This is a genomic window from Thorsellia anophelis DSM 18579, assembly GCF_900111395.1.
In the GTDB taxonomy this organism is placed as follows: domain Bacteria; phylum Pseudomonadota; class Gammaproteobacteria; order Enterobacterales; family Thorselliaceae; genus Thorsellia; species Thorsellia anophelis.
Window position 1 is genome coordinate 1 of sequence record NZ_FOHV01000006.1, and the last position, 57,671, is coordinate 57,671.

General features: G+C 36.4%; 31 protein-coding genes and 2 pseudogenes (1 of these 33 running past the window's edge). 8 read left to right on the top strand and 25 right to left on the bottom strand.

What is annotated here, in order from left to right:
* A pseudogene (locus BMW37_RS04805) lies at nt 1-213 on the bottom strand (IS982 family transposase); the annotation flags it as partial.
* Between the two features lie 135 nt (nt 214-348).
* Between BMW37_RS04805 and BMW37_RS04810 the strand changes: the two are divergent.
* Nucleotides 349-807: a helix-turn-helix domain-containing protein gene (locus BMW37_RS04810; protein WP_093318235.1), complete on the top strand. Its 459-nt coding sequence runs from the start codon at nt 349-351 to the stop codon at nt 805-807.
* A 358-nt stretch (nt 808-1,165) separates the two neighbouring features.
* Here the strand turns inward: BMW37_RS04810 and BMW37_RS04815 are convergent, their stop codons facing one another.
* From BMW37_RS04815 to BMW37_RS04870, 12 genes are all read right to left on the bottom strand, one after another.
* On the bottom strand, nt 1,166-1,444 hold the full coding sequence (locus BMW37_RS04815; protein WP_093318236.1) for a transposase family protein: 279 nt from the start codon (nt 1,442-1,444) through the stop codon (nt 1,166-1,168).
* 585 nt (nt 1,445-2,029) lie between these two features.
* Nucleotides 2,030-2,698: a hypothetical protein gene (locus BMW37_RS04820; protein ID WP_093318237.1), complete on the bottom strand. Its 669-nt coding sequence runs from the start codon at nt 2,696-2,698 to the stop codon at nt 2,030-2,032.
* Nucleotides 2,699-3,136: 438 nt separating this feature from the next.
* Nucleotides 3,137-3,649, bottom strand: coding sequence for a hypothetical protein (locus BMW37_RS04825; protein WP_093318239.1), 513 nt, complete (start codon nt 3,647-3,649; stop codon nt 3,137-3,139).
* Nucleotides 3,650-3,813: 164 nt separating this feature from the next.
* The gene (locus BMW37_RS04830; RefSeq protein WP_093318240.1) at nt 3,814-13,182 is read right to left on the bottom strand and encodes an Ig-like domain-containing protein; all 9,369 of its coding nucleotides are present in this window, start codon (nt 13,180-13,182) and stop codon (nt 3,814-3,816) included.
* Nucleotides 13,183-13,347: 165 nt separating this feature from the next.
* Nucleotides 13,348-14,535: a hypothetical protein gene (locus tag BMW37_RS04835; RefSeq protein ID WP_093318242.1), complete on the bottom strand. Its 1,188-nt coding sequence runs from the start codon at nt 14,533-14,535 to the stop codon at nt 13,348-13,350.
* Nucleotides 14,536-14,865: 330 nt separating this feature from the next.
* Nucleotides 14,866-16,137, bottom strand: coding sequence for a hypothetical protein (locus BMW37_RS04840; protein WP_093318243.1), 1,272 nt, complete (start codon nt 16,135-16,137; stop codon nt 14,866-14,868).
* A 48-nt stretch (nt 16,138-16,185) separates the two neighbouring features.
* Nucleotides 16,186-17,634: a hypothetical protein gene (locus BMW37_RS04845; protein WP_093318244.1), complete on the bottom strand. Its 1,449-nt coding sequence runs from the start codon at nt 17,632-17,634 to the stop codon at nt 16,186-16,188.
* A gap of 42 nt (nt 17,635-17,676) precedes the next feature.
* Entirely contained in the window at nt 17,677-19,239 is a 1,563-nt protein-coding gene (locus tag BMW37_RS04850) for a hypothetical protein (protein ID WP_093318245.1), read from the bottom strand.
* Nucleotides 19,240-19,327: 88 nt separating this feature from the next.
* Nucleotides 19,328-21,082, bottom strand: a complete 1,755-nt coding sequence (locus BMW37_RS04855; RefSeq protein WP_093318246.1) for a hypothetical protein — start codon at nt 21,080-21,082, stop codon at nt 19,328-19,330.
* Between the two features lie 58 nt (nt 21,083-21,140).
* Nucleotides 21,141-22,796 carry a hypothetical protein gene (locus tag BMW37_RS04860; protein WP_093318247.1) on the bottom strand — a complete coding sequence of 552 codons (1,656 nt, stop codon included), beginning with the start codon at nt 22,794-22,796 and terminating at the stop codon, nt 21,141-21,143.
* Complete coding sequence (locus tag BMW37_RS04865) at nt 22,793-24,358, bottom strand: hypothetical protein (protein WP_093318248.1); 1,566 nt, start codon at nt 24,356-24,358, stop codon at nt 22,793-22,795. The genes BMW37_RS04860 and BMW37_RS04865 overlap by 4 nt, the downstream gene beginning before the upstream one ends.
* Entirely contained in the window at nt 24,358-27,450 is a 3,093-nt protein-coding gene (locus tag BMW37_RS04870) for an inverse autotransporter beta domain-containing protein (RefSeq protein ID WP_177168582.1), read from the bottom strand. The genes BMW37_RS04865 and BMW37_RS04870 overlap by 1 nt, the downstream gene beginning before the upstream one ends.
* Before the next feature lie 676 nt (nt 27,451-28,126).
* Here BMW37_RS04870 and BMW37_RS04875 point away from each other — a divergent pair.
* From BMW37_RS04875 to cydX, 7 genes are all read left to right on the top strand, one after another.
* Nucleotides 28,127-29,506, top strand: a complete 1,380-nt coding sequence (locus BMW37_RS04875) for a glutamate-5-semialdehyde dehydrogenase (protein ID WP_093318250.1) — start codon at nt 28,127-28,129, stop codon at nt 29,504-29,506.
* A gap of 124 nt (nt 29,507-29,630) precedes the next feature.
* The gene (gene ppk1 / locus BMW37_RS04880) at nt 29,631-31,718 is read left to right on the top strand and encodes a polyphosphate kinase 1 (RefSeq protein WP_093318251.1); all 2,088 of its coding nucleotides are present in this window, start codon (nt 29,631-29,633) and stop codon (nt 31,716-31,718) included.
* Nucleotides 31,719-31,798: 80 nt separating this feature from the next.
* Complete coding sequence (locus tag BMW37_RS04885) at nt 31,799-32,284, top strand: hypothetical protein (protein ID WP_093318253.1); 486 nt, start codon at nt 31,799-31,801, stop codon at nt 32,282-32,284.
* A 70-nt stretch (nt 32,285-32,354) separates the two neighbouring features.
* A complete protein-coding gene (locus BMW37_RS04890; protein WP_093318254.1) occupies nt 32,355-33,815 on the top strand; it encodes a TIGR01777 family oxidoreductase in 1,461 nt (486 codons plus the stop codon).
* Between the two features lie 1,265 nt (nt 33,816-35,080).
* On the top strand, nt 35,081-36,661 hold the full coding sequence (cydA, locus tag BMW37_RS04895; RefSeq protein ID WP_093318256.1) for a cytochrome ubiquinol oxidase subunit I: 1,581 nt from the start codon (nt 35,081-35,083) through the stop codon (nt 36,659-36,661).
* Nucleotides 36,662-36,663: 2 nt separating this feature from the next.
* Nucleotides 36,664-37,803 (top strand): cytochrome d ubiquinol oxidase subunit II, encoded by a 1,140-nt coding sequence (cydB, locus tag BMW37_RS04900; protein WP_093318257.1) that lies wholly within the window; start codon nt 36,664-36,666, stop codon nt 37,801-37,803.
* Between the two features lie 58 nt (nt 37,804-37,861).
* Complete coding sequence (gene cydX, locus BMW37_RS04905; protein ID WP_093318258.1) at nt 37,862-37,978, top strand: cytochrome bd-I oxidase subunit CydX; 117 nt, start codon at nt 37,862-37,864, stop codon at nt 37,976-37,978.
* Nucleotides 37,979-38,593: 615 nt separating this feature from the next.
* On the opposite strand, the gene pgi is transcribed toward cydX, so the two are convergent.
* The 12 genes and pseudogenes from pgi to clpX form a co-directional block, all read right to left on the bottom strand.
* Entirely contained in the window at nt 38,594-40,246 is a 1,653-nt protein-coding gene (pgi, locus tag BMW37_RS04910; protein ID WP_093318260.1) for a glucose-6-phosphate isomerase, read from the bottom strand.
* A 146-nt stretch (nt 40,247-40,392) separates the two neighbouring features.
* Nucleotides 40,393-40,812 (bottom strand): GNAT family acetyltransferase, encoded by a 420-nt coding sequence (locus tag BMW37_RS04915; protein ID WP_093318261.1) that lies wholly within the window; start codon nt 40,810-40,812, stop codon nt 40,393-40,395.
* A gap of 120 nt (nt 40,813-40,932) precedes the next feature.
* Entirely contained in the window at nt 40,933-41,550 is a 618-nt protein-coding gene (locus BMW37_RS04920) for an ABC-type transport auxiliary lipoprotein family protein (protein ID WP_093318262.1), read from the bottom strand.
* Nucleotides 41,551-41,628: 78 nt separating this feature from the next.
* Entirely contained in the window at nt 41,629-43,344 is a 1,716-nt protein-coding gene (pqiB, locus tag BMW37_RS04925) for an intermembrane transport protein PqiB (RefSeq protein ID WP_093318263.1), read from the bottom strand.
* Nucleotides 43,345-43,474: 130 nt separating this feature from the next.
* Complete coding sequence (pqiA, locus tag BMW37_RS04930; RefSeq protein WP_093318265.1) at nt 43,475-44,818, bottom strand: membrane integrity-associated transporter subunit PqiA; 1,344 nt, start codon at nt 44,816-44,818, stop codon at nt 43,475-43,477.
* Nucleotides 44,819-44,935: 117 nt separating this feature from the next.
* Complete coding sequence (locus BMW37_RS04935; protein ID WP_093318410.1) at nt 44,936-46,198, bottom strand: serine hydrolase; 1,263 nt, start codon at nt 46,196-46,198, stop codon at nt 44,936-44,938.
* A gap of 242 nt (nt 46,199-46,440) precedes the next feature.
* Nucleotides 46,441-47,928 (bottom strand): deoxyribodipyrimidine photo-lyase, encoded by a 1,488-nt coding sequence (phrB, locus tag BMW37_RS04940; protein WP_093318266.1) that lies wholly within the window; start codon nt 47,926-47,928, stop codon nt 46,441-46,443.
* Nucleotides 47,925-51,065, bottom strand: coding sequence for a D-2-hydroxyglutarate dehydrogenase YdiJ (gene ydiJ / locus BMW37_RS04945; protein WP_093318267.1), 3,141 nt, complete (start codon nt 51,063-51,065; stop codon nt 47,925-47,927). The genes phrB and ydiJ overlap by 4 nt, the downstream gene beginning before the upstream one ends.
* Before the next feature lie 144 nt (nt 51,066-51,209).
* Nucleotides 51,210-53,087, bottom strand: a complete 1,878-nt coding sequence (locus BMW37_RS04950) for a SurA N-terminal domain-containing protein (protein WP_093318268.1) — start codon at nt 53,085-53,087, stop codon at nt 51,210-51,212.
* 124 nt (nt 53,088-53,211) lie between these two features.
* Nucleotides 53,212-53,487 carry an HU family DNA-binding protein gene (locus tag BMW37_RS04955; RefSeq protein ID WP_093318269.1) on the bottom strand — a complete coding sequence of 92 codons (276 nt, stop codon included), beginning with the start codon at nt 53,485-53,487 and terminating at the stop codon, nt 53,212-53,214.
* 253 nt (nt 53,488-53,740) lie between these two features.
* The gene (gene lon, locus BMW37_RS04960; protein ID WP_093318270.1) at nt 53,741-56,269 is read right to left on the bottom strand and encodes an endopeptidase La; all 2,529 of its coding nucleotides are present in this window, start codon (nt 56,267-56,269) and stop codon (nt 53,741-53,743) included.
* Nucleotides 56,270-56,679: 410 nt separating this feature from the next.
* Nucleotides 56,680-57,671 (bottom strand): annotated as a pseudogene (gene clpX / locus BMW37_RS04965) (ATP-dependent protease ATP-binding subunit ClpX); its annotated part runs 268 nt beyond the window's last position; the annotation flags it as partial.

A 57,671-nucleotide genomic window follows, 5' to 3' on the forward strand; every position in this document is an offset into this window, starting at 1 on the left:
AGTCCAATGCTTGTTAAAGTATCTCCAAATCCCTACCGTACTATCAATGCCAAATAATTCACCAATGAGCTCCATTGTAATGACTTCGCTATCTGACAGCTTTGGCTTGAACACTCTTGCTCTAAGAGGTCTATCGTATTCTTCCAGTATTTTATTTAAGCTATCGTCTATTTTAATAAAAGTATAGATGATATAATCTACTAATGATGGCATGATTTTACTCCTAATTTTGATTCGTCTCTTAATTAGTTGTAAGTTATGCCATCTCCCTCCAAATTATGCAACAAAAAAGTCGAGCATCGCGTTATTTAATGTGTGTATACCCGTGATATTTCAAGATTCTTGACATTGAAAGATCACGGGAGCAGAATATTTGATATAAATATTAAATTAACAGAAGAACAAAGAGCAAATTTAAAAGCTCAACATAAAATGACTCACGATCAAAGAATATGTGATCGTATTCGTTGTGTTTTGTTGGCTGATGATGGTTGGTCAGCAAAATCAATCGCTGAATCTCAATTAATTCATGAAACGACAGTGCTAAGGCATATTAAGGACTATCTTGAAGATAATAAGTTAAAGCCTGAAAATGGTGGTTCTGTAAGTTATTTAATTACAGAACAAAAACAAAAACTGATTACTCATTTAACTCAACATTTATATCAGCATAACTATCAGATAGTTGCCTATGACGCTGCGACTAATCAAGTTTACTTTACTGTTTCTGGTATGCATAAATGGCTCATTCGACACGGATTTAGTTATAAAAAACCTAAATGTAGACGGCTGTGTTTAAACGGGTAATAATAATCAATATTTTCCGTCGAAAGATAAATTTTGAGAAGCCGTATTGGGATTTTTCAAGAAAATTCTCACCACGAACATTACAGAACTACGAACAAGGCTTGCTGATAATTTTCAAGTGCTAAAACCTGCATCTTGATTTCCATTGAGTATATCGCCTTTAACATGAGTTCATGAACAATATTATCGAAAAATCATTTAACATCTAGATCAACGAGCCATTTATACTTAAAGCAATTAGAATTTGCGCTAATACCAGTCTTGGTTATGCATGCAAAGCTGTTTTACTATGAAATGCATCAATAGGGTTTTCAGTAAAAGAATGACGTAGAGTTTTTCCATCTACAGCAATCCGTGATTAGTTATTTTCCTGTCTACAGCATTTGCCTAATTCATAAAGTTTGATACAACTGATAACTCTAGCAATTGTATTATCAACAAGAATGCCAATTTTAAAGTCTCTAAATTGACTTAACCACTCAAGCTTTTCATCACCAAATTGTTTGATATCATTCCAGCCAAGAGTTCCTGAAAGAACAGCACTAAAAGTTAGAAACAAAACATCAAAAAGGTCATGTTTTTTATTGATATCTTTTCCAGGGCCGGTAATTTGATTAGAAACAGTAATAATGCTCATGGCACGCTCCTTTATTGTTAACAACAAAGTAACTGTTATTATATTGTAAGCAATAAAAGCAATCAATAATTTGATTTATGATCAACGCACTAAAATTTAAGCGATTTAAAACAGAAACTTATTTTAATATCGTCCCGCTATTACTTTCGTATTTGCACAGCATAAATATGATTAATTTTCAATCAATTCCGAAACGGGTTAAAAAACCAAAAAAAACGTGCTTTAACGAAGCCGTTAACATGGTGAAAGTATTAACACAGAAGTGGTTGATCATTTAGAATCAGACACACACGAACGAATTTCTTGTCTTAAAGATGAGAGCACTTTAATTTTATGAATCATGTTCTAATCCTTCATTGAATCCCCCTTTGCATAGGGGGAAAAATTATGATTTATTAGCTCAATCGCAAACTAAATAGCGAATCAAATTTATTGTCCGGAATTGGATCATTATAATTGGCTATTAAAACTAGTTCGCTATCAAACAATAATAACAAAAATTAAGCAAAAAGCATTTAAAAATGAATTTAAAACCTCAATCACTAATTTATAAGTCGAAGCATACAGTTATTTTTAATTTAAACACTAACTAGTTTTTCCAGGTGAGGCGTTTAAAGGTGTTGGCACCAAATCTCTAACACACGCAACAGCGCGTGTTGCTTGTGTCACGCACCCCCAATAATATAACGCAGTTTCAGTTGGTGGATTTGTACCACAGTATGACCCAGGGTCACCATTGTGATAACCTGCAACCGCACCATCAGTGGTTCTAAAATTCAGGCGTCTGCCAAAACTTGTATTTTTTGGATTAGGCCCAGGTTCTGCAGCCCAATACCAATTATTCTCCCAACCATTATTATAAGTTGCTAAATTACCCCACTCATTAAATATGCTACCAGAAATAAATCTTCCACCTGTATTTGGTAATCCTGCTTTAGTAATATCATTATTAAAATGTCCAGAGAAATGTCTAGGCCCTACTAAAAAGGGATTATACCCTACATGTTGTCGATTAAACTCACCAATCGACGGAGTTCGATAACCACTTCCTTGACTATCACAAAATACATCAACATTATTTGCGGCAGTGGTTTGTTGAATTTGATTTCCTACAATAGCTCTAAAGGAATAGCCAAGCTCAGCAGGCCAAAACTTATTAGGCGCAGCCTGCCAATAACCACCAGTTTTAGGACTTGCATCAAGAGTGCTACTTGTAGAAATCAATAATAAAACTATTGCTAAATATTTATTCATAATAATCCTTCATATAAATGGTATAAAATAACATTGGTATATTTAAGAAATTCCTAAATCACCTGTTTTTTTTAAATTATATCAATACTCTTTAAACCTTAACCTAAAAAATTAACTTTTTAGGAACATGTGAATATTTAATACTAAATATCTAATTAAAAATTTAAAAACATACTTCTTTTAAAAAATATTAGACTCATGAAAAAAATATTTTTAACATATTCGGCTCGAAAAAAATCATCTTGTTTTAATAGAGATAATTTTATTCAGGTAATATCTCAAATATTAGTTTAGAACTATTTTTGCATCTAAATTAAGCAAAAAAAGGTAAGCTTTGTAAAATTCGCTTTTCCCCTGATATTACACTATTTATTTGCAAATAGGGTGTGGTAAAATTATATATATGAACGACAAAGCGCCTAACTACAGGCATAGCGATTAAATACTCGCTACACAAACAACATGCTGTGAATTGCCAGCACCAGTTGCCGTAAGCTCTCCTGTTGTTATTTCATAGGTATAACGCTCATTTGCTGAAGCAGGTTCTGCCACCCAAAATTTCGTATTAGCTAAAGTTTCATCCCACCCAGACCCAGGATACTGTTTTACATTACCCCACTCGTTATAAAGAGATAATGATGCTTTTCTCTCACTTCCACCCGTTAATCCATTTGGATTTGCTTCAGGCGGTACTATTGCTACATGGGCTTCACTCATATCTGATGCTTTTGGGGTTCTATAACCATTGGCTTGATCCTTACACCATACATCTGGATTATTCTCAGCTGTCGTTTGCTGCAAAGTACTTCCAAAACTATACGGTGGATGTGAAGGAAACAAATCATTGGGTAGGCTAAAAAAACCTAATGTCGAATTTGGTGGCGCAGCATGCACTAAACTATTTACCATCAAGGATGCTAACACACTTATTAACACTTTATTTTTTAACATACAGATACCTCTTTCATATTCTGAGTTTGATTTATATCACTCACCAAATTCTAATGTTTTATTACAACTTAGCAAGATTAATTACATTAATTTAATATCCGGAAACATTAATTAATTTAACTTCTGCCCTAAATACATAACTAAATGTGCTTAGGGACTTAAGATTACTCTATAGGGATCGTTCGAACACACAATGCCTTAGCAGTCTGATTTGAAACCACTTGGTTTGTGGCAATCGTAGTTCCTTGTCCTGAAGCTGCTCTTAAATTAACAGATATAGGCTCTGCTAGCCAAGCTGCACGATTGCCCACACCCGGCATGGTATTTATTCTGCCCCACTCTTGAACAAAAGCACCAATTTTAATACGGGCAACGTTAGCCCCAGCAGATGAACTAAATGGAATAAAATCTGGATAATTTAACGTATAGTCACTTACAGACATTGATTGATAACCGTTTCCTAAACTTTGGCAATATAGGTCTGGATTATTAACCGGATTATTGATTACATTTGATTCACCTAAACTTTGAAGCCAAGGCCAATTAGATATCGAGCTTCCCCAAATATTTTCCGGCCATCTTGCATTCGGCGCCGCCTGATAGTATCCATTCATTACGTCAGGAGAAATTTGGATCCATTTTTTTACTTTAAATCGATATTCATAAACACTGATGTCTGTCGCAAATCTAGGTCTTGCTGAAATAATGACTTCAGTTTGTATTGAAGGCTCATTAATAAACGTTACATTACCTTGATTATCTACCGCGACTAAACTCTCATCACTGGAAGTCCAAATTAAATCAGTAGCAACAAAATCTGGTGTTGAGAGTTTGAAAGTTAGTTCTTTCCCTCCATATGTAGGAAATACATCAGTAAAATCACTTCCAACCGGGTTTACAATGTTATACGAGGAAGTAAATGCCGAAAGCGAAGTAAATGCCTTGGTTAACCTTGTCGGCTGAATCGCTGGATCAAACCATTTTTGCGTTTTAAAGGTATAACGAAGCTCAGGTCGTAACTCAGGCCTTGTTCCCATAAACTCTGGTTTAACTCTCGCATAGATTGTAATTTCAGTTGGCTGATTAGGCCTTCTAAGTAAAGTCACATTACCCGCACCTTCATTTGTGGCGCTCACAACACCATTACCAACCGAGACTAAGCGCTCCTCAACAGGCTTACTATCTTCACTAGTTGACCAAGTATACTCTTCATTTAATGGCGCTTCATGATTACCAATATTAAGTCTAAACATTGCTCCACTGAACCCTGTTCTTGGATAAGTTTGACTATAATCACCATTTTTAGCTGCAATTACAGGTATTGGTGTCAATACATCATTCGTTGGGTTAGTAATCGAATTGAATCTCAATAATGGTTTATCTAAATTCACATCAAACCATTTAACTAATTTAAACCGGTAAGTCAATACTGGCGTTGTGCTCGTAATTCTTGGCGGCGTCGCTGTAATGACTATTTCAGTTGGCGCTTCAGGACGTTTAAGTAAGGTCACAATACCAGCTGAATCAGCATCGTAAGTGTCAAGTGGTTGATTCCCTACTTTAACTAAATCAGGACGATTCACTGCCCAAGTATAATTACGATTTTGTCCACCAGAACGGCCTATATCTAATCTAAATTTAGCATTTTTAAAGCCCGTCTGTGGGAAGACTTGACTGAAATCATCACCTACAGGCGTACTTACCCCAATTTGAACAGGATCACGCATCAATATTGATGAAGAAGTTCCATACATCAGACTTATTCCTTCAAAATTCTCAACTGGTCTTAATAAATCTACTGCAAACCATTTGTCCGTTCTAAATTTATAAGTCAGCACTGGCGTCTCTTCAGTAATCTCATTTTTAGGTGTAGCAATTACAGTTACAACAGTAGGCACATCAGGACGTTTAGTTAAAGTCACGACACCTGCTGTTTCCTTAGTAATCCCCGTAGTCACGCTGTTACCAACATAAGCGATACCTTCTGTACCATCTTCAAGTAATGACCAATTATAATCATCATTTAATAATGCCGTCGGTGCGCCAATATTCAATCTAAATGTGGCATTTACAAAGCCTGTTCTTGGGAAGACTTTACTGTAATCACCCTCTTCATGATCGATAATTGCAATTGAAGTCATTGCTCCAGCAGTTGCATCACTCGTGTTACCGTACGGCAAGCTAATCGAATGATAACGTTTCGCATTTTGAGCTTTGGTTTGAGTTTCAAACCATTTATCCAGCCTAAATTGATACGTTAACACTTTACGATACGAGCTTGCAAATTCAGGTTTCGGTGTTGCAGTAACTGTCACGACTGTTGGCGCAGATGGGCGTTTAAGTAACGTGACATTCCCTGAACCTAATAAACTCGAATCAACTACACCGCTATTACCAACTAAGACAATGTTAGCCTCACTTGCTGTTACTGCCCAATCATACTGTGAGTTTAATAGTACTTCATCGTCATTAGGGTCAATAATGTCTAACCTAAATCTAGCGTTCGTAAACCCTGTTCTTGGGAAAACATTAGTGAAATCTTCGCCATTAGGGGCATTTATATCAATCGTTGCATTATCATATACGGTTGTAATACGAGAAAACGTTGAAATAATCGGCGTTGTTTGAGTTTCAAACCACTTAGCAACCCTAAACTGATAAGTCAGAATTTTACGTGATAGTGTTTCACCGCCTTTTGGTGTTGCGGTAATAGTCACAACTGTAGGTACTGATGGCCTTTTAAGTAACGTCACATTACCCGCCCCAGTAGCTGTATTATCTATTGCACCATTACCAATCGATACATATTCAGAAGCCTCAGGGTTCACAGTCCAATCATAAGCATCATTCAACAAGATATTATCATTACCAGCCTTAATATCTAGACGGAACATAGCATTAGTAAACCCTGTTTGTGGGAACACATCACTAAAGTCATTACCATCAGGCTTATTAACCGCTAGTACTGCTTCATCTAGTGGCGTTGTAATTGAACTGAAATTAGTGATGATGGCCTCTAAATTTGGTTCAAACCATTTAGCTAACTTAAACTGATAAGTTAATACGTCAAGTGGATTAACTTTATTTGTTGCCGTCACAGTAATAACTGTCGGCGCAGCTGGACGTTTAAGCAGCGTCACATTACCACTTGCCTCGATATTTGTGCTATTAAGCCCTGTCGTGTTGCCAACTTTTGCTAACTCAGGGTCGCTTATAGTCCAGGTGTATTCATCATTCTTACCCTCTGTTTGCATTACAGCGCCAATATTCAATCTAAACATCGCATTAGTAAAGCCTGTTTGCGGGAAGACCTCATCAAAATTAGTGCCATTAGGGAGTGTCACCGGAATTAAAGGATTATCTTCATCAAGTGGCAATGTAATCACACTAAAACGACCTACTGGCGGCGCTAGATTCACATCAAACCACTTCGCAAGTTTAAAACTATAATTAAGTGATGCTTCACCAGATGAGGTATCTTTCGGTGTTGCAGTGATTGTAATTACAGTCGGTGCTGCAGGACGTTTCACTAAAGTCACCTCACCACTAGCATTAACAGTAGCAAGTGAGATATCAGATGAACGCCAGTCAAATTCTGAATTACGTGCACCAGTATTATCACCAATATTTAATCTAAACACCGCATTTTTAAAGCCCGTTTGCGGGAATACTTTATCATAATTACCCGCAGATGCTTCTACTAGCGGCAAATTAGTCCCATCTTTAGGTAGCGTGATACTGTTAAAGGAGGCAAACGGTTTAAGATCTTGATTAAACCATTTAATAACTTTAAAGCTATAACGAAGCACACGCGTGTCTTGTGTTTTATCCGGATTTGGCGTAGCAATAATAGTAATGACTGTTGCAACTTCAGGATCTTTAATTAACGTCACATTACCTGCATTGTCCGCATTAGTGCCAGGCGTACCGTTATTACCTAACATCACATACTCGCTATGGGCAGGATTCTCAATACTCCAGTTATAAAGACCGTTATCACGACCTGTTCCATCACCAATATTTAATCTAAATATCGCGCCAGGGAAACCTGTTGTTGGGAATGTTTTAGAAAAATCAGCATCCGCAGCCGTCACGTCTTCAGGCTGTACAACAGGGTGCTCAAAATTCGTTTTAAATGTGCCTACCGAATAAAAATCGTTATTTGACGATTGTGGTGATAAATCTGGATTGAACCATTTAATCACTTTAAAGGTGTAACGAATTTCAGGGTTTGTGCTCGAAGCTCCCCCTTTGGGCACAGCAACAACAGTGACTGGCGTTGCAACATCAGGGTCACGAATCAAGGTCACATTACCTGAACCAGTTTCAGTATTATTAACCGTACCGCTATTACCTACTTTGATTAAACGCTCAGATTCAGGTTTGCTATCTTCACTGGTCGACCAGTTGTAATCAGCATTAAACTGACCACCTTTAGAACCGATATTTAATCTAAATATCGCACCAGGGAACCCTGTAGTTGGGAATGTTTTTGAAAAATCTGCATCTGGATCCGTTTCTGCATTCTTAGGCTGAACAATGGGATGTTCAGCATCAGATAAGAATGTCTCAGCAGAGTAAAAATTTGCATTAGCAGGCGGCAGATCCTGATTAAACCATTTTACCACTTTAAATGTATATTTAATCACCGGGTTAGTAGAAGTCACCCCATCTTTAGGCGTTGCCGTAATGGTAATCGGTGTTGCAACCTCAGGATCTACTAGCAATGTTACATTACCGGCCCCTGTCGATGTATTACTATTAGGGCCATTACCTACTGAAGCTAAGGTTGGGTGACTCGATTCCCAAGTGTAATTTTGATTAAACAAGCCATCACGGTTCCCGATATTCAGCCTAAATATTGCGCCAGGAAATCCTGTTGTTGGGAATGTTTTAGAGAAATCTGCATTCTCATCAGTTTGTGCATCTTTTGGCTGCACAATTGGGTGCTCAAAATCAGATAAGAACGTTTGTGCGGAATAAAATGCACCATTTAATGGTAAGTCTTGGTTAAACCATTTAACGACTTTAAATGTATAGGTCAATACATCAACATTTTCAGATGCCCCTTCAATTGGCGTTGCAGTGATGGTGACAGGTGTCGCAACTTCTGGATCACTAAGTAGCATCACATTACCAGCATTGTCTTTAGTTGTTCCAACAACACCATTATTACCGACCGAAACGAGTTCTGGATGACTAGACTCCCAAGTATAAAGCGCATTATCACGCCCACCTTTAAACCCTATATTGAGCCTAAACATAGCTCCAGGGAACCCTGTAGTTGGGAAGACATTAGAGAAGTTTGCATTAGGATTAGTCTTCCAATCACGCGGCTGATTAATTGGGTGCTCAGCATCTGATAAGAATGTTTCAGCACTATAAAATGCTTTATTAATATTCGGTAAGTTTTGATTAAACCATTTAATGACTTTAAAACGATATTCAAGCACCTTAGTGGACTCTAATTTATCGGGCTTTGGTGTCGCATAGATAGTAATTTCAGTGGCTACTTCTGGATCTTTTAATAACACTACATTACCTGCACCTTCTGGCGTACTATCAACCAGTGGACCATTACCGACAGAGGCGAGTTCTGGGTGGCTTGAACTCCAATTATATAACAAATTATCACGCCCATTAGTGCCACCAAGATTTAACCTAAATAGCGCACCAGGGAACCCTGTTGTAGGAAAGACTCCCGTAAAATCATCAGGACGTTTTTTAGGTGGCTGAGTGACAGGCTTAAATTCTGCAGCAGAAAGTGGTGTCTGAATTGAGAAAAAATCGCTACCCATCATTGGATTAAACCATTTAAGTAACTTATAAGTATAAGCTATTGGTGGATAGCTCTTATCTTTTAGCTGTGCATAGACTGTTTGAGTGGAATTAAACTCAGGACGATTAACAAGTAAGACTTCCCCTAATTCATTGACTCGAATGGCTCTATCATCATAAGGTTTTTCATCTTCAGATGTCCACCAATCATACTGGCTATTTAAAGCGCCATTAACTCCAATATTGAGCTTAAATTTAGCCCCTGGAAACCCTGTTGTTGGGAAGGTTTGTGAAAAATCCGCATCTTCTGCTGCTGGATCAATTGGTTGATTAACTTTAAATTCAGCTGCATTTTGTGGTGTGCTAACTGAATGAAACGCATTAAAATTATTTAGATTTGGATCGTACCATTTTTGCAAAAAGAAACTATAGGCAAGTTTATCTTCAGGTACATCTTTATTAATTGCAGTAACATAGGCCCTACGGTTAAAAGGCGGTTTTTTTAGCATTGTAACATTTCCAGCTTCTGCACCTTCTTGTCCTATGTCATAGTATTCACTTGCATCGACTCCTTCTTCAGGATCAAGCGCATCAAAATGGATACTCCAACGATATTTAGGATTAGTATCTATGCTTGCGTTAGCTGAGGAATTTAACCTAAATGCAGCGCCTTTAAACCCTGTTGTTGGGAAATTTTCCATAGACTCTAACTCACGGCCATAGAAGGTATATTTATTTTTAACTGTTTCAACACTCGCAAAACCTCGGTATGTATAGTTACCCTCTTCTTCCTTCATTGTTGAATCAATTGTACGAATGAGTCCAGACAGGTCTCCTGCAATGATAGGCCTTGCTGAAATTGAAATAATATTATCTTGTGAACCTGCAGGTAGGGGACCTAAAATATATTCTGCGCGATATAACCGCGTTGTGGGATCATACACAGAACTAATAGGTGTAAGCGTATTGATTCGGGTATTAGTCACTAATACTGCAGGACCAGTTTGACCACCTTGATAACTACTGGCATAGGTAGATAAATCTATACTGGCTAAATTGGCATCTGTAAGCTTAGCCCCATTTAGAGAAGGACTACTACCTTGTGGCGATGCGCCAATATTATTTTGAAGAAAATAGTAGCTAACTGTAAGTTTAGAACCTTCAGCAATCGCACCACTTAATCTAAAATCCTTAAGGCGAGGTACTGCATAAAAATCAGTACCATCAAGATTACGGCCACAGATCATTTGAGTTTGAGCACTGAGGTCTCCTGATTGATCGCTTTTATCCCCCGTTGCTTGTAGATTTACCGTGTCCCACGTTGCTCTTCTATTGAGTTTTCTATTATTAGAAGGGCCTATCTCTGCTACCCAAAAATATTGTGACTTAAATTGAGATTCACTAAACGCACGCAAATCCCCCCACTCATTATAGAGCATACCATTAAAATTAATAAATGAGGTCGCCTTATTGTTATCAACTGTTTTCACGTCAAACAATTGATATTTAAATGATGGTATTGCAAAATTTTCAACACCATATTCTTTATTCAATGCATAGCAAAGCTGATCCGCTTCATAACGGGTCAGTGGCGTACCACCAGGATTTCCAAAATACCACTGTTTTAGAGTAAACTTATAGGTATAAGTAATAGGCGCTTGTGATGCTCTTATTGCATCAAACTGTAAGATTGGTTTATAAATTTGCTCTTTTGAGACACCTTTGATGATAACTTCCTGGTTTTCATCTGAAGGCATTTTAAGAAGCTTCACCACACCATCTTGGTCCACAGACGCCCACTCTGCGCCCTTTTCAACTGCCCAATCAAATTCTTTAGCGCTTAGCCCTGTTTCTAATCCTAAAGTGAAAAATGCCCCTTCAAATCCTGTTCTTGGAAAAGTAATATTTTGCTTAATTACGCCGTTTTCATTTGTGTCGATGACCTGGGTTTTACTGCCATCTACTCGCATAAAACGCGTATAGGTTTGGTTACCACCTGATAACGCCATGTCAGTTGTAATTGTTAAGATTGGACCTGCTTCATTATCGATATTTATCGGTTGCACAGATAGCTCTAAAACTTTACCAATTTCATTTGCTGTCAAAGCAGGTAATTTAAATTCCGTAATTCCTATTTCTTTAATTTCAGGGGGAACAATATCACTGACTTTACCGTGTGCTAAAATATTAATACCTGATTCGACTAAAACTTTTTTATTACCTTGACCTGTAGTCGTTTCTCCCTTATAACCCCATGTATAGAGTGAATTATCTTCCTTAAAAGGATCTAATTCTTCATTAGTAGCAGGATCAAACGTATAACTCGCAATCGGCGTATTACCAATAACTAATTCACCAGACAAGATAAAGTTACGCAGTTGAGGCGTATCAAGTGGCGTACCATCAAGATTCACGGCGCAAACTAAGTTAAGAGCTTGGTCAATCAATGCTAATTTACTGAGCCCGTTACCTAAGTGACCCGCTACCTTTTGCCCTTCTAACGTTTGATCAAACGTATGATAATACCCTTCAAATCCAGCTTGGCCAGTTAATACCCAAGGTTCTTGTGATACATTGCTGATATTTCCCCACTCATTCCATAAGCTTCCAGTCAGAGAGCGAGACGCGTCTGTTCCATCATTAAAAGGCTGAACTAAGAAATTCGCTCTTGGAATACCATAAATATCTCCAAGCGTTTTACATGCAGCAAGCCCATCTTCATATAAGACAGGCATGGGTTTACCAGCCAATACTTCAGGGCCATAAATAAGCCATCTGGTTAATGTAAAACTGTGTGTGATAACTGGATTTTGGACACTTTCTCCAGTTTTTGGCGTTGCGATAACACGAATGGTATGATATTCATCAGGATTAATTGCAGGTTGCTTAAGTAATGTTACCTCTGCAAGGCTGCCAACACCATTAACTGAAGCTAACTCTAGACTTGCACCATCGATTTCCCAATTGTAATCAGAAGCTAAGGTTGGTGTTATTACAAAAAACTTAGCATTTTTAAATCCAATAGTTGGAAACGGTGCATTAATTGGGCTATAAAAATTATCAGACATTACCCCTGGCGTTCTTTTAGGCACTTGGAAAACAAATGATTCTGTTCTATCTTCAGGATCACCTTCTCTTGGAAAACCCGTCAATGTAAATGGAATTAAATTAGCATTAATGGTAAGTTCAATTTTACGGCCAGGTGCTACATCAACGATACGAATGGCATTATCTGTTTGTGTAAGACTTAAAGGTTGCTTGGGACCAGTTGCAGGATCAAGTGCATCTAATAGTGCCCATTGAAGCAAAGGTTTGGGTTGATTGGTTTGATTATCTAAAGTAGGCTCAAGACGAATATTTGGTGCTTCATCTTTATCAAGATCAGATGCTAGTGGCGTTTCAAGTAAAACATCAACATCGCCAAATTTATCTTGTTCACTAAAGGTACTATTACTATCAAATTTTAAAATACCATCTAAAGTTGGCCAGATTTCACCAGTCTCAATGACTGGTTTTTGACCTTCAATCGGTTTACTTAACGGACTCAAGGATTCTTGTTCTTCTGAATAAACCGTCGATACAGGCATAGCCACAAGCGCTGCCATCGTAATGATTTTAGCTAAAGTACTAAGTACATAAGAAAAATGACCTTTCGACTTGCCAAATAACGAATGGTAACCACTTTGGTGAGCATTTATTGTAAGCTCAGTTTGGCGCGATCCGTTAGTATTCAGTAAATCAAATGTGTATTTCATATTTCGCTCATCTTTTAACTTAATTATTATCGTTTTATGACAACCGGTATTGAATTCCGAGTCTCTTCACTTATTCTACTTAATCGATTTATTAATTTTTTGACATGATTTCGCTTACTGGCTTTATATTTTGACACAAAATTCATTATTCTGTAACTAATTTTATTATTCTACTACATTATCATTAATATCATCTAAAATCGGTTCATCATTAGAGGGTCTTCCAGGCGTTGCTGCTGGCCACTTAGTGACATTTTCAGGATCCCATAAGAACCCTGCTCTAAGCCTCAATTTTTGTTCAGATTTTTCATCCGTCAATTTAGCAGCTGTCGTTGCATCATCATTATCTAGCTGAGTTTTATACATGCCATTAGCAATACCATTATAAAAACTGAGTCTTTCGCTATCAATTGCATTGACAATTTCAGTTTCCCCTTCAAAACTATACAAGTACCATTTAATTGGCTTTTCAATTTTTGCTGTGACATCTGTATCATCGGCAAGTGTCGCTGTATAAGGGATATATTCATCTCTTAATACTCTCGCAACATATTCAGTATTTACCTCGACAAGTGCACTAAAATCTTCGGTTTCAGTATCGATAGGCGTTGCCCTAGTCCCAAGGGTTTCCCATTCATCTTTTCTAAAAATATAAATTTTAGGTTCACCTAAAGTAGGATCCTCAGGTAGCTCTTCAGGTGGTACACCTGGATTAACTACTAATGGTAGCTCTGGATCAGGTAGAGGTATAATATTGGGTTCATTAGGATCAATTTGACCCTGCATGAAACGAATGTCTGGTACAATTATCATTGGGCTTTCATTTGGAAAACCTATCGATGTTTTGGGGATAATCGAAAAACCCACCTGGTTACCAAATGCAAGCGCAGGCAGGCGTATAGTTGAACCTGTACCTATTAATACACGCTCACCAGGACGCATAGGACCACTTAAACTTAAACTAATATTAACCCGCCTTAGCGTATCAAATACAGCCTGATTCGTTCCTTTAGGCACAATATACCAATTTATAGTTGAATGGGAAATGTCCTGGCCGATTGGGACAGGATCACTATCATCCCTATCATTGTCCAAAAACACATAAGTCCCATTTTCACCATCATTTAATGGACCTAATTTAGGCGTAATGACAGACGGAATGGTTAAAGTCATGCCAATTTGCCACTGCTCAGTGTTACCCGATGCGGCAACCTCATCAATAACAGGATAATAACCCCGAATCTCTTTGGTAAGTGGCGTGCCATACTGTAAGCCATACACAGCAGACGGCAAAACACACAACATCAAAGATGTTGTGGTTAAAAATTGTCTAAAGCGATTCATTGGCATCATATCTATTTATTCTTATTAGTCTATTTTAAATTAGGTCTATTTATCACAAGCAATTCTTATTTTCATATAGTAATAAGTACTGAGTTTCATGTAATCATAATTGTCTAATTAATACAAAAAAGGCATACAGACAAACATACTCATTACGCTTATACAGTTAACTTTAGTATTGACTCTGATAAAAAGGCATAATTAGTACTCAGCGGATGAGTTAAACTTTTAACACCCGCTGAGCGTATTATGATTTAATTAATAAGCCAGTTTATACGAATTGAATTTATTCAATTTACATAATACCTATACCAACTCTTTGACTAAATCATTATATGATTATGGTGGTGTCGGTGTGCCATCATCATAAATCACACGAATACGCATACCTTGCTCACTCAGATTGTCTGCTTGCTGTGCTAATGCATCAGCATTAAAATCTTGCGTGGTAAATAAGGTATAGCTTGCTACACTTGATGCAGCAACTTGGAATGTTCCATCAGGATTAGTAAGCGTGTTATCTAATTGCTTAAATCTATCCTGATCAATTCCTGCGGTATCCTTATCAAAAGTACGAATTAAACCTGGAGTTGTACCAGCTATCCCTATTTCAGCAGGGGTAACACCAGTCAAAGTTTTTGGATCCCATAACTGCCAGCTTAAATTAGCTTCTTCTGCAGGTGAGAGTGATCTGTAAGTATAATTTCCTGCTGTACCTTCACGTATCTGAGCTTCAACTCGGTAGGTATGACGGACTTTAGTGTAATCATTTGGCCCTAATACTACGTCATCATCTGTAGCAGGTGTATTTAAGGTGTCATAAATCACAAACTCAATTGGATTACCTGGCTGGATTGGACCACCACCATTGTCTGGATTTTCACCGCCTGGTTCACCTGGATCTGGGTTTTCAGGATCGGGATCGCCTGGCTCCGTTGGTGGTTGCTGTTGGTATAAATAGCTAATATCAAACGCTTTTAGCATATGCCCTTCAATCGGGTCACCATACTCAGATTTTGGTACAATCGTAAAACCGATTCTCAAATCTTCAGTACTTTCAGCAGTACCACCAAATATTGCCTGTGCAGGGACTTTTAACGCCCAGCTTTTGAGGTTGTTATTAGTACGAACAAGATCAGCTGGCACCACTGCATCTGATGCTTCAATATCATCCCAGCTTTTAACCCAAGTATCAGGTCCTGCTAATAATGCATCATAGGTTGTTCCAACTGGTGCAAAATCTTTACCAGCCTTTGGTTTTACAATATACCAGGTCACAACAACATCATCGTTTTTTGTCGTATCAGGATCTGTATCAAAATCTTTATACTGATAGAGCTTTTTTATGTTAGCTGGCAAAGTAGAAGTATCGGTTATGTAAGTTGGCACTTCAATAATCGCACCCATTTTTGGGTATACTCTATCTGCACCAGCTTCATTGACAATTTGTCCACCAGATATTAACTGGGTCCCTACAGAGCTCAAGTAAGGGTAATACCCTTTAACTGTATTGGTTAAATCAGAACCACCTTGTAATGCACTCGCTTGCTGTGCACTTAATGCAGTAGCTAATGCAACAGCAATTAAGGTAATTTTATTATTTATTTTCATATTTTACTCCTCAATTTGCCCACATAAAACATGGGCAATGTTTAAATATTATGGTGTTGGCGGCGTAACTGTTACGTTTTCATCGTAGTTAAAGGTCACTCTTAAACGAGTACGTTGTTCAGAGTTCTCACCATTAATAGCTACATCATCCCATTTCCATAATGTATTAAATGCATTACCAAATGTTGTATTTGCTTCAACATTATCTACCTGGGTTTTGAAGCTAAAGTATTTACGACCGTCTGCATCTACTAACTCACCTGTACGATTATTCGTCGCACTTTCAATTTGTTTTGCAGTAGCGATGAAAGCATTGGTTAATAAAGTAGCTTTCTCAGCAGCGCCCGCAGTCGTATCAGTATTAGCTTCCGCCGCATCGATTAATGCAGGATCAAGATCGCCACGATAGAAATTCCAAGAAATTGAATCAACTTCACCTACTGTTCCACTATCAGGAAGTTTTGAGTTATCAAGATCACGATAAATCGGTGGATCTTCAGGATCAGTTTCCTTACCTAGCACTTTGATATCCGCATAATAAGTGCTATTAACTAGTGGATGCGGATGCGCTTGGGTACCTAAAATTGGGTCAGTTTTAGGGTTAGCTTCCGTTGCACCTTTTGGTAAATAGTGAATCGTAACGATGTAATTAGCTTTCACGACATCACCACCACCATTACCTGGATTTTCCAGGATTGGTTTTTCAGGTGGATTAGGAACAGTCGGATTAGTTGGATCAATCAAACAGGTATCTAAATTACTTAATGCATCACTATCAGTCACATCACTTAAATCACATTGATCACCAGGACCCTGTGGTTGCGGCTGTTCCCAAATAAAGTTTAAATCAGGCACCTTAAGTGGTTGACCACGGAACGGGTCACCTGTTTGTGATTCAGGCACAATGATAAAACCAATACGCTTGCCACTTGCCTCAACTGGCACTTTTACTGCCAAGCTTTTTGAACCCTGACCAGGCATAGTATAGGATTCAGTTGTAACCGGAACTGCTATGACATCTGCCCAGTCAGTAATCCAAGAGCCATTTTCATTTGGATCATTAAATTCAGTAACCGAAGTGCCATCTGGTGCCCAGTTCTTTACAGCTGGATCTTTTGGCTCAACCACGTACCAATGAACAGACACTTTTTGAGCAATTTGCTGGCCTGCGATATCAACTGTAAATTGACCAGGTCGTACACGTCCAGCATTATCCTCATCTTTATCCTGAGTTGTATTACCATCTGCATAGGTATAGTATTTTGAATTTAGTAAATAAGTTGGGACTTCAACCACGTCACCAATTTTCAGCGGTTTAGTGGTACCATCAGCACGCCCCACAACTTGCGTACCAACACTTGGTAAATAGGGCGCCCAACCCTTCATAGTTGGTGTTAAGCGTGACTCACCTGTTGCAGCTAATGCACTACCACTTGATAGTGCAGCAGATAATACTAATGCCACTACAGCAGGTTTAAATAGTTTTTTCATTTTCATAATGTTTCTCTCAGTTATTAATTGAATTATTTAAGTTTAAACCTATGGCGTTAGCTGGGTATTAGATTCATCTAAGCTACCGTTGTCATATTGGAATTTAACTTTAATCGCCATTCTTTGTTCTGATTTCTCTTGCAGTTCAAGGACATCGAATGGGGTAGAAACTTGATCCCAGAAACTTTCAGCTTCAGGGTTATTAAGCTGAGTTCTAAATGCATGGTCTGAATAAGGATTACACTGTGTATTGACTTTACCTGTTCCAGCATCTATTCCTCCTAATGCTGTAACCATATCAATACCGCTATTAATGTCAGCTAGGACTGCTGCATCACATGTTAAGTCAATAAACCGTCCTTTATCTTTATCTAAAGGCCAAGCTAGTGAAGCTGTTTTTTCAGTTCCAGCGACATATTGCCCAAATTCCGCTGAATTAGGATCCTCGTCTAAATCTAACGCAGTTAATTCCCATTTGATTGTTGCTTTTTCAACATCCGTTAAAATACGGAAATCTTGAGCTGTAATTGGTAAGCTTCTTGGCGCAGGGACTTTTTCATCACCTTGTACAGTTAATATTGAAATTTCTGGGTAATAAACTTCATCCGTATAAGGGAATGGCGCTTCGGCAGTACCTACGATAGGATCGATTGGACGGCCAGCCTCATCAAATTTAGGTACCCCTGTACCATCTTGACTCCAACGGATATTGATCATGTATTGTCTAATTTTAACAAAACCACCACCCTCACCAGGGTTTTCACCACCAGGTTCACCTGGATTAGTATCACACTCATCAGCTAATTCTTGGTCTGGTGCAACTTCACACACGTCTCCAGGTTCTGTTGTTGGGTCTTGTTTCCAGAAGAAGTTCAAATCTGGCACTTTAAGTGGATTACCACGGAACGGGTCACCCGTTTGTGATTCAGGTACAATGATAAAACCGATACGTTTATTAGCCGCTTCAGGTGGTACACGTAGAGCTAAACTCTTACGGCTACCATCTCCCATTGGCACATAATAAGTTTCATCATTTAAAGCCACTGCATTAACATCATCCCAGCTTTTTACCGCGCTATCATAAGGAGCAGTGCCTAGATCAGCCACATTAAAATCTGTTGCAAAGTTACCAGCTGGATTTTCTGTTTCAAAGATTTCATCAGCCCATTTTTTATCTGTTTTGGCTTCAACGATATACCATTTTACCGAGACTTTTTGTTTCAAAAATTGGCCTTGGCGGTTACGTGTTTCATTATCACCATCAAGATCTTGAGACTGTAAATATTCTGGTAAGTTTACTGGGTCAGCAGGACCAGTTTTAGTGGTCGCATTACCATCGCGGTAGGTATAATAATCGCTATCAACACCATTAAACGCGCTAGTCGGCACTTCAATGATGTCACCTATGAATACTTCACCTTTATAGCCAACTGGCTTACCCACAAAACGAGAACCTACGCTTTTCAAATAAGGTGCATAACCTTTAATTGTGGGTGTTGATGTACTTTCAGCATCAGTAAGCGCGGCTGATGCTATGCTGCTTGCTAATAGACCTGATAGTGCAACGCTAATTGCTGCTGTTTTGAACACTTTTTTAGAGTTTAATTTCATATTTTTATTCCTTTAATTTACAAGTTTGTGTGCCTAAAATTTGATATATTTCGGCACACTCAACATGCCGAATATGACGATAACTTAATTACGGAGTAACTGGGTCTCCATTTTCATCTACTTGAACACCCTCTTCTAATCCATCATTCTCATACTGGAATGTGACTTGGATACTCATTAACTGTTCAGACATTTCAGGAAAGATCCCTTCATTTAATAAGTTCGCACCTTGTGATGGTGCATTAACCACATTAGACCAAAAGGTTTGTGCTTGTTTATTATTTACCTGTGTTTTAAATGCATGGTCTGTAAATGGATTACATTTTCCTTCTGGATGATTATTGCCAGCTGCCGTATCTGCATATCCACCATCAGCTAATTCATCTAGTGTTATTTCCATATTCACTAATTTATCAAGACCATCTTGGGTACACGTTAGATTAATAAATGATTCTGCTGTCTTATCCGCTCCCCAGTTTAATTTTAATGACGCATTAGCATCTTTCACGGCAGTAGTTCTATCAATTGAAACAACACCATTTGCATCAACAGCAAATTTATGTTGTGTTAATTCCCATGTCACAGTATTTCTTTCATTTTCGTTATTTGATGTATTGTTTTCTAATAAGCGATATAAATCTTTATTTACAGGTACACTAAATGGAGTAGGTGTGTTTGGATCAACTTCTTCATTTCCGCCTGACAAAATTGCAATTTCTGCATAGTACACTTCGTTAGTTGCAGGGAACATCGCATCAGGGTGAGCACCTACAATCGGATCGGTTGGCTGACCACGATCATCGAATTTAGGAATACCAGAACCATCTTCACTCCAACGAATATTAACCATGTATTGTCTTAATCCAACTACACCACCAGGCCCATCTTCATTTGGTTTAACAGGTGTTCCGCTATCAGTTGTACAGGTTGTATCAATGATTCCAGTATCAGAATCTGGAAGAATTGGATTTTCACACACATCACCTGGTTTAGTATTAGGCTTTTGTCCCCAGAAGAAGTTAAGGTCAGCTACACGTAATGGTGTACCACGTGCAGGATCACCTGTTCTTGATTCTGGAGTTATGACAAAACCGATACGTTTATTTCCTGCTTCTGGCGGTATACGCAGTGCAAGTGAACTATCTGAACCATTCGACATGGGAATGTAATATGACTCATCAATGCTACTTCCTGTTACGTCACTTGGTTGAATATCAATATCTTCCCAACCACGAACAATTTTTTGTATAACTGCAGGGTTCCCTGCATTGGCCTCAGTTTCCCAATCTAAAAATAATTGCTCAAGTGCTTCACCTTCAAGGCCTTTTGCTTTCGATAAAAATGTATCGTTATCAGCAAATTTGATTGAATCTGCCCAGACATACTTAACACCATTTGCTTCTGGTTTTTCTTTAATCACATACCATTTAACAGATACTTTTTGCCCTAAATATTGACCTTCACGATCACGACCATTAATCGCATTATCAGCATCAAAATCTTGTGCTTTTAAAAATGCAGGTGGTGCATCAACATCTTCTCGTTCACCATTTGCCGTAGTCGCATTCCCATCACGAAAAGTATACCAATCTTCATTTAATAAATAGGTTGGGACTTCAATAATGTCACCGATTAATGGTTTAGAATATTCAGTTAAATCTTTATTCACATAACGCGCACCTACACTTGGTAAATAAGGCGCATAACCTTGCATAGTTGGGGTTGATGTACTTTTTGCTTCCGTTAGAGCGGCAGCAGCACCTTGACTAAAAATAATAGAAGTCATAGCTGAGGCAATTAGAGTAAACTTAAATATGCGATTTTTGAGTGTGGATTTTTTCATAGTATTATCTTCCTTTAATTATAAATTTTAATATTCATTACTACCCAGTGGTGAAAAGCTAATCTTTTAATTCATCATCTGCTGCTCCTATCTCAGTAAATCCAGCAGGATCGACAAGTTCATAATAATTTGATGGTGTGATTTCCAGCTCTTCATCTATTCTGAAATTAATCGATGCTTTAAAACTTTGTTCACTCATCTCTGGATTCACCTTGTTATCAAGCACTGGGCCGACATCAACATTATTAATTTGTGAATTAAATTGAACATATTCAATTTGATTTGTGTCCTGGTTTTGGTCATTTAGTATATATTTGATGGCTATTTTTGGTTTAACCGATTGCTTTTCATCTTCGTAACTATAAATAATCCTATATTCTTTATTTGCATCAAATAATGTTTTATCTTCATTGATGTAAAGCTCGCCATTATCTCTATCTTCCCAAACTAATTCCCAGAATAAGTTTAATTCTCCCTGAGGTACTTGCCCTTCAACTTCTTCACGAGTTAAGCGCCTTACCCTGTTGCTGGAATCTCTAATTTCGATAATTGCAACATACTGGCGATTGACATAGAAACCTTGATATATTGCATTATTAATTTCTTCTTGATTACTTAAATTGTCAGAAATTAAGTCTACAAATGGCGCTTTTTCAATTTTTGAAAGATCAAAGCGATTATCTAAATTATCTTTATTTAAATCGTAATATTCTTTATCGAAAATTCTTACTCTATAAGCTGTATCAAACGCAATAATTTCAGGAGAACGAATAAAAGGATGTTCACCTATTGGTAATGCCCTATCTTGATTGAACTCCTCGTTTTCTGGAAAAAGCACTATAGAGGCGTTTATTCCTACTTCACTACTTAGATTTTTTTCAGGTGTTTTATGTGCCCAAATTTTGCTTATATCCCATACATAAGCAGTAAACCCTTCTTTCGGGAAACCAAACTTAGATATAGGTGTAATTGAAAATCCAATTCTTTCAGAGTCATCCATAAAAGGAATTACAATTGGGAATTCTGATAATTCCAAATCTTCAGTCATCGTGCTATCAATCTGCTCAACAGTGATTTCGGATACATCAAAGCACTTGTTCCAAGGTGTTGTATCATCATCATGCATCACTGAAAAATCCGCACCGACTTCTAAAGCTCTTTTTTGCATTTTCTCCCAGCGTAAGCTATTGCTATCACTAGCATTAAATTCAATTGTTTTTCCTAGCACTTCACAATTTGCAGAATTTGGATATTTCAATTCCGGCTTCAGTGTCAACCTATACCACTTGATGTCGATTTCATTTTGATCAATTTCACTATCACCCTTATCCCAATCTGACCAAAAATAATTATCTTGTTCAGTGGGTTTTGGTAGTCCATCATCGGTAAATTGTCTTGTACTGAATCGTTTTTGTGATTCATACAATGGTAGATCTAGTATCATTCCTGGTACTAGTCCATTAATTTCTCTTTCAACTTCTACATACTTGCCTTCTTTTTTTTCAAAGGCTTTTAAACTCAATTTAGAAAAAAATGGATGTGTACCAAAAACCTGTCCATATTGATAAGGTTGAGAAACACCATCTGCTAAGGGCATAGGTTCGGCTTTATTTTGCGGCCTATTTTTCAAAAAAGATAACCCTTCCTCTGCAGTTGCATTAACTGATATACAAGAAAGTACGATACACAAAGAGAGTGTTTTACGTTTTATCACTCAACTCCTCCTTGTATATCATTTGCATCAGGATTCTCCTCATAATCCTCATACCCTTTAGGGTAAGAAGATTTCACGTTTATAATAAATTGTTGCAAGGTGATTGCATTATCAATATTACTTTTAAAATGATCTGGTAAAACTTTTGGTACATTAGCTGTATCAAGCAATTCCTCTGGAATACGAATACCTTCGACAGTCTCAAAATATAAGTTTCTTGTAGTACTAGTATCATTTTCTATCCAGAAGAAATGCATGCCACCTGTTAAAAATTCATTTCTAAAGCGATCTAAAGGAATCCCTCTACCTTCAACGGCAGTATCCGGATCTTTTAAATTTTCATTTACTATGCCAGTGTCATCGACAATAACTGGATTAATAAATACTGAATTATTATTTGGGTTTTCTGTATCTTCGTATGCATTTAAATTCACACCATTACTATTAAACGCAAGATCTAATCTCAATCCATTAATAAATGGCCTTTCGATATAATCCATTGCCCCGTCTGCTAGCAATTCTTGAGTTAAATTTTCATCCTCATTATCAATGAATCTATTTTTATTTTTATCATAGAAAAATTGAACGATATATTTTTCACCTGCTACTAAATAATCAACAGGTTCAGTATCATCAATTTCTTCCTGTACTAAGTAATAACCAATTAAGTAAGGACTATTTTTGATAGGTGGCGGTAATACGCACGATGCTGTATCAGCGTTAATTTCATTACTAGACACAGCTGTGTAATTCATAAAGCGCTCACCTAATCCATATTCTTGTACAATCGAGCTAATATCAGTTGTTTCAGATATGAGTTGCTCTTCACCTATCTCTAATTCTGGACTTAATCTAGTAACGCTTTTAAATTGTTTCACTACTGTAATTTTAGAACTCTGATATGGTTCACCAATTTCAGTATGTGGCCAAAGTTCATAGCCTAAATATATTTTATAATCATCTTTATTAGCGCTATTAATAAACGCTTTTAATTTTTTTGCTTCTAACTTTCCAGATGCTGCATTTCTAAGCTTAATATGGTCAAGTAATCTTAACGACAAGTTTTGCTCATCAGGACTTAACTGAGTATCTTCAAAGTCTCTATATCTTAGATCAAAAGGAATATCCGTATCATTTATCGAGTCGTTTGAGACTAAAAAATACTTATCTTCATCTTGAATTTGCTCTGGTATAGATTGACCCGTTGGAACTTTAAAAACAAACCATTTTACAGTATCTGCAATTGTTGCTATATCGGCCCAGTCAGCATCTTTATCTAATATACGATAGGTGATTTTGACCGTATCACACATTTCTAGCTGATCAGGTTGTCCCGTTAGACCATTTTTGACTAATGCAAATGTTTCAACACCTGGTCTATGACCTATTACTTTGTCAGTTGGCTCAGTAATGACTATAAAGTCTTTAAATTCATCAACGAATTGCCACTGCGGTGCATCAGCATTTGCGTAATTTGCTGACAAGATTGACATGACACTGATACTCGAAATAAGAGTCATTGGTTTAAATAACTTTTTTATACACAATGTCATTTTATCCATTAGTGCCAGACTCCTACATAATCACCGTTTGATGTAGGTAAAAGAGTGTCGTTTTCAATATTGTTTTCATCAAATCGTCCGCTTTTAATAAATTGATCTTTGGCATCATCAGTAATAGAAACTAAATCTGTGTAACTCGGGCAAATTGGATCGATTTCAGGTAATACTCGCCCATCATTCATATCAATCGTATTAAATTGCACAGATAATTGTAGTCCTTGCTCTGTCCATTGCTCTACAGCATCCTTACCAAGATCACCCCAAACAAATTCATTATTATCAACATTAGATGTCTGAGTTCTAAAAATCATTCTTGCACGGCAACCTTCAAGGCCGTTATAGCGCGCAATACGAGCACCTTTAGTTTCATCCTGTGGGTATGTTAAAATCTCCTGAATACCTTGCTCGTCACTTTCAAAATCCCTCAAATCTACATTGCCCTTACTATAAAGGTCAGGAGCATCATCAATACCATAACGCCAAACTATCGAGTTTTGTACATCTTCATTAAGTACAATAGGGTCTTCAGGTATGATCACTTCCACAGTTTCTCCACCAAGTACTTCAGATTTAGTATGTATTATGCAAACACCATAATAGTGATCTACATATGCAGGTTTTGATTCAGCATAATCAATCATTTCAACCGATTTATTCCCTGCTTCACTTGGTAATACTTTTCCATCTAATGTCGCTATTTTATAAGTTGTCTTTGAAAGTATTCTACTTTCATAATTTGTTATATTTTCACAGACAGTTTGTTCAAAATTTATAAGCTCATCATTATTTGACATGAATCTAGCGCTTCGTGTAGTAGTACTTGGTATTTGACCTAAATCAATGACACTTAACTCTACATACATGTTTGCAAATATATTTGGCTCAAATGAGTTTGAATAAAATGTCCCATTTTCAATATTACTGCTAACAACTGGCTGACCAGTTAGATCGTCTCGAGTCAACGCATCAAACTCAAAATTAATTTGCATTTCACCTACATCTAATAAAGCATTATCAGCTAAAACATATATATACCAACCTTTATGCTTAGCTGGGTCCTCAGGATCTGCATCTACTGCCTTCTTTATTCCAACCATCATGACATTTGGATTAGAACTCATATAAGAAGCAATCTCATCTTCTGGAAGTAACGTGATTTTCTGACGCTCAATGTCCCTGCTTGCAGCAAATAATTCTATTTCGTATGAATCTGGTAAATACTCTTCTGTTTGATAATAAAGTTTAATAAACTTGTTGTTATATATAGGATTAGTTTCAAGTTCATTAATATTATCAATATCATCCCAAGTTGTATTAGACGACACATATGAAACATCATCTTCCATCATATTGTCTAAAGTTGCACCTTGTCCTGCTATCACTTCAACTTCAACAGTATTAGAAACACCTGTGGCACCTGTTTCTGTTTTTACAAATAATTTATATTTGTATTTACCTACACTATTACGTAGGTCATCTAATCTTTCAATAGATGAATCAGATTCATCTGCAACTGCATTCCATGCTTGAGTAATTTCATCAAATCGATACCAAACATGATTAACAATGTTAGATTCATTTGAAATTCTTACTTTAACAATCTGAGCTTCTGTTCTTACAGGAATAACCGCTTCAATTGCCTTAATTTCAACTTCAAGTGCTTTAGCACGATACTCAAATACAATGTCATAGTTCCTATCAACAGGATCGTAACGGCTACCTTTGAGTGTTCTGAGATCAGCAACACGGCTCGGGTCTAGTTGTTGCTCAATTGGCACACCTAACTGTAAATTTAAATCTAAATCAAATTGCGCTTGTGCTTCGCCACTTTTACCTAATGTGTAGCCTGCATTAGTTGTAATTAAAGGAATCGGTGTATAATCAAGTCCTACTGTTACCGCGTATGGATCTGATTGGCGATTTTCCAGTCCAAAATAGGCCACTTCATCACCAAAATACTGCTCATAAACTAATGAGCCCCCTAATTGCGGATAACTTGGCAAATATGCTTGGGTTCTGATATCAAATCCTTCTGCAGGGCGCTCTTCAAAATCAAGTAATACTTCGGATGACTTCCAATCACTTAATGGCGCATAATAGTTAACTGCAAGTTTTAAGTAATTACGCCAATATTCACCACCAAGGCCTAGTCTTGTGTTACTACCAGTAAAGTCATGATCAATAAATACGTTACCACCAACTAGATAGTCATCTGTATCATAACGATAGCCTAAACCGAAGTTACCAATTAAGCGTTCTTCATTACCACTTCCTTGCTCGTGCACCCCTACTTGCCCAAAGACTAAATTTTGGTCAACATCATACAGTGGGCTAAATAGTTTAAAATCAGACGCTGTAAAGTCACCTTTTTCATCTACTGATAAACTAAATTGCGCTGTACCAAATCTACCTAATAGATCATTAATAGGTTTATTCAGATAGCTATTAGCTTGTGATAGTACTTTAGATTTAGCTGCGTTAACCTTGCCGTCAACATAATTCTCAGCCCAAATCTCTGCATCATCTATTAAATTTTGCGCTTCAAAATTTTCCCAATCACGAGTTGCCGCATCCTCAATCAAAATTGCTGCATTTTTTTCTGCATCATTTTCTAAATAATTTGAGGCAGGTACCTCATCTAGAATTTGAGTGAGATATGACTCATCATCAGATTTTTTCCCATTACCAAGGCTAGGCAACGTAATGGCACTTTTTTGATTAGTTGTAGTTTGCTTTGGCTGCGCTAGCTTTGCCATAATCGAGTTTGCTGGTAGGATCACAGATTCTCCAGCTTTTATGATTTCTTTACTTGACAATTCACCATTATTTAACTTATCCAACTCTGATAAAGTTAGATTATTTTGTAGTGCTATTTGGTACGGAGTGTTATCAGAAGTCAAAACTACCGTCGATACCTCTGGTGCTGCAGAAGTAGTTTCATTGATTTCTTTAATGTTTTTTGTTAATTCAGTTGACTCATACGTAGCCTGATCATTTCCAGTTGAGTTGTTGCTAATCACTTGATTTGCATATCCCGTCCCTGTTACGAGAAGACAAGCAAACATTATTAAATATATAAGTTTATTTCTCATTGACTTTTTCACTCTATCCATGAATTAAGTTCTATTGGATTATTTTTAGTTTTTTAAAATTGCAAGCTTCCGTGAAACAAATTTAACCAACTACTTAACTTTTTTACTATTTACCCAATGCTATTAAGTGTATTGAGGTATGGTTCTCAGTTAGCGAATTGACTACCATTTTACTTCTTAACAGTTACAATTGATTTGTTACTCAACATTAAAAATTCACTAGTTAAATTACATTTCGTCTTATTTTACTATATCTTTATTACAAATTGAAATGATTTACATAGATATGTGGGGCACACCTCATTTAAAGTAACCTTTGGTTACAATTTGTTCACATTGACTGGTTGTAACTTATTATTTTTTTTATATTTTCCCTTTTAGGTATTACATAAAATACACAACTTCTTTTTTTGTAAAGTTTTGAGGAGCAACGTAAAGAAAGCATTGTTCATAAGGGTTTCTTTATTGTTTTGTCTATTTCATCTGCTAACAAAATCATTCTTGGCGTTATCTGATTAACCCCAAGCCTCATTTGTGCAATTTTTTTATTTTTACAACCACTCACTTTCTGTATTTATATTCAGTTTATTTTGAAGAACTCATGAAATGAGTATTTAACATTATGGGCGTTATTGATATGATAGTTTTACGTTGCTTACTTATATAGAGGATGACTATGCAAAGCTTACAATCACAGTTACCAACAGAGGATGAAATTAAAGCAAACCTCATTACAATTGCACAAAGCGCAAAAATCGCCTCTTGGCATTTGGCTAAACTTAACACCTCTCAAAAAAATGCGTTTTTACTGGCTTTAGCGGATGTTCTTGAGTTAAATGAATCTAAAATATTAGATGCTAATCAAAAAGATATAGCTTTAGCTAAAAAGACTAATGTCAGTGAAGCTATGTTAGATAGACTTCTTTTGACTCCTTTACGCATAACACAAATTATTAATGAAGTTCGGCATGTGGCAAGTTTATCTGATCCTATCGGCATTACTTTAGAAGGAAAGCTATTAGATAGCGGTCTTAGGCTAGAAAAACGTTCTGTACCTTTAGGTGTCGTTGCGGCTATTTACGAGGCCAGACCTAATGTCACTATTGATGTGGCATGTTTGTGTTTTAAAACTGGTAATGCAGTTATATTGAGAGGTGGTAAAGAAACCATTCATACTAATCGTGTACTAATAGAGATCATTCAAGAGACACTTTCAGGATTTGGTTTACCCATCCATGCTATCCAAGGAATATTAGAACCAGATAGAGAGTATGTGAATACATTACTCAAATTAGACAGTTATATCGATATGCTTATTCCTCGTGGCGGGGCAAGTTTACATCGTTTATGTAAAGAGCACTCAACTATTCCTGTTATTACAGGGGGAATAGGTGTATGCCATATCTATTTAGACAATCAATACTTTGCACTTTCAGACAATAGCGATAATGATATACATTCCTTATCATCAGAAAAGATAGCCTCAGCATTATCAATCATTGATAATGCCAAGATACAACGCCCAAGCGCTTGTAACAGTCTTGAAACATTATTAGTCCATAATGATATTGCAGAGGTATTTATCCCTAAACTTTATCACTATTTATCTGATAGAACCGTTACATTGCGGGTATGTGAGAAAGTTGCAACTATACTAAAATCAAATATCGCCATTGATGAAGGTGAAATATTACCAAAGTACGTTAAACCGGTAACGAACTCTGACTATGCTGAAGAATCACTAGGGCTGCTTTTGAATGTGAAAATTGTTGGTACCATTGATGATGCAATCGACCATATACGAACTTATGGCACACATCACTCAGATGCAATACTGACCCAAAATATGAAAACAGCCGATTATTTTATAGATTCGATTGATTCTGCTGCGATATACGTCAATGCAAGCACTCGGTTTACTGATGGGGCTCAGTTTGGTTTAGGAGCAGAAGTTGCAGTCAGCACTCAAAAACTCCATGCCAGAGGTCCAATGGGGCTTGATGCATTGACGACTTATAAATGGATTGGGCGTGGAGATGATAGTATTCGTCAATAAGATGAGCTGCCACGCAAAGTTTTTTACTTTTAGGAATTTACTTCACTCCTTTTCATGTTAAAGTAAGTACATATATTTATGAGAATTTGTTACAAACTATTGTAGAGAAACGTTGGTCGCAAAAATGAAACAAGAAAAGTTGTATATTGAAAAAGAACTAAGCTGGCTTGCCTTTAATGACAGAGTACTTCAAGAAGCGGCTGATAAAAGTAACCCTATTATCGATAGGATGCGTTTTTTGGGGATCTACGCAAATAACTTAGATGAATTTTATAAAGTTAGATTTTCTGATCTGAAAAGTCGTGTGGTAATAGGCGAAGCGCAAGGTACCGGTAAAGCCCTCAGGCATTTATTAAAGAAAATTCAATCGAAAGCTGTAAAGAGTGACCAGCAGTTCGATCAGATATACTCGAATTTATTGATTGAGCTTGCGCGTCTACATATATTTTTAGTCAATGAACAACAGCTCACTGAAAAGCAGATCAAATGGTTAAGAGATTATTTTAAACATAATATCAAACAACATATTATCCCAATTCTCATTAATAACGATACAAGACTCATTGATTTTCTAAAAGATGAGTATACGTACCTTGCTGTTGAAATTGTACAAGATGAGAAAATAAACCATGCTTTATTAGAAATACCAACAGATAAAGTTCCTAGATTCATAAAATTACCACCTGAGCCTTTAAGTCGGCGTAAAACAATGATCTTAGCTGACAACATATTAAGATTATGCCTAGACGATATCTTCCAGCCATTTTTCGATTTCACAGAAATTCATGCTTACTCAATGAAAATGACCCGAGATGCAGAGTATGATTTAATCACAGAGGTTGAATCAAGTTTGCTTGAAATCATGTCATCAAGCTTAAAACAAAGGCTCACTGCAAAACCTGTAAGGTTTGCTTACCAACGTGAGATGCCAGATGAAATGGTCAAGCTTTTGATGGAAAAATTAGCATTAACATCGTATGACTCAGTGATCCCTGGCGGTAGATATCATAATTTTAGGGATTTCATTAATTTCCCCCATATTGATAAACCATTTTTACAAAATAAACCATTGCACTGTTTAACCCATAATAATTTTAATGCGTTTCGTAATAAATTTATGGCAATTAAGCATCGCGATATTTTATTGTACTACCCTTATTATACATTTGATCATGTCTTACAATTATTGCACCAAGCTGCATTTGATCCTGATGTGCTTTCAATCAAAATTAATATTTACCGAGTAGCGAAAGATTCTAATATCTTAAACTCTATTATCCATGCTGCGTATAATGGTAAAAAAGTTACCGTGGTTGTAGAACTACAAGCCAGGTTTGACGAAGCGGCTAATATTGATTGGGCTAAAAGACTCACCGAAGCGGGTATACATGTTATTTTTTCCGCGCCAGGTTTAAAAATTCATGCCAAATTATTCTTAATATCACGCAGAGAAGACAATAAAATAGTAAGATATGCTCATATTGGAACGGGTAATTTTAATGAAAAAACAGCAAAAATTTATACTGATTACTCTCTTTTGACGGCTAACCAAGAGATTGCAAATGAAGTAAGAAGTGTTTTTAACTTCATTGAAAATCCCTATAGACCTGTTACTTTTTCACATTTAATGGTTTCCCCTCAAAATAGTCGAAATAAACTTTATGAGTTGATTGATAATGAAATCGAACATGCTAAACAAGGAATTGAAGCTAAAATTATTCTGAAGGTGAATAACCTTGTTGATACAGGCCTGAGCGAAAAACTCTATGCAGCTTCAAAAGCAGGCGTACAAGTAGATTTACTTGTACGTGGCATGTGTTCGCTTATTCCTGGTTTAGAAGGAGTGAGTGATAACATACGAGCTATTAGTATTGTAGATAGGTTTTTAGAACATGACAGAGTATACATTTTTGAAAACGGTGGGGATAAACGCATCTATATTTCATCAGCTGATTGGATGACTAGGAATATCGATTTTAGAATTGAAGTGGCGGTGCCTATTTTAGACGAAGATCTTAAAGCCAGAATATTAACCATCGTTAACTTACTTCTGAGCGATAATGTTAAAGCAAGAATCATTGACAAGGAACTCAGTAATCGTTATGCACGTGATTTAACAACGTTGAAACGCAACTCTAAAACTAAAATAAGAGGACAAATGGCAGTCTATCATTTTTTAGCTAATGAAGAGCACGTTTCTCATTTAGGATAAATGAGTATACATTCAAAATTAAAAGCCATTACCCGTACGCATCATTTTTCCTTTTGTAGTCGTCTATTTTAGGAGTGTCTATGACAAATTCACCTTCCCTATTTGCTCGTATCAGTCGCATTAACAATCGCCGTAATCTGATATTTTGGCTCTATGCAGTAAGCTTTATTCATTTAGCTACGGGGATATTCCTAACACAAATGAGCGATGCGCCTTTTTTCGAATTCTATCACTTACAAATTGAACGATTTTTCTGGCCAGAAGGCGCTCCTGGGAATGCAAGGCAACTACAGATCTGGTGGATGGAATTGATGGGCGCAACTTTACAATATTTATCTATTTTGATGCTCTTACTCGTTTACCTTGGTCATACATTGGTTAGGCCAATTATATGGTTTGGTTTACTTGTTGCTTTTTTAGTTTGGGTACCACAAGACATTTATGTTTCTATCACAACAAGAACATACTTTCACCTTATTGTGAATATTATTGCAACCATTACTATTGTTCCTCCCTTAATAATGCTTATTATAATTGACCGAAAAAAAATCAAAAATACTCAGTAGCGTGAAACACAAATATTAGATATATCAGCCCTAATCTGAACATTATAATTGTTGATAAAAGGAAAGCTAAATGAATGATCTAGTGCTATTTAACCCCCTGTATGATTTGGTGATTACATTATTAATTATACAAGCACTATTGGGAGCTTTTGACACAATTTATCATCACGAAATACGTGTAGCCCTCCCTCAAAAACGAAGTGCTCGCCTAGAACTATTTATTCACAGCATTCGCTCAATGCTGTACGGACTTTTCTTTTTTCTCATTGCTCATTTTAGTATGCATGGGAATTGGGTTTTCTTGATGATAACGATTATATTAATCGAGATAGGTCTGACCTTATGGGATTTTATCGTTGAAGACAATAGCCGAAAATTACCTGCTATAGAAAGAATACTACACACGATTTTAGCGATTAATGGTGGTGCAATTTTTGGACTCTATTTTGTAACCTTGGCACAATGGCATAATTTTTCAACCGAAATTGTAAGTATCAATTTAGGTTGGCGTGGTTGGGTGTTAACTCTATTTGCAGTAGGTGTGTCCATTTCGGGGATTCGTGATTTGTTAGCATCTTTAAAATGGAAACAAAAGAAACCACCAGAAAACCCTTTTATCAATCTTCCTTTTTCACGTTTTTTAATCACTGGTGGTACAGGTTTTATAGGTAGCTACTTAGTCCGTCAATTATTGGAAGCAAAACATGAAGTTGTGGTACTAAGCCGAAATCCACTTAATGCAGCTTACTTATTTAATGCTAAAGCTCGCATAATCAAAGATCTTAGTGAACTATCCTACGAAACAGAATTTGATATTGTTATTAACCTGGCTGGTCAACCTATTTGGGGCCTTCCTTGGAGTGAAAAAAGAAAAGCTCACATCATGGCTAGCAGAGTAGGCACAACAGAGAAATTAACCACATGGTTTAAGCAAGCGAAACATCCACCTAAATTAGTCATTCAAGCCTCTGCAATTGGCTTTTATGGTGTGAGAGACCCTAATGAAATATTAACAGAATCAAGTCAAAAAGGTTCTGGTTTTATGGCTGAACTATGCTACGAGTGGGAGCAAAGTGCTAAGCAATTTGATTCAAATAAAACTCGGCTTACCATTTTTAGGTTAGGAGTAGTATTAGGTTATGGTGGAATATTCCCACTTATGCTCTTACCCTATTATTTTGGTTTAGGAGGTAAAATCGGTTCTGGAAGCCAAATTATGAGTTGGATACATATTGAGGATGTAATGGGTACTTTTGCCCATGCAATAGCAAATCCTAATGTCAATGGCACCTATAATTTAGTCGCGCCAGAAACGCTTAGCCAAGCAAAATTTGCCCTAATAGTTAGTCAGTGGGCTAAGAGACCTTTATTACTAAACATACCAGCTAAGCCTATTTCTAAATTACTTGGTGAGATGTCAGAATTAATTATTGATGGTCAAAATGTCAGTAGCATCAAATTAATTGAAAGTGGGGTTATATTTAAATACCCGACCATGTTAGATACATTAAATGAAATTCGTACAAAATAAGAATATGGCAACGCAGTAAGTGCTGTCATGAGTATAACCAATCTAGTGCCCTTATATCCCCGCCTGATTGGGAAAGGGTTTACAGACACTTAGCTAACAATTTGATAAATGCGTCTAAAATAACAGAATAACAATATCAAGAGCATTTTATCTAATGCACTGTTTAGGCTATTTTGGAAAAGATCATTAAACGTTACTACTGCGCAGCGAATATGGAATGAAATGATTCCGGCATATTATCTAAATATTTGTGCTAATCGCTGCACTAACAATTGATATCATGAAAAAGAAAAGTAGAATAAGTCTTTAAAATAAAATTAATTCTGCAGTTATCCGTTAATCATATTAGTTTGTGATGAGCTAGATATCAATTTAATGTAACGTGATATAATGTAACCTATTTTATTCTGTCTGATAGATAGTTTTCAAATTGCCGTGACCTAGATGATAAAATAATTTAAATAGACCACTTTTTGACTTTAACGACTAGTAAAAATGCACAATCAGGCAAATAATCTCTATTTTATTTGCACTTAGGTCTATCAATTTTTCATCCTCTTTTTTAAAGACAGTATAATGAAATAGAAACTCATTTAAACTCTTTACGAAATAATAAATCTTAAACTCATTATTTAATCAAATATTTACTGCTAATCTAATCCAATACACTACCCTGATGATTTTGACTTAAACAAGTAAATTACGCATTAACAGAAAAACCACTATAGTTTTGGATTAACTCTGGTTCAGTATCATTTTGATACCACTGCAGGTTTGCAGCATTTTTTACAATACGTAAATACTTTTCTTTAAATCATTTCTAATCTTTTCCACTTAATTATTCTTTAAAACGTTGCCGATAGCTAATTTCAAGCATTTAAATTTTCGAATCTACACTCTACTTTAAAAATGTTAAGACAATGATCATTTGATTTGATCTAAATCAACCGTTTCGCAATTGTTAATTTATTGCAGGAACTTCTTAACTATAATGTTAACTAGTTATTATTGGGTTGTAGTGCTTTAATTACTAAGAAGTAAAACATAAGGGATTCAAGCTAATGATACTTTATATTTTATCCATTTCTAATAATATGAATGGGCAAAATCCGATATGAGAATACACTCATGTAGATTGAAGTTTTCAATACGTAAAAATCAACTTTTACGCAACACAAACGATTCTTGCAAAGATAAATAAACGAGTTTGAATAGACACGTTTATCTTTTTGTATTGAATTTTTCTTAAAACCGCTGGAGGTCAAATGTTAGACGTCGTAGAACTCTCTCGATTACAGTTTGCCTTGACAGCGATGTACCACTTTTTATTTGTGCCATTAACACTAGGGTTAACCTTTATTTTGGCAATTATGGAAACGACGTACGTCCTGACAGGTAAACAAATCTATAAAGACATGACCAAATTCTGGGGTAAGCTATTTGCAATTAACTTTGCACTTGGCGTTACAACAGGTTTGACTATGGAATTCCAATTCGGTACAAACTGGTCACGTTATTCTCACTATGTTGGAGATATTTTCGGTGCGCCACTTGCAATCGAAGGTTTGATGGCTTTCTTCTTAGAATCAACTTTAGTTGGCTTATTCATTTTTGGTTGGGACAGACTATCAAAATTACAACATCTTACCGTAACTTGGCTAGTCGCATTAGGATCAAATTTATCCGCTCTTTGGATTTTAGTCGCTAATGGTTGGATGCAACACCCTATTGGTTCTGAGTTTAACTTCCTAACCTACCGTATGGAAATGAGTAGTTTTGCTGAACTTATTTTCAATCCAGTGGCTCAAGTTAAATTTGTGCATACTGTTGCTGCAGGCTATACAACAGGCGCTATTTTTGTTCTTGCAATCAGTTCATACTATTTATTAAAAGGCCGCGATTTTGCTTTTGCTAAGCGTTCATTTGCGATTGCAGCGACTTTTGGTCTGGCTGGTATTTTATCTGTCATCGTGCTAGGTGATGAATCTGGTTATGAGTTAGGTGACGTTCAAAAAGTTAAACTTGCAGCAATTGAAGCTGAATGGGAAACTCAACCACCTCCAGCTGCGTTTACCTTATTTGGTTTTCCTGACCAAGATAATATGACAAATCATTTTGCAGTAAAAGTGCCTTGGGCATTAGGCATTATTGCAACTCGTTCACTAGATACACCAGTACTTGGAATTCGTGAACTAAAAGAGCAACATGAAGATAGAATTCGTAATGGGATGATTGCTTATGATGCCCTGCAACAGCTTCGTAATGGTAATCAAGATGCTAACGTAATGGCGCAATTTGAAGCGACAAAAGATGACCTTGGCTATGGCTTATTACTTAAACGTTATAATGACAAAGTTATAGACTCAACTGAAGAACAAATCTTACAAGCAACAGAAGATTCAATTCCAAGAGTCGCACCATTATATTATTCATTTAGAATAATGGTATTAGCTGGATTTTTAATGCTATTTTTATTTATGGCTGCAACTTATGTTACGCTTAAAAATAAAATTGGCGAGAAACGCTGGTTACACAAATGGGCACTTTGGAGCTTACCTCTTCCTTGGATTGCAGTTGAAGCGGGCTGGTTCGTTGCAGAATATGGTCGTCAGCCTTGGGCAGTTGGAGAGATATTACCTACCCATATAGCTGCGTCAAACTTAACGACAGGCGATTTACTCTTTTCGATGGGGCTTATTTTAGCGTTATATACCTTGTTCTTAATTATCGAAGTTTACCTAATGCAAAAATTCATACGCATTGGACCAAGCACATTAAAAACAGGTCGTTATCACTTTGAGCAAAATAATACCTCAAGTTTAGCTAATCCAGCTGCAGGAGCCTGATTATGATTGATTATGAAGTACTGCGATTTATATGGTGGCTGCTAATTGGTGTTTTACTAATTGGATTTGCTATTACAGATGGTTTTGACATGGGCGTTGGAATACTCGTTCCGATTATTGGTAAGACCGATACTCAGCGCAGAGTGATGATAAACAGTATCGCCCCACATTGGGATGGGAACCAAGTTTGGTTAATTACTGCTGGTGGTGCTATTTTTGCAGCTTGGCCACTAGTTTATGCAACTGCTTTCTCTGGTTTCTATATTGCGATGATTTTGGTATTGAGTGCGTTATTTTTCCGTCCTATTGGATTTGATTATCGTTCAAAATTAGAAAATCCAAAATGGAGAAATTGGTGGGATGCGGGTATATTCACTGGTAGTTTTGTTCCGGCATTAGTTTTTGGTGTTGCATTTGGTAATTTATTACAAGGTGTGCCTATCAATTTTGATGCCGATGTGAATATCTTTTATGATGGTAATTTCTTCCAACTTCTTAACCCATTTGCAATTCTTGCTGGGGTTGTAAGTTTGATGATGTTAACTATGCAAGGTGCAACCTACTTACAAATGCGTACTACAGACGAACTTCATGTTCGCTCTCGTAAAGCTTCAATGATTACAGCTCTGATTACTTCTGCTACGTTTATTCTAGGTGGAGTATGGATTGCGATGGGAATTGATGGTTATGTGTTAACATCAGTCTTAGACCATTCTGCCCCTTCTGTTATTTTCGGTAAAGAAGTTGCAGTGCAGTCAGGTGCGTGGATGAATAACTTTAAAACTTATCCAATTCTATGGGTTTTCCCAGCACTTGGTGCTTTATGCCCTTTATTAGTTATTATTACTTCTAAAGCAGGACGTTGCGCTTGGTCATTTGTATTTTCATCATTAACACAAGTTGGCGTGATAATGACATTCGGAATTGCGATGTTCCCATTCATTATGCCATCTACAATTGATGCTAATCTAAGCTTAACAATGTGGGATGCGACTTCAAGTCAACTCACATTACAGATCATGACTATTGTGGCTATTATTTTTGTACCAATTGTTCTTAGCTACACAGCTTGGTCATATTACAAAATGTTTGGCCGTTTAAATGATAGCTTTATTGAAGATAATAAGCATCGTCTCTACTAATCTAGCTTAATTTATGTGATTGAATATATTCAATCACATAATAAATAAGGAGTCTTTTATGTGGTATTTTGCTTGGATTCTTGGAACACTACTTGCTTGCTGTTTAGCTATCATTACAGGCCTAGCTATTGAGCAACAAGAAAAAAATCAAGAGAAAAAGAAAAACGAGCAGTAAATCTTCAATACTCACATTAACGAAAATTTAGCTCTCGTTAATGTGAGTAGTACTCGCCTTAGAATCTTGCAATTGGGTTTTACATTCTTTATTGTTAAATAGTATTTATCCTACACATTATCTTAACATCACAAAATATCTCAATTGCCAATATATTCACTTTACCAAGTGGACAACTTGCATTGCCCCTTATCATTTAATAAAACCGAACTTGAGCCACGCAGCTCATGCAGTTGTTATCACTACTTAGCCACAATTGTATTGGGATTGCTTTTATAATTTAATAAAATAATAGATAAAATTAATGAAAATATAGATTTAGGTTCTATCTTTGGAAAGGAGTTGCCCTATATGTACTAGCATAACGATTAGGTTGAAGTAATTTAGTTTAGCATAATTTTAATTTAGCAGGAGACCACTTTTAAGTTAGCTATCTTCTTGCGATAATTTTATTCTCTTTTTATCTTTTAAACCTTTTCTAGAGATTATGCTGCAATCAGGCTATTAATAGCTACCCACTTTAGGATATCTATTTCTTAAGCTGCTCAAATATTATTTGGTAATTTGGATTCTAGTAGCCAAATCGAGCTACTAGAATCATTAATAAACGAGAAACTATTGCTTACGCCATAATTTGAATTGGTTGATTAATCCATTTGTTGAACTATCATGGCTTGTAATGGTTTCATTGTTTGATAATTCAGGTAAGATATTATTAGCTAGTTGTTTCCCTAACTCTACCCCCCACTGATCGAATGAAAAGATATTTAAAATCACACCTTGTGTAAAGATTTTATGCTCATATAGTGCAATCAGTGAACCAAGTGTTTTCGGAGTGATTGATTTAATCAAAATTGAGTTGGTTGGGCGATTACCTGTAAACACTTTAAAAGGAACAATATCAGCAACGCTTTGTTCAGATTTACCTGCTTTTAAAAACTCAGCTAAAACTTGTTCTTTAGTTTTACCAAACGCTAATGCTTGTGTTTGAGCAAAAAAGTTTGAAAGTAATTTAGGGTGGTGATCTGCAATTGGGTTAAATGTTGTAACCGGCGCAATAAAATCACAAGGAATCATTTTAGTGCCTTGATGGATAAGTTGGTAAAATGCATGCTGCCCATTAGTACCAGGCTCTCCCCAAATAATAGGACCAGTTTGGTAGGTTACTTCAGCGCCATTACGATCAACTGATTTACCATTTGACTCCATATTGCCCTGCTGGAAATATGCAGCGAAACGGTGCATATACTGATCATAAGGTAAAATCGCTTCTGTTTCACAGCCATAAAAATTGTTATACCAAATACCAATTAAAGCAAGTATAACAGGTAGATTAGAGTCTAATGGCGTATTAGCAAAGTGGTTGTCCATTTCATGAGCACCAGAGAGCAGCTGCTCAAAATTATCATATCCTATTGAGAGTGCTATTGATAAACCGATAGCTGACCATAATGAATAACGCCCCCCTACCCAATCCCAAAATTCGAACATGTTTGCAGTGTCTATTCCAAACGCACTGACTTCTTTAGCGTTAGTTGATAAGGCAACAAAATGTTTAGCGACCTGGGCTGTATCTTTTGCAGAAGACAAAAACCAATCACGAGCCGAGTGAGCGTTTGTCATAGTTTCTTGTGTGGTAAAGGTTTTAGAAGCAACTAAAAATAATGTTGTTTCTGGATTAACCTTTTTAAGGGTCTCTACAATATGCGTACCATCCACATTTGATACAAAATGCATATTAAGCTGAGTCTTAAATGGTCTTAAAGCTTCTGTAACCATTAGAGGCCCTAAATCAGAGCCACCAATCCCTATATTTACAACATCAGTAATGGCCTTTCCAGTATAGCCTTTCCATTGTCCACTAATAACTTTATCTGAGAAAGCTTTCATTTGAGCTAGAACTTGATTAACATCAGGCATGACATCTTTGCCATCAACAATGATAGGATTATTACTGCGATTGCGCAAAGCAACATGTAACACGGCTCTATCTTCCGTACGATTAATTTTTTCACCTTGAAACATCGATTTTATCGCATCTGAAAGATAGGTCTCCTTTGCAAGATCAAGTAGTAATGACATGGTCTTTTCATTAATCAAATTTTTAGAGTAATCTACCAACATACTATCTGAGAAGGTTGCTGAAAACTGTTCAAAACGCTCTGGGGTCTTAGTAAATAAATCAGATAATGTGGAGTGACGCATTTCTTCAAAATGAGCAGTTAAAGACTGCCATGCATGGGTACTTTGAGGGTTAATATTTTTCATTTTATCTCCAATTTAAAAATAATGAACAGATACAAGCCATGGTAAAAATAGTTCAGGGCAAATAAGTTGGTGTCATTATGAATCGCTTTTTAAAATTAAACGTGCGATAAATCAATTTATGAATTTCTTTAAGCACTGAGAACGATCTAATTATCAATAATTAACCGTTTTGCAAGCAATAAAGTACTTTCTTCCTCATATTCTAATTTTTCATACATTGTTATGGCCATATAGTTCTCAGCACTAAGCATATAATGAATCTTAGGACAGCCTCTTGCTAAAAGTTTTTTTTCTAATCGATTGATTAATGCATTGGCTATCCCTCTGCCTCTAAAATCAGGGTGCACAGCCAAATAAAAACCACTACCACGATGTCCATCATACCCGCCCATTAAAGTACCTATCACTTCACCCGCAATTTCAGCTACTAAAAACAAATCAGGATCATGTGCAACTTTACGTTCTATATCCATTTCGGGATCATCCGCATCATTGACTAAATTACAACGTTCCCAAAGTACAATAACAGTATCAAAATCTTCATAGGCAAAAGGTCGTATAACCATAATATCTTTAGCTCACGTGTAAAATATTAGTAAATCATATCAAAACAGCATATTATTCAGTAGTTAATCATGTTTAGCATTAACAATCTAGCAAATTTGATTAACTTACTCTGGTATGTTTTAATCTTGTAGTAATTGAGCAATAGCCACGGATTGTTGTTGCCATAAGAGGGCTAACTGACGAATAGACTCATCATACCCAGCCTTTGATTGCGGTGCAATTAATTCAAAGGGCTGAGCAATTATATTACTACCTTGTGAGAGGCTAAATCTACCACTGAGAATCACTTTTCCATCATAACGCGGGTGAAATTGCGTAATAGTAACTGATACTCTTGCTGCATTTTGACTCTGCGGCGCTGTTGTTACCCACGTGTTAGGAAGCTGTCTACTTAGTTCATCGACTAAAGCGAATTGCAATTGCTGATCTAATGGACTTGCCCAATGATGATTTTGCGCAAGCGTATAATTCACATCTGTTGTTTGAAACGCAACATTAACGCTTGAGAGCTGTTGGGCTAATTGTACAGTATCCACCCAAACAATTTTAGTAGCTGCGGTTGGTTTTTGTATATGGCTTTGGCTGCTATTAGGCAATTGATAATATTGCGTAGTCTCTGTACCAGAACCACATGCAGTCAAAATAACTAAGCTTATCATCAGCATCATTAATTTCATATTTTTAAGTCCTAACTGGACAAAGTCCTTACTCTGTCTAATGTAGGTTATCTTACGCATTATTTTCCCCTCGTTTTAATCTTTTGTTAGTTTAGCTTGAGTTCAAATCATAACTTGAACTCAAAATAATTGCTGATTTTACTCCTCGAAAGCTTTAGGAATTGGATCTTCAGCACTAGGAGCTTGGAATATTAACGCATTACTTTTTTGATTAAGTGTTTGCAATAAGGGTTGTAACTCTCTAAGAGTCTGCTCTAACCTTTGGAGCGTCCTTACTGCATGTGTATAGCTTTCAGAGCCTGGTTGTAACCCTTCAAGGGTCGCATTAAGCTCGACCAAAGTCGCTTGAATATTTGTCGGTAATTGCTGAGTCGATTGATTACTCAAAATTTTGTTTATCCCTTCAAGCGTATCATTAAGCGCTATGAGTGTATCACGCCCTGTAACTATTGTTGTGGTTGTTTCATTTAGTAACGGCTCAATTGGTAGGCTATTTACCTTATCTAATGCAGTCATCACTTTCTGTTGTATTTGAGCGATTCCACCACTGACTGTTGGTAATACTGCTAATCCCCCAAACTTTTGAGCTCCTTGGAAAGGCGCTTCATTTGGGTAAAAATCAAGATCAACATATAATGCACCTGTTAGTAGGTTCGCTGTTTTTAATGATGCCCTCAGCCCTTTTATTTCACCTCGCTCAAATTGCTCTACTACATTAAATTGACTACCTAATAACTGCGTAAAACGTGCAGGCTCAATATGAATTAAAATTGGAATTAATAAATTATCGTTACCGAGTATATTTTCTTCCTGTATTTGCATTGGGGATTCAATAACAGTTCCAAGTCTAATACCTCTAAATTCTACAGGTGCACCCGCATCAAGCCCTCTAATCGACTCCGCCACTAAAATTACATACGGTTCATACTCTTTAAACTCTTGTTCTTGTATGCTATTACTATTGTCATAAAGTTTAAATACAGCATTATTATTAACTTTATTGCCCCTTTCCCAGCCTTTAGGGATATCAAAACTTACCCCACCGCTAAATAACGTCGTGATTGAACCCATTTCTACTCTAATTCCCTGAGCTGACAAATCGACATTAATACCACTATCTTTCCAAAAACGGACATTTTCTGTAATTAATGCATCTAACGGAGAATTAATGAATAATTGATACTTCATTGTGCGTGATTCTTGATTAAATACACTTGTTTCTACTGTTCCTACTTGAAATCCTCTGAATAAAACAGGATCACCTGCTGATAATTGACCATAACGTTCACTTTCTAAAAAGATCCGTAACCCTTTTGCATCTGGCGCTGCAATAGGTGGGGCATCGAGTAAAGTGAATTCATCTTTACTGGTTTCACTCACACCTGGAAGAAGTTCAATGAATGGGCCAGATAAGATAGTTCCAAGACCTGAGATACCGCTTTTATCAATTTGCGGTCTGACCACCCAAAATGCGCTATCAGAACGAAGAAATGATTCAGTTCCACTTGAAAGCCTTGCAGTAACTATGACCTGAGAAAGATCTTTACTTAACTCCACTGTTTCAACCAATCCAACATCAACGTTTCTAGTTTTAATTCTAGTTTTACCAGCTTCAATACCGTCTGCTGTCGCAGTGATAAGAGTCACTTGGGGACCTAAAGAGCTATAGTGTTTATAAACAATCCATAAACCAATCAAAACACAAATAATCGGAACTATCCAAACGGGTGACCAATATCGTTTTACATTATTCACTTGTGCAAATTCTAGTGTCTCATCACCAGATACATTGGAATCAAGATTATTTGTCGGCGTTAAGTCATTTGAAAGTATAGTTTTTTTGGTTTTAGACATTGTTATCTCTTATGTTTGAATATAGGTTGTTAACTTCAATACAGCTCAATTTATTTTAGGTTAATGATGATCGCACTAAACAGACTGTACAATTTGTATCATCTAAACGTTAAGTGAATTTAATCTACTCCTAAGCAAGTTTTGTTATTCCTAAATGGAGGCTTCGTTTATTAGTCTCAAGTTTTCGTTTGAGATTTTCGCTGCGTCTATCCCACATCAATCTTGGATCAAAAAATACTGATGCGACCATAGTCACAATCACGACAAAAGCAAAATAAATCACACCTTGCGCAGGAAAAATATTCATTAGATTACCAAAACTTACTAATCCAACTAGCACCGCAATCACAAATACATCCACCATCGACCATCTACCAACTAATTCAACTACTTCATAAACTTGCATCATTCTGTGGCCACTGAGCACTTTTTTAGTTTTTGTGCACCAGCACAACCAAGCTATCGCCCCCATTTTAAGACTTGGTACTAAAACACTTGCAATGAATATAATTAAAGCAATAGGATATGCACCGCCTCCCCATAATAAAACAACTCCTGCCATAATAGTTGAGTCCATAGAAGAACCAAATGCAAGCGTGGTCATAATTGGGAGTACATTTGCTGGTATGTATAAGACTATAGAGCCAATCAGTAATGCTAGTGTAATCTGTATGCTCTCTTTTTTACGTGCATAGCTCGTTGTGAAACATCGCGTACAATTCACGCTTTGTTCTACTAAGATAGCGCCGCAGCAATGACAAGATTTAACTTGTTGTTCTAGTCCAGAAACACCTGCCTTTAATGGCCTTATATCTGGGGCTTTAGCAATTGTTCCCCAAATCCAAGTTTTATCAGCATATTGAAACGCCCTTACGTGCAAAATACAATAAGCACAAAATGCAATAAAACTTGGACCAATATCGATACTGCCATAACTCATTAATTTGACAAAGCTCACTAAAACACCAACTAAAAAAATCTCTACCATACACCATGGTTTCAATAAGATAAGCCACTTTGCCAGAAATATTTTTAAGCGGTATGGCATAGGCATGCGGGTACTAATACAAAATAGTGCAAACATACAAAATGCTGGTAGAATTTGTACAAATATCATAAAAAGCAATGCTAAAAGATCATAACGTTGGTCAACCATAATCTCTAAAACCGACGTAAGTGAAATATTGCTAGATAATCCTGCAACGCTTAAACTCACAAACGTAAATAAATTCGCTAAGATAAGCATAAATAATGCAGCAGCCGAATAGGTAGTCGCTCTGTTAAAAGGTTCACTCCAATTGATTTTTAATGTGGTATGACATCTTGGACAATCTGCTTTTTGATTTAATTTTAGGCGTGGCAAATCTACCACCAAATCACAATGCGGGCATAAAGCCTGATTTAAGTTTAGTCTAGGCGATTGAAATATCTTGTCAATTTTTACAGGCTTTTCGATATCCAATACACTATTCATAACACACCCAACATTAAATTGCCTACATTAAAAAAGCAATCACAAATCTTAACCTGTGATTGCCTGATAAATTATTAATAAGATTGCTATCAATTCACAATCCAATTCATAGATGACTTAAAACCAGCTAGAAACCTTTAATACAATAAAATCCCAAAGCCTACTAAAAAAACCACCTGGCTCTACAGGGGTCAAAACCACTAATGGTTGTTCGGAGACTATTTGTTCACCTAATCTAATAGTCACTTTTCCCACTACTTGATTTTGTGCTAATGGTGCCTCCAAATTCGGATAATCAAGTGTTTGAGTTGCTTTTAATTGATTTGCTTGACCCCGTGGAAAAGTCACAACTGCATCTTCAACTAACCCTAACTGGACTTCGGAAACATCACCAAACCATACTTTTTGAGTCAACAGTGGTTGGTTAGCTTTAAGCACAGGCAAAGATTCAAAGGTTCTAAATCCCCAACTTAGTAATTTTTCTGATTCATCGAATCGTTTTTTATCACTTTCTGTACCAAAAACTACTGCAATCAAACGCATTCCAGTTTCATTATAAGCTGAACTGACAAGGTTATACCCTGCCCCACTTGTATGCCCCGTTTTTAAACCGTCTACATTGAGTGTTTTGCTCCAAAGTAATCTATTACGATTTTCCTGTCTAATTCCGCCATAAGTAAACTCTTTAATTTTATTTAATGCGTACTCTTCAGGCAAATGATTGATGAGTGCTTGGCTTAATAGTGCCATGTCACGAGCTGTACTGTACTGCCCATCCATATCTAATCCATGTACAGTTTTAAAATGTGTATTTTGCAATTTAAGCTGCTGCGCATACTGATTCATTAAATCAATAAAGGCCTCTTGCGTCCCGGAAATATACTCTGCAAGAGCTATGGCAGCATCATTACCAGATTGCACAACAAGCCCTAGGTTTAAATCTAATACTGATACCTTCTGATTGGGTTCCAAAAACATGAGAGAAGAGCCTTTAAGAGCAGGATTACCCCGCACCCATGCATTTTGACTAATTGTCACTACATCATCTTGACCAATTTTATTATTTGCTAAAAACTGTCCAATTACATAACTGGTCATGATTTTAGTTAAACTTGCTGGAGCAAGACGTTCATCAGCATTACTTTGTGCTAATACCTGACCATTATTGGCATCCATTAGTATATAAGCTTTCGCTTCAATTACAGGAGCTTCAATCAGCGCAGTCGCGATTGGCTGAGTCGTTGTCAAAGCAACATTAGATTCGGTATTTGCCACTGCGCTCACAGTAATAAACAACGAAGTGACATGCAAAGCTGCAAACACACAAAGTTGTTTCAAAATTTTGGCTTTATTATATTTTCTATTTTTATTCAGTTGCATTACCATCACATTCCTAATTAAATTATCCCAAATTTGGATAATGTTCTGACATGTTATTTTCAATTAAAAAAATTTAGTTTAAATCTATTTTACGTTTAATTACGTTAATTAAGAAAAATAACACATTTACTACACCAATAAATTATTTTATCGACTCACATATTTATTGTAAAGCATTACAATAATATGCGTCTATTAACTCTATTGATTATATTCTGCGTATAAAAAAGATGAATAAAGCATTATAGCATTTTTTCTGAATTATTCTTTGCTAATTCGTAGGCTGCTAATGTCTGTTTACGCGCTTCTTTGTGCACAACAATAGGTCTAGGATAGTGAGGTGAACGACTAAACCCATGTTCATAAGGTGCATGAATAGCTTTATTTGATAGTTCTGATAGCTCTGGAACAAAACGCCTAATAAACTCTCCATTTTCATCAAACCTTTCGCTTTGTGTAGTGGGATTAAATATTCTAAAATAAGGTGCGGCATCACATCCGGTGGAAGCTGCCCATTGCCATCCACCATTATTGGCAGCAAAATCTCCATCAATCAGTTTTGACATAAAGTATTGCTCTCCTAGCCGCCAATCAATTAATAAATCTTTAACTAAGAAGCTTGCAACAATCATCCTTAACCTATTATGCATCCAGCCTGTCTGATTAAGCTGCCTCATAGCTGCATCAACGATAGGGTATCCAGTTTGACCATTTTTCCAAGCTTCTAATTGCTTAGCGTCATTATTCCATTTCACATTATCAGTCCAAGCTATCATGGGTTTGTGTTTAACCAAAAATGGAAACATCACAATCAAATGGCGATAAAACTCTCTCCATATAAGTTCATTTAACCAGCAAAATGCACCTGAATCTTTATCTTCAAATACATTAGGGCAGTTTAACATCATCCTTCTTACGCATTGTCGTGGTGATAAAATACCATACACTAAATAAGCTGATAATTGACTCGTCCCATCGTAAGCAGGAAAGTCACGCTTAGAGCCATACTCTGTAAGATGATTCTCACAAAAACCTCGAAGCCGCTTGATAGCTTCATCCTCACCTATTTTAGGCATAGCGTCAATCACGCTCTGAGGTGTGATAGTTTTATAATAGTCTATCATTGCTTCAATGACATTAAGACTATTTACTTGGTATTGATTGAGTGCAAATGGATGATCTAACCTTCTTTCTTTAGGCGCAGTATCAACATGAATATCTTGGTCTGTCAATTCTTTTAAAAAAGCATTTCTAAAAGGTGTGTAGACACGGAACATCTCACCATTTAAAGTTAATACTCTTCCAGGTTTAATTAATACACTATCGTCATAAGTGTTTACGTTTATTCTATTTAAGCGTTCATTAAGGCGCTTTATTAACTGTTTATCACGTAATTGTTCATTAATTTCATATTGTTTATTAAAATAGATACTCGTTACACTAAGCTTATTAATTAAATTAATGACTTCATCAACTGATGCGCCAAAATCTGTTGAATCAATTGTGATTAATGGGATGCCTTTAGCATCTAGAGCACTCCATAACGCCTTAACGTGCTGTGCCATGAAGTACCCGCCACCAGGAGACTGATGATGAAGTTTTGATTGTATTGGTGTGTGAACAAACAATCCAATCACAATAGCTGACTCATCCTCACAAGCAGCAGTCAGTGCTCGATTATCAGTCATTCTTAAATCATGTCGAAACCAAACTAAATGGATATTTCTCACGTTCTATTTTTCTCAAGCAAGGTTATCAGGGCTTCTATTGGGTGTTTTAATGAGAGCTCAGCAAATCGCTTTACCTGACTTCTACAAGAATAACCGGTTGCTAATGCGCGACTTGTATCTAATTTGTCTAATTCAATAGCCCAAGAAAGATTAAAAAGCGCTTTAGTTGTATGACTATTTACCACCTCATGTCCGTATGTCCCAGCCATCCCACAACATCCTGTTTGAACAGTTACAAGTTCTTGACCAAACTGTTTAAATATAGCTTGCCAATCAGAGCTACTGTTAGGTGCCTTGGCACCTTCTGTACAGTGCAAAAATAATGACCAAGGTAACTGAGTGTCAGTCTGAGGACTGTTTTGTACTATTTTTGTTGCTTTAATTTTTTCAAACTCAGCTGAAGATATCAAATTAACTAACCATTCTTGAACTAGTTGTACTCTAAACTCACCTCTATCAGTCCCTAAAGCATGATGATATTCATCTCGATAGCATAGTACTAAAGCTGCATCTATACCTATCATAGGAATATTCAATTTAGCAATTCTATTGAGGTAACTCGCCGTAGATTTAGCTGTGTTATAAAACTTATCTAGCATTCCCTTGACATGTTGAGCCTTACCATTTGGTTTAAAAGGTAATAGCACTGGCTTGTAACCTAGTAGATCAATAAAATGAACTAATTTGCATAATACGTCTGCTTCATAGAAACTTGTAAATGGGTCTTGCACAATTAGCACATACTGACTCAACGCTTTAGGTGTTAGCATTTCAAGCTGTGTAACTGACATAAATGCAGTTGGATGTGTTTTTAATGTTTGCTTTAATGTTGGATAACTTAATAATGGTAAATCTGTCATACCTAGTATACGCTTAGTCATTGTGCTAGAGACTGATTGTCTCATCAAAAAATTAATGACCTTAGGGATCTTAGCCATAATAGGTGTAATTTGTTCAACTTTCGCAAAAAAATGGTCCGCAATAGGCCTGCTATAACGCGAGTGGTATAGATGCAAAAATTGTGCCTTAAACTGAGGGACATCGATTTTAATTGGACATTGAGAGGCGCAAGCCTTACAAGATAGACATCCATCCATGGACGCTTTCACTTCATGAGAAAAATCATATTCCCCTTTTTCTTTAGATGCTTGATTTTTTATCTTTTGAACTAATGTTCTAAATTGGCTTATGCCTGTTCGACTCATCCATGTTGCTTTATTATCTACCTTAAGAGCTAAGTCCATATTTTCAGGCGTAAATCCTGCTTCAGAAAGCAATCTCAACCATTCACGCACAATCCCTGCTCTCCCTTTTGGTGAATGAAGTCTATTTGAACTCACTTTCATTGAAGGACACATCACACTATGCTTATCATAATTAAAGCACAATCCATTGCCATTACATTCTAATGCGCCAATAAAACGATCTCGAGTCTGAATTGGAATTTGCCTATCAAATGTTGCTCTTTTCTGTGCATCAATCCTCATAAGATGTGCTTCATCTTGCGCTAAAGGCGTACAAATTTTACCTGGGTTGATTCGATTCTTAGGATCAAAGGCAGCCTTTATGCGACGTAACTCAGTGTAAAGTTCCATTCCAAAAAAATCAGGGCTAAACTGCGCCCTATAGCCCTTACCATGCTCACCCCATAAAAGGCCACCATATTTTTGGGTGAGTTTTACAACCTCTTCTGTTATCTCATTTAACAGCAATTCTTGCTGAGGATTATAAAGATCGAGTGCAGGTCTGACATGTAATACACCTGCATCAACATGACCAAACATACCATAACTCAGTCCATGTTTATCAAGCAATGCTCTAAATTCAAGTATATAGTCTGCTAGTACATCAGGCGGCACGCAAGTATCTTCAACAAAAGCAATTGGTTTAGCTTGTCCTTTAGCATTGCCAAGTAATCCAACAGCTTTTTTCCGCATCGCATAGACGCGTTCAATTTCAGCGACACTTTCACAAATTTTATAGCCCAATACCCCTGTAGACTCAACCATGGATTGTTTAAGCATGCTGACTAAATTTTCAACTTGGCGATTGATTAAATCCTCATCATCACCTGCAAACTCAACCATGTTTAAACCAAGAATCAAATCTGTATTTTCAATTCCTTTTACAAGTTCACTTACTGATTGCCAAACTATATCTTCTTTAGCCAAATTTAAAACTTTTGAGTCAATTGTTTCGACAGAGAGTGCATTAGCAGCTAGCATATTAGGAGCTGCTCTGAGTGCCGAATCAAATGAATCATAATTGATGTTAATTAACCTGCGTACTTTCGGAATCTTAGTGATATTTAATTTTGCTTCAGTAATAAATGCAAGTGTCCCCTCTGAGCCTGATAGAATACGACACATATCAAAATACTGAAGATTATCGTCTAATACATTTTTAATATCATAACCTGTCAAAAAACGATTAAGCGGAGGGAATTTTTCTAATATTAACTCTCTTTGTTCTATACATCGACTTGTTACCGTTGCATAAAGCTGACCGATGAAACTTTTATTTTCAGCAAGTTTTTTAGCTAACTCTATCGTCATTTTTTCAGTATCTAGCAGTTCACCAGAGATAAGTACGCTTCTTAATCCTAGGACATGATCGGATGTTTTACCATAGACAACTGAACCCTGACCTGAAGCATCTGTATTTATCATACCACCAATTGTCGCTCGGTTACTTGTTGATAGCTCTGGTGCAAAAAAATATCCATACGGCTTTAAAAATGCATTAAGTTCATCTTTAACGACGCCTGCCTCAACTCTTACCCATCCTTCATCGACATTGATCTCGATGATTCGTTTCATATATCTAGATAAATCAACAATAATTCCCTGGTTTAGTGACTGACCATTCGTCCCAGTTCCTCCCCCTCTTGGTGTAAAAGTCAGTTTTTCAAATTCTGGCGTATTTGCTAATTGAAGCATTAAGGAAAGATCGGCTGTTGACTTTGGAAAAATAACCGCTTCAGGTAGTAACTGGTAGACACTATTATCTGTTGCCATCGTGAGCCTATCAGCATAGTGAGTGGTGACATCTCCTGTAAATCCATTATCTTTCAAAATTTGTACAAATTTTTTAACAGACTGCGTAGTTAATGGCGTAGCGCTAAGCAATGGGATCATCATAACCTCAAACATTTACTGGCAAAGGGATTATTAATTTATAGATATAATATTAGATCAGATAAATACTATTTAATATTCAGTCACTCAATACTTAAAAAGCTGCAAAAGCAGCTTTTTAAGTTCATTAACCATTCTTAATGATTATTGTATAGAAGATGTATCAATTCCTAAATCACCAAACTCTATTTTTGCTTCTTTTCTCAAAGTAGCCATCAAGTTTGAATATAATTGCCTTACTTTAAGATTGTTTAATCTATTTTCAAAATCTTTATACTCAACGTCAGTAGGGGTAGGATATTCAATTGCATCAAGCGCAACAATAAATAAATCCCCCTGTTTATTAACTATTTGTGTATAAGTTGGTGTCCCTTCTTTTTCTGGCAAAGCGATTGCAAAAATTGATTTCAAAAACTCAATGTCCTGTCTATATTCAGCTTCTTCTGAGTTTGTGACTAATACTTGTGGGGCACTAAATTGAGTATTTAATGCTGCAAGCGCTTCGTTGTTTCCAGCTCTTAAGCCTTCTATTGCTTTATCAGCTAAAGCTTTCACTTCGTTTAATGCTTTTTCTTTTCTCAAATCTTGAGTGATGGTCTCTTTCACTTCATCTAATGTTTGGACGCGTTTTTCTCTATGATCTTCTACACGCAAAACAATAGCAGAGTCATCATTAATCGTAAGTAATTCTGAATTTTCTCTTGGTACACCTTGCGTTCCAATTAACTCTTCACTAAAAGCAGTCATCAATATTGGCTCAGAACTTAATGCTTCAGGCGCATTCGATCTATCAAAAAATTCTGTCATAGTCACTTTTAATCCTGATGCTTGAGCCACTTTATCGAGTGATGTTTTATCATCCGCTAAAATATCACCTACTGTTTTTAACATATCGTAAAAAATATCCGAAGAACGTTCTGTTTTCATCTGTGCAACTAATGCTTGATATTCAGGTGTATCTTTTTCCGGCATACCATCTTCAATTTCTAATAATTTCGCAATCACAAATTGATTATTGACTGAAATAATCTCTGACAGTTGTCCGACTTGATTTAAGTTTAATTTAGCAAGTTCAGATAATGAAGGTGGCAAATCAGAAGGACTCATCATACCTATTTCACCACCGGATGCTTTTGTTCCGACATCTAAAGATTTAGCTTTAGCTAACTCAGCAAAATCAGCCCCAGCTTTAAGTTCTGTTAAAATTTGTTCCGCTTCTGTTTTAGTTGCAACTTGAATAATGCCAAAATTTTTATCAGCGATAAATTCTTGGTAAAAAGCGATAACGGCTTCATCTGAATCTTCGACTCTATTTAAAAAATCGGTTCTATTAAGTTGTACATAACTCACTTTGACCGCTTCTGGTAAGGTAAATTTAGCAGTATTATCAGTGTAAAAAGTTTTAATTTCATCTTCACTAATTGTTTGTTTGTCTAAAAACTGACTTAGTTCGATTGGTGCTTTTCGGATTGTTCTTTTTTGAAGAAGTAACTTTGCATACTCATTGACTTCGCTTGGCAACGTAAATATAGAATCTGATATCTCTCTTGAAATCAAAGGCGTTAAATCTCTATTCCTAATATATTCTGCGAATTGATCCCCTGAGATCCCGCGATCAGTTAAAAAAGTTCTATATTTTTCTTGATCAAAATTACCATTTTCATCTAAAAAATCAGGATACTGGCTAATAGTTGATTTGACTTGTTCATTACTAATGGTTAGATCTAACGATTTAACATATTGAGTAATTAACAATTCATCAACAACCCCTTTTAAGATATCTGTCTTCATTTTATTAATCGCATCTTCGTCAGCATCATCTGCTAACATATAAGCACGACTTTGGAAAATTTGTTCAAATTGCTGAAGTGAAATTTCTTCAGAATTGACTTTTACGGCATAAGTTGGCGGCGAGCTTAAGTACACAAACCCTCCTGACAAAATAAATGAAAGGATAATCACTCCTATCAATATTTTGAACAAAAAATGTTGAGCCGCACCGCGGATTTTATCCATCATCATAATCAATTCACTCCATCAATTTAACCCTAATTACATCATGCAACTAGTATAAATGATCATCTCTAAAAAATGAAAAAAGCGCAAAAAATCATGCGCTCATAAAAAGTTAAAATCAACTTATAAATTACTTATTTACAGCTTCTTTTAATGTTTTACCTGCACGGAAACCAGGAACTTTGCTTGCAGCAATATCAATTTCAACACCTGTTTTAGGGTTTCTGCCTTTGCGAGCTGCTCTTTCACGAACATCAAAAGTACCAAAGCCAACTAATGTCACTGTGTCACCTTTTGCCAAAGCATCTGTAATTCCAGAAGTAATCGCTTCAACTGCACGTCCAGCTGCTGCTTTAGAAATTTCAGCTTTGCTTGCAATAATATCTATTAATTCAGACTTATTCATTATGACTTTCCTCGTTAAGTTTATAGTATAGATTTATCTCAAAGAAGGGACTACCTTCTACAGATGTGTTTCATTGTACTCGATCGCTATTTTACTCTGAATTGCTTAGAATTACATAGCTTTTCTTTGTTTAATCTTATAATTTGATGTGAAATTTTGCTTATTAACTAAATTTTCATCAATTTGTCATGAAAAATAGGTAGATTTACGGATAGAACCTAAGCACCTGCCGCAAATCATCCCATTATTTTAATTATTTTTCAACTGAAAATCCAAATGGTGGATTAACTAATGCTGTATTTAAGACTTCATCAATAGTACTTACCGGTTTAATCTCAATTTGAGATAAGATATTAGCTGGAATATCTTCTAGATCTTTAACATTATCTATCGGTATCAAAACTGTTTTAATTCCACCTCTATGGGCTGCTAATAATTTCTCTTTAAGTCCCCCAATAGGAAGTACTTGCCCTTGTAATGTAATTTCACCGGTCATAGCCACATCTTTCTTAACAGGATTACCTGTTAAAGAGGAGACAATTGTTGTACACATTGCAATGCCTGCGCTAGGGCCGTCTTTCGGTGTTGCGCCTTCTGGCACATGAACATGTATGTCTCTTTTTTCATAAAAATCAGCATCAATGCTTAACGCTTCGGATTTCCCACGCACCACAGTCATGGCAGCTTGGATGGACTCTTTCATCACATCGCCTAATGAGCCAGTATAAGTCAGTTTACCCTTACCCAGCATACTTGCAGCTTCTATGTTAAGTAAGTCCCCTCCGACTTCCGTCCATGCAAGACCGGTTACTTGTCCTACTCGATTATCTTTATCTGCACGTCCATAATCAAACCGTCTAACCCCTAAATATTCAGCCAGATTTTTAGCTTTGACCCTTATTTTTTTACCAGCTTCCAGTGTTAATAATGATTTAACCGCTTTACGACAAATTTTAGAGATTTCACGCTCAAGGTTTCTCACCCCTGCTTCTCTAGTATAGTAGCGGATAATGTCCAATATGGCACTTTCTTCAATTACTATTTCAGCTTTAGTCAACCCATTTCGTTCAATTTGCTTAGTAATTAAATGATGCTTAGCAATATTTAATTTTTCATCTTCTGTATACCCTGATAATCTGATCACTTCCATTCTATCGAGTAAAGGTGCTGGGATGTTCATTGAATTTGACGTCGCAACAAACATTACATCAGATAGATCATAATCCACATCCAAATAGTGATCATTAAACGCAATATTTTGTTCTGGATCTAACACCTCTAGCATGGCTGAAGCAGGATCACCTCGCATATCTGATGACATCTTATCTATTTCATCTAATAAGAATAAAGGATTATTTACTCTAACCTTAGCCATTTTCTGAATAAGTTTTCCTGGCATAGCACCAATATAGGTTCTTCTATGCCCTCTAATCTCAGCTTCATCTCTCACTCCGCCTAGAGCCATTCTCACATACTCACGACCAGTTGCTTTTGCAATTGACTGGCCAAGAGATGTTTTACCTACACCAGGTGGGCCGACAAGACATAATATTGGTCCTTTAAGCTGCTTAACTCGCATTTGAACAGCTAAATACTCTAAGATGCGTTCCTTTACTTTATCTAATCCATAATGATCTTTATTCAGCATGGTCTCAGCTTTAGCAATATCCGTTTTAATTTTACTTTTTTTAGTCCATGGCATTTGTATTAACCAATCTAAATAAGACCGTATCACTGTCGCTTCAGGTGACATAGAGGACATTGACTTCAGCTTATTTAATTCTACCATCGCCTTTTCCATGACTTTTTCAGGCATGTTAGCTTCAATAATTTTCTGATGTAATTTACCAAATTCATCATTTTCAGGATCGAGATCACCCAATTCCTTTTGAATCGCTTTTAATTGTTCATTTAAATAGTACTCTTTTTGATTCTTATCAATTTGCGATTTAACTTCTGTTCGGATTTTTTTCTCAACCTGAAGAATTTCAGCGTCAGTTGCCATCATATCTATTAGAAACTTAAACCGAACCTCAAGTGATTCCATCTCTAAAATAGCTTGCTTATCTTTGAGTTTCATTGGCATATGAGACGCTATCATATCGCAAAGCTGAGATAAATCAGACACATCCTTAATTGTATTATTTACTTCACTTGGTATGCGTTTATTTAGTTTAATATATCCCTCAAAATGGCTTTTTAAGGTTCGAATTAATATTTCATGCTCTCTCTCATTAAGCGCCAGAGCACTCATAAGCTGTACACTTGCCATTAAATATCCAGCATCAACAGACTCTTGTATTGCAAGTACTTTAGCCCTATCTATCCCTTCAACTAAGACCTTTACCGTGCCATCAGGAAGTTTTAGCATCTGTAAAATAGTCGCAACTGTGCCGACTTGATATAAATCTTTCGCCCCTGGGTTATCAGCAGCGGCGTCTTTTTGCGAAAGCAATAGGATTTGTTTATCCCCTCTCATCGCATCATCAAGACTTAGAATTGATTTTTCCCTTCCAACAAAAAGTGGAATGACCATTTGAGGATAGACAACTACATCTCGTAATGGTAATACTGGAATTACAATTTCATCATGTGCAGCTTCTACTATTTCAGAAGTCTTTTTCTTCCGAACTGTTACTTTCTTTTGCGTAATCGCTGACTCTTCAGAATATGTGTCTGATTGGGTATTGCTTTGAGTGGATTTTATCTTGGCTGTGACTTTTCTTTTAGGCTTTTTATCAACTTCAGCCTGTTTAATGTCATTGTTATTCTCTTTGCTCATTGAATTTATTACTCATTTAGTATATTCGTATGCTGTTGTTACATCCGAATATTTGTTGATAGGGTATAGCATTTAATTGCGTCAATATACTAGATATGGGGGCAAAAAATGAATATTCAACTTTAAAATAAAAAAACAATCTACTTGCTTAAACTATTTGTCATCAAAGATAAATAAAACAATTATTTTTTGTATGAATTTTAGGTATATAAAAATTGATTGAAAAGAGTATTGGTGAGCATTTTATCTCAATCATTAAGTGTCCTAACAATTAAATCTTGTTAGAACACTTAGATTGATGCTTAGACTAAAAATTAGTTACTTTTATTTGATTTGCTTTTTACAACTAGGTCATCACTCTGTGCATCTACTTTTTTACGGGTTGTTCTTTTTTTAACAGCAGCTGAAGTCTGCGTCTCATAAACCATGGTAGGCATAGCATTATCAGTAATGACCTTTTCATCAACATGGACTTTAGTCACGCCTTTTAATGAAGGCAATTCATACATAGTTTCAAGTAACGCTTTTTCCATCAAAGAACGTAATCCTCTAGCACCTGTTTTACGCTCAAGTGCTTTTTTAGCCATCGCGACTAATGCATCTTCGCTAAATTCGAGCTCAGCACCTTCTTGCATAAATAATGCTTGGTATTGCTTTGTAAGTGCATTTTTAGGCTCAGTCAAAATTTGAATTAACGCAGCTTCATCTAGCTCTCTTAGGATAGCAGTCACTGGTAATCTACCGATAAACTCAGGGATTAATCCAAACTTAATCAGATCTTCTGGCTCAGCTTTCATAAAAAGATCTGAGTCCGCTTGCTTATTTTTAGTTGAATTTACTGTTGCAGAAAACCCAATTCCAGTACCTGTATTAACACGCAATCCAACGATTTTTTCTAATCCAGCAAATGCACCACCGCAAATAAAGAGTATTTTAGAAGTATCAACTTGAATGAATTCTTGCTGCGGATGTTTACGACCACCTTGTGGCGGTACTGATGCTACTGTTCCTTCGATTAATTTTAATAATGCTTGCTGTACACCTTCGCCTGATACATCTCGGGTGATTGAAGGGTTATCAGATTTACGAGTAATTTTATCAATCTCATCAATATAAACAATTCCACGTTCAGCACGCGCAACATCATAATCACACTTTTGAAGCAATTTCTGAATGATATTTTCAACATCTTCACCAACATAGCCAGCTTCTGTTAACGTTGTCGCATCTGCCATTGTAAAAGGCACATCAAGCATTTTCGCTAATGTTTCTGCCAGCAATGTTTTACCACTGCCTGTTGGCCCTATTAGTAAAATATTGCTTTTGCCTAACTCAACAGTTGATTCTTCATCACGACTATTTTTAAGGCGTTTATAGTGGTTGTAAACTGCAACAGCAAGCA

Coding starts and splice junctions, on each gene's coding strand:
- BMW37_RS04815 (WP_093318236.1), bottom strand. CDS start 1,444: ATGAGCATTATTACTGTTTCTAATCAAATTACCGGCCCTGGAAAAGAT.
- BMW37_RS04820 (WP_093318237.1), bottom strand. CDS start 2,698: ATGAATAAATATTTAGCAATAGTTTTATTATTGATTTCTACAAGTAGC.
- BMW37_RS04825 (WP_093318239.1), bottom strand. CDS start 3,649: ATGTTAAAAAATAAAGTGTTAATAAGTGTGTTAGCATCCTTGATGGTA.
- BMW37_RS04830 (WP_093318240.1), bottom strand. CDS start 13,182: ATGAAATACACATTTGATTTACTGAATACTAACGGATCGCGCCAAACT.
- BMW37_RS04835 (WP_093318242.1), bottom strand. CDS start 14,535: ATGATGCCAATGAATCGCTTTAGACAATTTTTAACCACAACATCTTTG.
- BMW37_RS04840 (WP_093318243.1), bottom strand. CDS start 16,137: ATGAAAATAAATAATAAAATTACCTTAATTGCTGTTGCATTAGCTACT.
- BMW37_RS04845 (WP_093318244.1), bottom strand. CDS start 17,634: ATGAAAATGAAAAAACTATTTAAACCTGCTGTAGTGGCATTAGTATTA.
- BMW37_RS04850 (WP_093318245.1), bottom strand. CDS start 19,239: ATGAAATTAAACTCTAAAAAAGTGTTCAAAACAGCAGCAATTAGCGTT.
- BMW37_RS04855 (WP_093318246.1), bottom strand. CDS start 21,082: ATGAAAAAATCCACACTCAAAAATCGCATATTTAAGTTTACTCTAATT.
- BMW37_RS04865 (WP_093318248.1), bottom strand. CDS start 24,358: ATGGATAAAATGACATTGTGTATAAAAAAGTTATTTAAACCAATGACT.
- BMW37_RS04870 (WP_177168582.1), bottom strand. CDS start 27,450: ATGAGAAATAAACTTATATATTTAATAATGTTTGCTTGTCTTCTCGTA.
- BMW37_RS04875 (WP_093318250.1), top strand. CDS start 28,127: ATGCAAAGCTTACAATCACAGTTACCAACAGAGGATGAAATTAAAGCA.
- ppk1 (WP_093318251.1), top strand. CDS start 29,631: ATGAAACAAGAAAAGTTGTATATTGAAAAAGAACTAAGCTGGCTTGCC.
- BMW37_RS04885 (WP_093318253.1), top strand. CDS start 31,799: ATGACAAATTCACCTTCCCTATTTGCTCGTATCAGTCGCATTAACAAT.
- BMW37_RS04890 (WP_093318254.1), top strand. CDS start 32,355: ATGAATGATCTAGTGCTATTTAACCCCCTGTATGATTTGGTGATTACA.
- cydA (WP_093318256.1), top strand. CDS start 35,081: ATGTTAGACGTCGTAGAACTCTCTCGATTACAGTTTGCCTTGACAGCG.
- cydB (WP_093318257.1), top strand. CDS start 36,664: ATGATTGATTATGAAGTACTGCGATTTATATGGTGGCTGCTAATTGGT.
- cydX (WP_093318258.1), top strand. CDS start 37,862: ATGTGGTATTTTGCTTGGATTCTTGGAACACTACTTGCTTGCTGTTTA.
- pgi (WP_093318260.1), bottom strand. CDS start 40,246: ATGAAAAATATTAACCCTCAAAGTACCCATGCATGGCAGTCTTTAACT.
- BMW37_RS04915 (WP_093318261.1), bottom strand. CDS start 40,812: ATGGTTATACGACCTTTTGCCTATGAAGATTTTGATACTGTTATTGTA.
- BMW37_RS04920 (WP_093318262.1), bottom strand. CDS start 41,550: ATGCGTAAGATAACCTACATTAGACAGAGTAAGGACTTTGTCCAGTTA.
- pqiB (WP_093318263.1), bottom strand. CDS start 43,344: ATGTCTAAAACCAAAAAAACTATACTTTCAAATGACTTAACGCCGACA.
- pqiA (WP_093318265.1), bottom strand. CDS start 44,818: ATGAATAGTGTATTGGATATCGAAAAGCCTGTAAAAATTGACAAGATA.
- BMW37_RS04935 (WP_093318410.1), bottom strand. CDS start 46,198: ATGCAACTGAATAAAAATAGAAAATATAATAAAGCCAAAATTTTGAAA.
- ydiJ (WP_093318267.1), bottom strand. CDS start 51,065: ATGATCCCATTGCTTAGCGCTACGCCATTAACTACGCAGTCTGTTAAA.
- BMW37_RS04950 (WP_093318268.1), bottom strand. CDS start 53,087: ATGATGATGGATAAAATCCGCGGTGCGGCTCAACATTTTTTGTTCAAA.
- BMW37_RS04955 (WP_093318269.1), bottom strand. CDS start 53,487: ATGAATAAGTCTGAATTAATAGATATTATTGCAAGCAAAGCTGAAATT.
- lon (WP_093318270.1), bottom strand. CDS start 56,269: ATGAGCAAAGAGAATAACAATGACATTAAACAGGCTGAAGTTGATAAA.